Genomic DNA, 55,138 nt, shown 5'->3' on the forward strand with positions numbered 1-55,138 from the left:
CACACCCCACACGAGATCACCCTCTGTCTCTTTGTATCTGAGAAGGGTATAAGAGACATCGCCCACTCGCCTACTCCCCTACTCCCCTACTAGAGTACTGCCCTACTCCCCTACTCCCCTACTCCCCTACTGCCCTACTGCCCTACTCCCCTACTCCCATTCATTTTCGGGGTTACATCGGGCAAAACTCTTCCCTATAAGGCCCTCCTAGCCTGATACCAGAATCGCGAGCACAACCGGCCGGGTCTTCCCGTCCCGGTTTTTTGTGCAAGCCGCCCGCCGAACGGAACTTTTCGACATGCCAAGACGCACTGACATCAAGTCGATCCTGATCATCGGGGCCGGCCCCATCGTCATCGGCCAGGCTTGCGAATTCGATTACTCCGGCACCCAGGCCTGCAAGGCGCTGAAGGAGGAAGGGTTCCGCGTCATCCTGGTCAATTCCAACCCGGCCACCATCATGACCGACCCGGAACTGGCCGACGCCACCTATATCGAGCCGATCACGCCGGAAGTGGTGGCCAAGATCATCGCCAAGGAGCGGCCGGACGCGCTGCTGCCGACCATGGGCGGACAGACCGCGCTCAACACCGCTCTGTCGCTGCGCCGCATGGGCGTGCTGGAGCGCTACAATGTCGAGATGATCGGCGCCGACGCGCATGCCATCGACAAGGCCGAGGACCGCGCGCTGTTTCGCGAGGCGATGAAGAAGATCGGCCTGGAAACGCCGAAGTCGATGCTGGCCAACGCCACCGACGTCAAGAACGCCGACCGCAAGACGCACGAGGCCGAGCGCGCCGCGCTGAAAGCCGAGGAACCCGAAAATCTCGACGCCGCGCTCGACGCGCTGGAGACGCGCTGGAACCTCGGCGAAGGCGACCGCAAGCAGCGCTACATCAGCCATGGCATGGCGATCGCGGCCCAGGCGCTCGACCATGTCGGCCTGCCGGCCATCATCCGCCCGTCCTTCACCATGGGCGGCACCGGCGGCGGCATCGCCTACAACCGCGCCGAATTCTACGACATCGTCCAGTCCGGCCTCGACGCCTCGCCGACCACCGAAGTGCTGATCGAGGAAAGCGTGCTCGGCTGGAAGGAATATGAGATGGAGGTCGTCCGCGACAAGGCGGACAATTGCATCATCGTCTGCTCGATCGAGAACATCGACCCGATGGGCGTGCATACGGGCGATAGCATCACCGTCGCCCCTGCCCTGACGCTGACCGACAAGGAATACCAGATGATGCGCAACGCCTCGATCGCGGTGCTGCGCGAGATCGGCGTCGAGACCGGCGGCTCCAACGTGCAGTTCGCCGTCAACCCGGCCGACGGCCGCCTCGTGGTCATCGAGATGAACCCGCGCGTTTCGCGCTCGTCGGCCCTGGCTTCGAAGGCGACCGGTTTCCCCATCGCCAAGATCGCCGCGAAACTCGCCGTCGGCTACACGCTGGACGAGCTGGAGAACGACATCACCGGCGGCGCGACGCCCGCCTCCTTCGAGCCGTCGATCGACTACGTCGTCACGAAAATCCCGCGCTTCGCCTTCGAGAAATTCCCCGGCGCCGAGCCGGTGCTGACCACCGCCATGAAGTCGGTCGGCGAAGTCATGGCCATCGGCCGCACCTTCCAGGAATCCTTGCAGAAGGCGCTGCGCGGACTGGAGACCGGCCTCACCGGCCTCGACGAGATCGAGATCCCCGGCCTCGGCCATGGGACCGCGATCGCCAGCCATGCCGACGACCGCAACGCCATCCGCGCAGCACTTGGCACGCCGACGCCCGACCGGCTGCGCATGGTGGCGCAGGCGATCCGCATGGGCACCTCGCTGGAAGACGTGCACGCCATGTGCAAGATCGACCCGTGGTTCCTCGAGCAGATCGCCGGGATCCTGGCCATGGAAGCCCGCATCCGCGAACACGGCATCCCCGAGGACGCGGTCAATCTGCGCATGCTGAAGGCGATGGGCTTTTCCGACGCCCGCCTCGCGTCGCTGACGAAGACCGACGCCGAAGTGATTCAGAAGGCTCGCGAAAAGCTCGACGTTCATCCGGTTTATAAGCGCATCGACACCTGCGCCGCCGAGTTCGCCTCGCCCACCGCCTACATGTATTCGACCTATGAAGTTCCCTTCGCCGGCGCGCTGGCCAACGAAGCGCAGGTCTCGTCGCGCAAGAAGGTGGTCATCCTCGGCGGCGGTCCCAACCGCATCGGACAGGGCATCGAGTTCGACTATTGCTGCTGCCACGCAGCCTTCGCGCTGCGCGACGCCGGCTATGAAGCGATCATGATCAACTGCAACCCGGAGACGGTCTCGACCGACTACGACACCTCGGACCGGCTCTATTTCGAGCCGCTGACGGCGGAGGACGTGCTGGAGATCCTGCGCGCCGAGCAGGCGTCGGGCGAGCTGGTCGGCGTCATCGTCCAGTTCGGCGGCCAGACGCCGCTGAAGCTCGCCGACGCGCTGGAGAAGGCCGGCATCCCGATCCTCGGCACCTCGCCCGACATGATCGACCTGGCCGAAGACCGCGACCGCTTCCAGAAGCTGCTGCACAAGCTCAACCTCAGCCAGCCGAAGAACGGCATCGCCTATTCGGTCGAGCAGGCCCGCCTCGTCGCCGGCGAGCTCGGCTTCCCGCTGGTGGTGCGCCCGTCCTATGTGCTGGGCGGCCGCGCCATGCAGATCATCCATGACGAGGGCATGCTGCAATCCTACCTGCTCGACACCGTGCCCGGCCTGGTGCCGGAGGACATCAAGCAGAAATATCCCAACGACAAGACCGGCCAGATCAACACGCTGCTGGGCAAGAACCCGCTGCTGTTCGACACTTATTTGTCGGGCGCCATCGAGGTCGATGTCGACTGTCTCTGCGACGGCAAGGCCACCTTCGTGTCGGGCATTCTCGAACACATCGAGGAGGCCGGTATCCATTCAGGCGACAGCGCCTGCTCGCTCCCCGTTCACTCGCTGCCTTCCGATCTGGTTGACGAGCTGGAGCGCCAGACCGCTAGCCTTGCCCGCGCGCTCAATGTCGGCGGCCTGATGAACGTGCAATACGCAATCAAGGACGGCACGGTCTATGTGCTGGAGGTCAATCCGCGCGCATCGCGCACCGTGCCCTTCGTCGCCAAGACCATCGGCCGTCCCATCGCCAAGATCGCCGCCCGCATCATGGCCGGCGAGAGCCTGGAAGACGCCTTCGCCCACTACGGCGCCATGCCCGACCCCAGGAACCCCGGTCACATCGCGGTCAAGGAGGCGGTCTTCCCCTTCGCCCGCTTCCCCGGCGTCGACATATTGCTCGGCCCGGAAATGCGCTCGACCGGCGAGGTCATGGGCCTCGACCGCGATTTCGCGCTCGCCTTCGCCAAGAGCCAGTTGGGGGCCGGCGTCGACCTGCCACGCTCCGGCACGCTGTTCGTGTCGGTGCGCGACGAGGACAAGAAAGGCATATTGCCGGCGGTCAAGCGGCTCGCCGGCCTCGGCTTCAAGGTGATGGCCACCTCAGGCACCGCCCGCTTCCTCGCCGAAAATGGCGTCGTCGCGGAGAAAATAAACAAGGTGCTCGAAGGCCGCCCCCACATCGAGGACGCCATCCGCAACCGCCAGGTCCAGATCGTCTTCAACACGACGGATGGCCAGAAAGCGGTGTCGGACTCGAAATCGCTGCGGCGAGCAACACTGATGCAGAAAGTGCCGTATTACACGACGCTGTCCGGCGCGGCGGCCGTGGCGGAAGCGATTGCAGCGCTGAAGGCGGGGAGCCTAGAGGTCAGGCCGCTGCAGGAATATTTCAGCTAGTTCCAGCTTGGTTGAGCTTTGGGTGGATGCTGACACAGCGATCTATTTCTCGTCGAGCTCCTCATTTACGCCTGAGCTCGAAAAAACCGATATCCCTTTAATCAACTCTTTCATCTCGACCGAAATTTCCTCGTTACGCATTGCATCTATTATCGCGGTCGGAGTCACGCTTATTTTGTATTCATCTTGCAGGGCCTGATTTACGGAACTTAGCGCGTCCTTCCCCGGGATAAGCCCCATTCTCAAATCCGGATTATCCCAAAATTTATCAAACTCATCCATCGCAGCTTCGCTCACCGTCGCATCGTTCAAGCCCGGAGAATTCTGCCTTTCAAATCGCCGGCGATTAGAGAGAAATTGCCCAGCAACATAGTTCTTTTTCTCCAATGAGAATTTATTCAAAACAGCATCTGCGATTGGGACATATGCTTTCGCAGTACCACCGCGACGCAGCACCTCTGAAATTTTGTTGGCTGCGGCTCTATCTATCGCGGCGGGAACCAGCAAAAAGTTCTCAATCTCTTTCCTGCGATGGAGCGTCACCAGTTCCGAAAATTTGCCGCAAGCTTCCTTAATAGCGATACATTCATCTTCGCTTCGATACTCTCGATCAAAAACGATTGCTGATGCTATCTTCCCACCTAGTGTCAACTCCATGCCAGCCTTGATATTCTTTGCTCTCTCCGGGTTAAAGCCCTCCACGGGTATGACCGCAAAATTCCCGCGATTGCCTACCTCCGCAAACCCCAGCTTGCCGGCAAACTTCCCGAGTATCTGGAAATCCTTTCCTTCAACAAATAGGGCGCGCCGCGTCTTCGCCAATTGAGTTAGAATAGGGTTCAAGTTGGACCCAAGAGAGGAGAATACATCTCCCAATTGCGAGGGATTTTTAACACGCTGCGCCTGCCGCCTTTTCTTGTTCACGACGACGATATCATCCGCCTCGGCCTCGGTTATTATCTCGGTCGAATGGGTAGCGATAAGTATGTCCGGGCCAATATTTCTAAGTAGAGTAAGCAACTGACGTTGAAGTTCGGAATGCAGATAGATATCAGGTTCGTCAATCAGAAATAGAGAGTTTTTGCTGGACTGAATCAAATGAGTCAGCATCTGGCACCAGACTTGGAATCCAAAGCCTGCCCAAAAAATCTCCCTAGGGATTCTTGATTCAGGGCAAAACATAAATAGTCTTGCGTTTTTGTGTGAATAGTCGACTACCGGCTTTTCGATATCCATACCGGGCCAAGTTCGACCCAAGACCTCGCGAAATTCCTCGAATTTCTCCGGGTAATGATGCCAGATGTTTCGAAAATTTCTAGCAGATCTATAATTAAAAAGTGCCAGTCTAGCGGCTTCCTTTTCGTATAGAACTTCATTGTGATCGACCGGACCCAATATAGGAACGAATCCGATCGGGCAATTGAAATGCCTTAGGAATTCCTTTGGAGAATGGGGTGTCTTGCCATTGTTGTTAGTTGCTATTAGGTGGCAGGATCCTGCTTCAGGAAAAAATAGCAGAAGTTCGTTCTTGTTTGATAAATTAAACTTGATAGAGGCCGGCTGGCTGTCATCATAGTTGTAAAATATGTTTTCTTCGGCAATCGATATAGCGGCAAGATCAACGACGTACCCATAGACCGACCCTTGAGGGCCGCTTACGACTTCCGCCTTTCTTGAGGTAGCTTTTCGCAACGCAGAGGCCAGTATCCTAAACGCGGCCAAGATCGTTGATTTCCCGGCGTTATTTGGACCAACAAGTATGTTAAAATTTCTCAAATGCAGAGTAAATTTTTCAAAAGCTTTAAAGTGATTGAATTCCACTCGCGTAAATCTATGTAAGTCTGTCATTTCGAAATCCAAAACTTCTGCTGCAAATTGAGTGACTGAGTACTTTGGTCTGCTGCTGTTAGTTGATTAACAGCCAACATGCGAAACCCTAAGTCAATTCGGTCGTAGCGGTTTTTGTAGCCTTGCTCTTGGCTCTTTCCAATTTGTTTACAGCCTTCCGCAGTCTGGCAACCGCTTCCTTCGCCTTTTCACCCTCGATGGTGTCTCGCTTGATCACTTCATTTTCGATCAGCAGCGACAGGTTCTCGCCGCCGACTTTGATGTCTGGAAAGAGCTTCCGGATTTCGCGGCGCACAACCGAGATCACCGGTTCTGATCGGATAATCGCCGAAACCGTAAACTTGTTGAAAAGCTGGGCCTGCTGGTGAAACGCGTCCATCGCGTCGATTGTCAGCCCTTCCTTGGCAAACAGGAACAGGCACTGCAAATGATCTTCATTTTTGGGATTCATGTCAGCAAGAGCGATTCGACACACTTCCTCATGGCTGATCTGGTTTGCCACATAAATACGGACCAGCCGCCATTCGATTGCATTGGTGAGGATCACCCAGTGAATGCCTTGATGAGCCCCATAGTCAATAACTTGCCTCAGGTGATTGTCAGCCAAGCTGCTTCCAGCTGATTTCACCTCGACAAGCAATCGCAGTTTTCCTGCGATCCTTATCGCGAGATCGCAGTATGTCGACTTGATCTGGTGTTCGGATGTCAATTCGTCATATTTATCATAGCCAAAAACCTCAGCCAGGATGTCCTTGATCAAGGTAACGGTGTCGGCTTCCGCGACATCGGATTTCTGCTGAGCCAGCGCGATTCGCTGATATTTCTTGAGATTCGACGCGACGCGTTCGACGAATTTCTTCGGTAATTTGTTCAATGACTCGCCCTCCCTATCCCCAACGGGAATTGAGAACGAGTTTACTTGAAAGACAAGTAAAAACTTATGCTAGAAATCGCCGGCCCTTCACAGGCCCAGGACGTCCGAAGCTCGAAAAAACCAAGCAATTGACCTTTCATCCGCTAAGCGAAGGCTTCTCTCCCCTCACCCCACCGCCACACACTCGATCTCGATATCAAACTCCATCGGCCAAGACGCCACCGGCACGAAACTCCGCGCCGGCGGGTTCACGCTGAAATACCGGGCATAAACCCGGTTGATCGCGTTGTAGAAGCCGGAATTGACGGCGTAGATGCGCACCATCACCACGTTTTCCAGCGAGGTGCCGGCCGCTTCCAGGCAATGTTTCAGCGCCTTCAGCGACGCCTCGGTCTGCACCTCGATGTCGCCGCGCACCATCTCGCCGGTCACCATGTCCACCGGCGGCGTCGCCGAGATGAACACGAAGCCGTTGGCCCTCACCGCGGTCGAGCAGGGCAAGCCGAGCGACCGCACCTTGTCCGACATGACGGGCACTTCGATGACTTCCTTTTTCATGGTGATGCTCCCTGGGTTTGGGGGAGCTTATCCGCCCGGCTTGGGGAGGCCAGTGCCGGCGCGTGGTTTGGTCAGAAAAAACCGATGAACCGCCCGGCGACGAGCACGCAGATCCACAGCAGCATCGAAAGCAGAACGGTCCCGCCTGCCGGCTCGTCGGTCACGCGCCGGAAGCGCGTGAAGGCGAGGAAGTTGACGCCGGCGATAAGGATGAGCGCCATCTTGGCGAGGAAAATCGGCATCGCCGCATAGGTGCTCGCCTTGACTGAAAACAGCAGCGAGCCCGTGACGAGCGCGCCCGCGAACGCAACCAGCGCGGTGCGGCGCAGCAGCGCGACGAACGCCGCGCGCGGCAGCGAGCGGAAGGCTCCGCAGATCCTGAGGTCCATGAGGAAGACGCTGGTCAGCAGCGCCCCGATCGACATTATGTGCAGCGCGTTGACGATGGGGTAGGCGAAGGACGAGCCCTTCAGCCACCGCGCCAAGGCGAGTTGCTCGATGCCGGCGGCCTTGTTAATGACATCCATGCGCGCCACTCTTGCCTCTCCCGGCCGCTCCTCCCGCGGAAATCGGCTGAAGATGGACCCGAGCATCCCGAGGCAGACGATGAGCAGTATGAAAGACCGTCAGGAAGGCTTCGAAAAGAAGTTTGCGATGGATGAGGAAACCAAGTTCAGGGCCATGGCGCGCCGTAACAAGCTGCTCGGCCTGTGGGCCGCCGAAAAGCTCGGCAAATCCGGTGCGGACGCCGACGCCTATGCCAAGGAAGTGGTGCACGCCGACTTCGAAGAGGCAGGCGACAGCGACGTGTTCCGCAAGCTGCGCGCCGATTTCGACGCGGCCGGCATCGCCCAGTCGGATTCCCAGATACGCGCTGCCATGGAAGACCTGCTGGCGACCGCGGTCGAGCAAATCAGAACGAGTTGAGCAAGCGTTCCTGGATAGGCCGGTGCCGCCCCTCATCTGGCTGCCGCCATCTTCTCCCCGTATAGTGACGGGGAGAAGGGACTTGGCCGCTACGCAGGCGCTGGTTCTGCAACGTAGGAGATTGGCGAAATCATCGGCGCAGGCTTTTTTCTCCCCGTCGTTATACGGGGAGAAATGCCCGGCAGGGCAATGAGGGGCGGCGCCAACACCGCTATTTTGACGCGCGCGCCGTATCTCAACGGAAGCAGGCTCCCCTCAACCCTGATGCGCGGCACCCAGTTCCTTCACGTGCTTCTCGTGCATCTTCAGCGTCGGCAGGGTCTTCTTGGCGAATTCCTTCATCGCCGGGTCGTCGCCCGATTTGGCGTAAGTGCTGAACAAGGCGACGGCATCCTTGTGGGCTTCGGCCTGCATGGTGATGTATTTGCCGTCGAAGTCCTTGCCGCTGGCGGCCTTGAGTTCATCGAGCTGGCCCTGCTCATTCGCCTGCAGCACCGGGCCGGCCGGCTTGGTCGAGGCGGTGGTCTGGCCTTGGGCGAGTGCCGCCTTGAAGTCCTCGCCGGCCTTGGTGTGGTCCTTGATCATCTGTTTGGCGAAGGCCTTGACGTCGGCCGAGGCGGATTTCTGCTCGGCCAGCTTGCTCGACTCGATCTCGAACTCGTTGGCGCTGGGCACCGTCTTGACGAAGGTCTGGGTGTCGACCTTGCTGTCGGTCGCCAACGGCGTCGTTTGGGCGGTGGATTGGGTAAGCGCGGCGGGCGCGCCGGCGAGCAAGGCCGCGGCTGTCATGGTCAGAAGCGTTTTCATCTCCATATCCTCCGATCGGATCATGTTCCCTCGGATAGGCAAACGCGGCAAATGCGGCGAGGTTGCGCTTTCCTCGCTCTTGTCGTCGTGGGAGACGATGCCTGCACCTAGAACGGTTCAGCGTTTCACGGAAACACTGAAGCCGTTCTATCTCTTTGTTTTGACGCAATTCCGGACGGAAAACCGTTTCACACTTTTCCTGGAATTGTTCTAATGGCAGCAGGCCTCGCCATATTGCAGCTGCTCGTTCCAGTTCGGCCGGCCTTGCGGGGTGAAATCCATCAGGTTCCACAGGATCTCGCAGGTGCCGATGGCGCGCGGGTCCTGCCCGGGCTCCGGCGGCGCAAAGCCAAGCTCCGACGACCAGAAATGGCGGATGCCGTCGTGATCGCGATGGAATACCGACAGCAGCGGGATCTGCGCACCGTCAGGCGCCTCCGCATTGTAGTCGCGCTTGAAGCCGTTGGCGGCCGACGACACCAGCTGCATGTTCTTCCAGCCGCGGTCGCGGCCGAACGCAACCAGGTTTTCGAGCGCGGTTTTCGCCACCACGGCGAAGTTGAAGCCGGCGGCTTCCAGATGGCCAACGGCGCCGTCGAACTGGTCGAGCAGCGCCGTGCAGGAGGGGCATGGCTGGTCCTGCCTGGAAAGCTTCGCCGTGGCGCCGCTGGTCGCCACGTCGCGCGTCTCCAGCGGATGGCGCGGGAACATCATCTGGTAGAGGATCAGCGTGTCCTTGCCGGGCGCGAACAGCTCCGACAGTTTTATCTTCGCCGGCCTGCCATCGGCATCAAGCCCGTCAAACGCATAATCCTGTGGCACCAGCCCGCCCGGCGGCAGCGCGCGCCGCGCCTCGGCGACGTCCTCCATGGCGCGGCGCAGCGCGATTTCCTTCTTCAGCAGTCTTTCGCGGGCGGTGCGGTATCTGGCGGATTCGTTGGGAAAGGTGATCATGATCGGCTCCTTGGGTCACGGCCGGCGTCCCGGCGCGGTTGCTCTATGACCCAAGGACGGTTCGCGACGGCCGGCTCCGACATTTCGGCACACGGCGCGGCGATGACGCAGCACGCCTTTCCCGAAAAAGACGCCGAGAAAACTACTGCGCCGCCGGCACCGGGCAATCCGTGTCGGCATCCTTGCAATCGAGGTAGCGCTGAAAATCCTTCAGCCTGATATCGGTGAGGGTCTCCTGGCAACCGGAAACGACCATCGGGTACATGCTTCCGGCTGCATCGCGCGGGCCGCCCTGAAACCTGCATTCGGCGTCGCGGAAGGCGACCCAGGCGCGCTGCGCGGCGACGAGCAGCTTCTTCGACGCCGCGTCGCTCTTCAGCCGGCCCTCGATCTGCCTGTAGGCATCGTTGAGCTTCTTGTCGGCCGCTTCGAACGCCTTGCCCGCGCACTCGTTCATGGTCGTCTGGTCCTGCGCGTTGGCGCAGTCATCGGCCCTTGCCGCGCCGGCAAAAAGCGGAACGGCGAGGATCAAGGTGGCCAGGCCGGTTCTGGAAAGCAACAGCCGCATGATGTTTTCTCCGGTTTCAATCGAGCACTCGCCCACGAGGCCGCAAGACCGAAGCTTAACGCCAGAACTATTGCCGGCAAGACCAGGCCTGCCGCCTTGGTGGACGTTTCCTTTACTTGCCGGATCAGGCCTGGGATGTCAGTCCATAGTACAGGCGCCTCACCCCTTGACCCCGCCGGCGGTAAGGCCGGAGACGATCTTGCGCTGAAAAATCAGCACCAGCACCACGAGCGGCACCGTGACGATCACCGATGCGGCCATGATGTTACCCCAAGGGATCTCGAACTGCGAATTGCCGGAGAGCAGCGCGATCGCCACCGGCACGGTCCGCTGCGCGTTATTGGAGGTGAATGTCAGGGCAAAGAGGAACTCGTTCCAGGCGCCGATGAAGGCCAAGAGCCCGGTGGTCGCCAGCGCCGGCCACATCAGCGGCAGGAAGATGCGCGTGATGATGATCCACGGCGTCGCGCCGTCGAGGATCGCCGCTTCCTCGACCTCGACCGGCAGGTCGCGCACGAACGCCGTCAATACCCAGACGGTGAACGGCAAGGTGAAGATCATGTAGGAGAAGATCAGCGCGAACAGCGAGTTGTAGAGGCCGAAGGTCCGCACCAGCTCGAACAGCCCGGCCAGCACCGCCACCTGCGGGAACATCGACACCGACAGGATGGCGAAGAGCAGCGCCGAGCGGCCGCGGAAGCGTACGCGCGCCAGCGCGTAGGCCGCGGTGACGCCGAGGAACAGCGAGAGCGCGACGACCGCGCCCGAGACCACCAGCGAGTTCACGAGGTTGTGCGCGAAGGCGCCTTCGGTCAGCACGTTCCTGTAATTGCCGAGGCTGAACGTCTGCGGCCACAGGTCGGGCTGGAAGAGCTCGGTGCCCGATTTCAGGCTGGTGACGATGGCGTAGTAGAACGGGAACACCGCGACGACGACGATCGCCAGCACCAGCAGGTAGAAGGCCGCGCGCCTCAGGATCCACATGTCAGCGGCCCTCCATTTCAGCGTCCTCCGTCCAGGCTGACCCGGCCGATCCGGATATAGGCCATGGTGAGAAGGGCAAGAATGAGGAACAGCAGCGTCGAAGCGGCCGAGCCATAGGCGAACTTGTCGAACTCGAACAGGTTCTCACGCGCAAACACCGACATCGACTTGGTGTGCACATTGTTGGGCGTCAGCACATAGATCAGGTCGAAGATGCGCAGCGCGTCGAGCGCGCGGAAGATCACCGCCACCATCACCGCCGGGCGGATCAGCGGCAAGGTCACCCGCCAGAAGACTTGCCACGGGTTGGCGCCGTCGAGCTTCGCGACCTCGATGATCTCGCGCGGCAGCATCTGCAGCGCCGCCAGGATGAGCAGCGCCATGAACGGCGTCGTCTTCCAGATGTCGACGATCAGCACCGCCGCCATCGCCGTGTCGGCGTTGGCTGTCCAGGCGATTTTGTCGTCGATCAGGCCGAGATTGAGCAGAACCACATTGATGATGCCGAACTGGTCGTTGAGCATCCATTGCCACATCTTGGCCGAGACGATGGTCGGGATCGCCCATGGGATGAGGATCGCCGCCCTGACGATGCCGCGGCCCGGGAAATCGGCATTGAGCACCAGCGCGACGATCATGCCGAAGATCGTCTCGCAGGTCACGGAGATCACCGCGAAACGCACCGTGTTCCACACGGCGTTCCACCAGACCGGGTCGGCCAGCACGCCATCGTAGAGCACGCGGCCGCTCGGCATGCGGAGCACCGAGAAGTAATTGGCCAAGCCTGCCCATTGGCGGGCGTCGAGGTCGGCCAGCGAAGCGTCGGTGAAGCTGAAATAGACGGTGCGGGCGAGCGGCCAGCCGGCGGCGGCGGCGAGCACCAAGAGCATCGGCGTCAGGAACAGCCAGGCCGAGCGCACGCGCTGGCGCATCAGCCGCGGGCGCGGGCGGTGGGTCGCGGCGGTTTCAGTCATCGGCTCCGCTTCTGTCATCCCTTCCGCTGGGCGGGATATGGAGGCGCGTTGTGGCGTCACCAGCCGCGACCTTTCAGCCTGGTCAGCATTGCCTCGAGGTCGGCCAGATTGTCGCCGGCGGCGCCATCGCCCGACAGCGTGTTGTGGACGGCGTTCCAGAACTGGCTCGACGCCTCGTTGTATCTGATCTTGGCCGCGGCCGAGGGACGCGGCACCGCACTGAGGAAGATCTGCTTCCAGCGCGGAACGATCGGCTGTTGCCTGGCGATGTCGGCGTCGTCATAGAGCGCCTGGATGGTCGGCAGGCTGGAGTTCCTCAGCGCGCGGTATTTCTGCATCGCGGGCGAGGCGATGAACTTGACCAGCCCGATCGCCGCGTCCGGGTGCCTGGAATATTTGGACACAGCGAGATTCCACCCGCCCAGCACTGCCGCTGCCCGCGCGCCTTCGCCGCTGCCGGCCGGCAACGGTGCGACGTCGAACTTGCCCTTGATCGGCGATCCCTCTGAATTGCCGAGCGCATAGGCGTAGGGCCAGTTGCGCATGAAGACCGCATTGCCGGTCTGCCACACGCCGCGCGATTCCTCTTCCTGATAGGCCAACACGCCGGGCGGCGCGATGGTCCCGACCCAGCCCCTGGCCATGTCGAGCGCTGCCGCCGCTTTTGAATTGTTGATGGAGATGGTGCCGTCCGGCTCGATGATCTGGCCGCCGCCGTTCGACATCACCCATTCGAGCGCATTGCAGGTAAGCCCCTCATAGGCATTGCCCTGGAAGACGAAGCCCCAGATATCCTTGTTGCCGGCAGCCCGCTCCTTGTCCATGACCAGCCTGGCGGTCTCGGTCAGCTCCTTCCAGGTGGCAGGCACCTTGGCGCCGTATTTGTCGAGCAGGTCCTTGCGGTAGTAGAGCGCCGGCGCATCGGTGAAGATCGGCAGCGCCACCAGCTTGCCGTTGACAGTCTGCGACTGAATGATCGAGGGGAAATGGGCGCCGACGACATCCTTGGTTGCCGCGGTCAGGTCGACGAGCTGGCTGGCTAGCTGCGGCGCCCAGATCACGTCGGTCTGGTAGACGTCGATGTCGCTGTTGCCGGCGGCAAGCCACAGCCGGTACTGGCCGAACTGGTCGGTCCCGGATGCTGGCATGACGACGATGCTGACCGTGTTGCCGCTGTCCTTCTCATAGCGGTCGAGGATTTCACGCAGCACCTTGATGCCGATGCCGGTGTCGCCCGAGACGATCGACAGCTCGACGGCTCGCGCCGGGGCGGCCGCAATCATCGCGGCAGCAACCAACGCGGCAAATGCGTGAAAGAGCCTCATGGCGCGGAGGATCTCCTCTGGAACGGCGACGCAAGCCTTCCAAGCGCCGGAAGCTCGTCGGACCCCTCCACCGTTCATTGAATGCGGAGCGGCGCTCTGGGTTCCCGAACCAAGCCGGTGAGCAGCGATGGACCGGGCCTCGGCGGCCTCAGCCTTCCCAGGCGACGGGCTGCATCCCCAGCCGCTCGTAGAGCCTGACGGCGGCGGCGTTCTCAACCGTGTTGGTCTTGAGATCGACACGCTCGGCGCCTCGTTCGCGAAAGATGGCAAAGACATGCCACATTAGCGCTTCCGCAACGCCTCGACCGCGTGCTTCGGGGTGAACGGCGAGATCCCTGACGAAGGCGCTCGCCCGGCACAGCGCCGCCGCCGCCAGCCGCCCCTTGGCGTCGATGACGAGGAAATACAGCGTTGGGTCGAATTCGGGGTCGCCTGATATACGCGGCCACCATTCGTCGAACGGGCCGTCGGCGCCATCGTCGAAAACTTCGGTCAAAAGCGCGTGCAGGGGCAGTGCGTCGCCGGGCTCGAAGCAACGCATGACGAAGCCCTCCGGCCAATGCGGCGCGACAAGCGTCTCGTCGAGGATCTTGCGCAGCCGGATGTCATTCGGAGCCGGCGGGCGCGGTTCAGACATTGCGCTCAGGCGTCGGGCTGCAGACGGCGGCGCTGGCGGTCCGTGCCGAGGCCGGTCGCATCGAGCAAGCCTTTACGCTTGGCGTCGAAGTAGTAACCGGTCTGGTAAAGCCAGTCGGCGCGCTTGGCATTGCCGTCCGACACCAGCCAGGCGCCGCGCAGATATTTGACCGCGTATTTGAGATTGGTCTCGGCGTCGAACAGGCCCCTCGCCGGTCCGTCGTAGCCCATGCCGCGCGCGGTCGCGTGCTTGATCTGCATCAGCCCCCAATGGCCATTGTTGTAGGCCTTGGGATTGTAGGTGCTTTCGCGGTTGACGACATGGCGCACCAAATCCACCGGCACCTGGTAGAGCGCGGCGTATTTCTGGATCAGCCGGTCGATGTCGCCGCGCACGCCGGTCGCATGCTCCTCTTCGGCCGGTGCAGCCGGGAACTGCACAAGGGCAGCCGGATTGCGCGGCACGACATAGGCGGCCTGCTGCACACCGGGCATGGCTTTCATGTCGCCCTTTGCGGTTGCCGGCACGACAAGCCCGGCCTCCGTATAGGTCGCGGTCGCATATGTCTCGGCCGACTTGGCCGGCAGACCTGCCCTAGCTGGCGGCGGCGCCTGCCAGGCGTTGGCGGTCATCACGGCGGATGTAGCCGGTGCAGCCGGGGTCGATCCGGCAAAGGCGGCGGTCACTGCGGCCGGCTGCGCGGCCGGATCGAGTGCCGGCCCGGCAGGGCCGGGCGCCTGCTCGGCCGTCTGGACAGGTGCGACGCCTGACGATTCCGGCAGCACCGCAACCGTCTCCGGCAGCGGCAACGTGAAGCCGGCGTCTGCGCCGGCGACAGTCGCGGTTTCGGTCAGGGATGGCGCCGCCTTCATCTGCGAGGTCGAGGTACAGCCGCTGATGCCGGCCGTCGCCACGATCACGCCGATCGCGATAAGGGTTTGTTTTGCTGGCAAGCCGCGCTCGGGTCCGGTTTGTCGGGTGTTAAGAATTCCCTTACACCAGCGATTCATGACCGGCAATCAGGGCCACCAGGTGGTTTTCGGGTGGCGAGGCTCGAGGCCTGATGCCATATTGTTCCGGATATGTACCGGCGCGAATCCCGGTTTTCGCCACTTTGCGGAAAGGAGCGCATCATGGAAACGAGGTCTTCGATCACAGCTGGCCACACAGTGTTAGAAACAGTGATCGGATTCATGGGCATCGCCTGGAGCGAAAAGGGGCTGATCCGGCTCTGCCTGCCCGAACGCAGCCGCGAGGCGGTGGAGCGGCGGCTGATGCGCCATGCCGGTGTTTCCGCCTCCACCGCGCAGCCGCCATGGGTGGTCGAGCTGATCGCCGCGATCAAGGCTTACGCCGCTGGCGAGGACGTCGACTTCACCGGCTTTCCGGTCGATCTCGACGGCGTGGACGATTTCCGCCTCGCCATCTACGGCGAGGCGCGAAAACTCGGCTTCGGCGAAACCACCACCTATGGCGAACTCGCCAAGCGAGCCGGCCATGCCGGCCTGCCGCGCGAAACCGGGGCCGCCCTTGGCGCCAACCCGGTGCCGCTGGTCATCCCTTGCCACCGCATCCTTGCCGCCGGCGGCAAGATCGGCGGTTTCTCGGCGCCGGGCGGCTCCGTCACCAAGGAAAAGATGCTGGCCATGGAAGGCGTGCGCGTCGGCCCGCCGCCGCCGGCGCAGGTTTCCTTCGGGTTCTGAACCAGCGTTGGGCCAGCGCGCCAGGGGCCTGGATCATGGGTTGTGAGGCGCGCGAGCATCGGCTATCGCGCATCCCCGGCCGCCCTCCTCGGAGGTACCTTCGTAAGGTTAGCGGATCGGATCGAGGGTCGGCGCTTTGTCAGCCCCACTTCATCTCGCCCTTGGCGACCTTGGATCCAACGTCGAGGGCGACCCCCATGCCGAGGCCGGGGAACCGCGCCTCCATGGCAGTTTTCAGCGCCGCGCTGTCGGCTGCCTTGTTCAGCTCTTCCTCGAAGGCGAGGAGATAGGTTTTGGTGAATTCCACGGCCGAAGGACCAGTCTCGGCATCGGGCGTCATATGGCCAGGCACCACGACGGCCGGGTGGCGGGCGGCAACGGCATCCAGCGTCTTGACCCAGGCGGCACGACTTTCCCTGGTCTGCGTGTCGGCGGTCCAGACATGAACACCCGCGAAGATCATCACGCCGCCGAACACGGCATTGAGCGACGGCACGAACAGGTACCGGCGATTGGCGAGTCCATCCTCTGCATTGACGATCTCGATCGTCTCGCCGTCGATCGTGAGCGTTGCATCGTCGTACGCCTCGGGCAGGACGATGTCGGTCAGCGCCTGAGGGCCGTTTTCCTTCAATTGCGGGCCCCAGACCGCGAGCTTCTTCTCCACGCTGTCCTTGATGGCTTCGAGGGTGGCTGAAGCGGCGATCACCCTTGCCTCCGGGAAGGCTTCCCGCACCGGCTTCAAGCTGAAGTAGTAATCGGGATCGGACTGGCTGACATAGATAGTGGTCAGCTTCTTGCCGGTAGCCTTGATGGCGTCCGCGAGCGCCTTGCCGTCCGGATAGGTGAAGCCGCCATCGATCAACAGGGCCTCGCTCGGCCCGGACAGCAGCACCGGCGCGCGGAAGAAGCCGTTCGGACCCGCCGGGAAATGTTTCCAGTCAAGCTTGCTGCCGGCGGCCTGGCCGCGCCCGGCGGAAGCGAGGACGGCGATTGCGCCGATGGCCAATGAGATCTTCATGATCTGTCTTCTTGTGAACATGGAATAGCTCCTCGAATGGAATGGAATTGGGTCGCGGTGGCAATCCGCGGGTCCACCGCTGATTGAGAGAACAGTGGGGAAGGTAGCCTCGCCGGATTGATTGATAAATTGCCTGTAATAATACAGACTGTATTCTGCAAGCTTACAATCAGCCGAAGACATCCCCGTGGAACCAATCAACCTCAACCGCCTCGCCTATTTTTCCACCGTCATCGACGCGGGTTCGTTTACGCGGGCAGCCCAGCGGCTTGGCATCACGAAGGCCGTCGTCAGCCAGCAGGTCGCCCGTCTTGAAGCCGAATTGCAGACCACGCTCGTCGTGCGCACGACGCGGAGGCTCGAGCCGACCGAGGCAGGCCGCCTTCTGCACGCACGTTGCGTCATGATCCTGCGGGATGTCGAGGAGGCAGTCGCCGAGGTCGGCGAGGGCAACACCGAAGTGGCTGGTGTACTGCGCGTTTCCGCGTCCAATGATTATGGAGCGATCGTGGTGGCTCCGATCGCCGCCCGTTTTCGGCAGAAATTTCCGGCCTGCGGCGTCGAATTGTCCATTTCCGATGCCATAATTGATTTGATCGGTAGCAAGATGGACCTGTCCATTCGGGTCGGCTGGCTGGAGGACTCCAGCCTGCAGGCGCGCCGCATCGGCACCTTCCGGCAAATCCTGGTGGCTTCGCGGGATTTTGCCGCCAAGGTCACGATGGACCAACCGGAAGATATCTCTTCCTTGCCGCTCGTTGCCAATTCCGGCCTTCGCAAGCCGTTCACCTGGAGCTTTACCCGAGGTGATTTCGAGCGGCGCACCGTCACCATGGGCGAGACCTTCTCCATCAACTCGACACCGGCCGTGCTGGAAGCGACGCTCGCCGGCGGCGGACTGGCGGTTCTGCCGGACTATCTGGCCGCCGACTATCTATCGAAGGGCCGTCTCGTCCATATGCTCCCTGACTGGGCGCTGCCCTCCGGCGGCATTCACGTGGTCTACCCGCCCGGGCGCTTTCGTCCGCAGAAGGTGACGCGGTTCGTGTCCATGCTCATGGAACAGATCCGCGAATGAAAGCGCATGCCGCCGAGCGGCGCGGCTGTTCAGTTGAACGAACGGTGTGTGGCCGATGTCTGGCCTAGTTGTTGTGAAAGAACCGGCGGCGGAAACGCCGGTCATTGTCCGGGCGCTTGCAGATATAGACCGGACAGGACCTGGTGTCGGCGCTCGGCACGTAGGCGCGCGTCCTCACCTCGCCCATGGTGCAGAACTGCTGGCTCTGCACATAGCGGTCGTAGAGCGGCAGACCGGGTACTCGTGTCGACTGATAGCGCAGGACGACGGCGCCCTGGCGTGCGATCGTCGCCTGGACGCGATCGCAGCTCATGCGCGTCGGGTCGTAGCGCGAGATCGCCTGCGCCTCGGCGGCCACCAGCGTCAGGCAGGCGGCAAGCAGAATGGTTTTCATGGTTCCCTCCCCTGATCCGCTATCCAAGGACGGCGCGATCTGCCATAACGGTTTCACCAGATTGGGGCGGCTGTTGGGCGGCCTCCGATCACGGCTTTCTCACGCAGTCTTGTTTTTTGTGCGGAAGCAGCCTATATCTGGTTCATTGATATTTCGGCCGATCGATCCGGGCCTCGCGATAATCGCGTTTGCTGACGTCTATCTCCAAAATCTCGATACAAACCGGCTGGACTTCGGTCCAGTCAAACTAAAGCAAATGTGAAGGATTATCAAAATGGCAACAGGAACGGTCAAGTGGTTCAACGCCACCAAGGGCTTCGGCTTCATCCAGCCTGACAGCGGCGGCGCGGACGTTTTCGTCCACATCTCCGCAGTTGAGCGCGCTGGGCTGTCGACCTTGGTCGAAGGCCAGAAGATCAACTTCGAGATCGAGCAGGACCGCCGCACCGGCAAGTCGTCCGCTGGGTCTCTGAGCAAGGCAGCCTGATTTTGCGAATGGCGCGCGCCGGGCGCCAGCCCGGGGCGCGCGGCAAGTCACGGATGTACTGACGGTCGCGTGAGAAGCGCGCCGGAGCGGAAAGACCCGACAAGCTGGATCAGCAGATAGCTGCCAGCCCGGACCGGACGCTCCCGATCAGGCTACCAAGCATGGGAAGGCGGGATTTTGTCCCGCCTTTTTGCTGTCTGGGGTTCAGATGCCGCCGGACCAATGGTACCGCTCATGGTACTTTTGGCCGAGTAGTGGTATTATTGAGTTATGAGCAAGCTTGAGCAAATCGAAAAATCCGTCGCCGAACTGAGTCCCGAGGAACTGAAGGCGTTCGCCGCCTGGTTCGAGGCACTTCAGGCGGACATGTGGGATCGGCAGATCGAGGCCGACGCGAAGTTGGGCCGATTGGACAAGCTCGCCGAACAGGCACTGGCCGACCATCGCGCTGGCCGGACCGGCCGCTGTGAATCACGTCGCCTCTCGATCATTCTGGGAGGCTTATGAAAAACTACCATCGTCAATCAGAGCAAAGGCCGACAGGCGTTTTGCCAGACTGTACTCCGACCCTTTTCATCCATCATTGCATTTCAAGCAGGTCGGACGCTATTGGTCGGCGCAGTTGACGAAAGCTATCGGCTGTTGCGGTCCGCGACAATGATGATGTCATCTGGTTCTGGATCGGCACCCATTCCGACTACGACCATCTCTTGAAGTAGCAAATCTCACCCAGGCAGCCTATTCATGCCACCGGCCGAAGGCCGCAAGCCACCCCGGGGGCATCGCGCCTGTTGGCGCGCCCCGTCCGGAGCAGCCTGCGAAGCGGCGGCGGCGTGAGGACAAAATTAAGGCAACCACTCTATCGGCACATGCCCCGGATCCGCCTCCACTCTCTCTAGCCAGGCCACGACGGCGGGATAAGCGTCGAGTTGGAAGCCGCCCTGCTCCGCGGTGTGCGTATACGCATAGAGCGCGATGTCGGCGACGCTGAGCGCGCCGCCGGCGAAGAAGGCGTTGTCTTCCAGATATTTGTTCATCACGCCGAGCGCCTTGTTGCCGCGCTCCAGCGTCACCGCCAACCGCTCCGGCGTCGCATCCCCGGCTCTTTCGGGAAAGGTCAGCAGCGCCTTGCGCACGGCGATGTAGGGTTCGTGGCTGTATTGCTCGAAGAACAGCCATTGATAGGCTAGCCCCCGCTCATATCTGTCCGCCGGCAGGAACCGCGTTCCTTCGGCGAGATAGAGCAGGATGGCATTGGATTCGGCCAGCCGCCGGCCGTCGTCGAGCTCGAGCAAAGGCACCATGGCGTTCGGGTTCTTGGCGATAAAATCGGCTTTTCGCGTGTCGCCAGTGTGCGAGCTGACCTCGACATTGGTGAAGGCAAGGCCAAGCTTGGCCATCAGCAGGCGCGGCTTATAGCAATTGCCGCTGTCGATCATGCCGTACAGTATGGTCATTGATGTTCCCCGGAGCATTGGCCGAGGCGATTATCGCAGCGGTGGCGTCCTCAACCAATGATTTGTTTTGGCGCGACCATCAGCGCCGCTGATATATAACAAGCGCGCGGCGATCGCGAAGCATCGGTGACGGCGCGGTAGAAATTACCCGAACAGCGGAATGACCTTGCTGTCCCTGCCGAGCAGAGCGTCGACCGACAACGGCTTTTCCTCGAAAATCGTGCCGGCCAGCGCCGGGCGGGCGAGAAGAAAACCCTGCAGCAGGTCGACGCCGCCTTCGAGCGCGACGCGCAGATGGGTGGGTTGCTCGATGCCTTCGACCAACACCTTGGCGCCACGGTCGTGCAGGCTGGAAACCAGCGGGCGAAAGAACCGTTCGGCGGCGGCGTGACGGCAGAACTCAGCGAACCAGCCGCCGTCGATCTTGACGATGTCGGGCTTGAGCAGGCTCACCCGCTCCTCGGTCGAGTGGCCGGTGCCGAAGTCGTCGATGGCGATGCGGATGCCGTCGCGCCGCATTTCACGCGCCAGCCGGGCAAGCAGCGCGTCGTCGGCCGCCTGTTCTGTGATTTCGCAGACCAGCATGGCGGGAGCGAGGCCAAGCTCGCCGAGATGTCTGCTCATCATCCGGATTTCGGCCAGCGCCCGCCCGGCATGGTCGTTGATCATCGGGTTATAGTTGAAGAACAGGTCGAGCCCGTCGTCGACCCCGATGTTGCCAAAATTTCTCAAATGCAGAACCCGGCACATGGTCTCGACAAACAGCCGGTCCGCCGCGGCGATGCCTTCGAAGAATGTTCTCGGCGCCGTTGGTCGGCCGGCGCGGTGCGGCTCGATCAGGGCTTCCACCGCGACCGCGTGCAAGGCCCGGCCGCGTGGGGCGAAAATCGGTTGGTAAGCGCTACGCAGGCGGAAGTCGCCATGGACGCCATATACGATGCCGATCTCGTCGGTGAAAATCGCATCGCCGACATTGCGCCGCCGCTCGGCCCTCATGGCGTTACCTTGCGGCCGAAGGCTTTCACCGGCCGCGCGCCATGCGGCGCGGTGGAGAGATGGGCAGGCGCGTTGCCGGCGGCAGCTGGGGCGGACTCCGACTTGCTGTTGCCGAAAACCCGGAAGCTGGTCGGCGCCAGTTCCGGCCGTGCCAGCACGAATCCTTGCACCATCGAAGCCCCCGATTTCTCGGCGAGCTCCAGCTGCCAGCTTTCCTCGATGCCTTCGAACACCGTGCGGATGCCTTGCTCCTCGAAGCTTTTCACCATCGTGGTCAGCAGCGCGAACCCGGCGCCGGACTCCATCAGCTGCGTAATCCAGTAGGCGTCGAACTTGACGATGTCGGGCTTCAATTCCTTGACACGACTGATGTCGGAATCATCGGCGCCATAGTCATCGACGGCGATGCGAAAGCCATTGCCCCTGAGCGCGGCGACGAAACCGTACAGGGTCTCCTGCGATGCCGATTTCTGCTCGGTCACCTCGCACACGACGCGACCGGGATCGATGCCGGCCTCATGCAGCACCAGCCGCATTTCGCGCAAGGCATTGTCGGCAACGGCCCGCTCGGTGAACACCGATGGGTCGAAATTGACGAAGACCGACGCCTCCTCAGGCAAGCAGGCGCCGGCATTGAGCAGATGCAGCGTCCTGGTCAGCGCCTCGACATGCAGGCGATCGGCGGCCGGGCACGTGCTGAAGAAGCTCATCGGCGATTGCGGCTCGCCGTCCCGAAACGGCCGAATCAGCCCTTCGAAGGCGACAACCGACAGCTTGCCTTCCTTGAAGGCGAAGATCGGCTGGAAGGCGCTTTGCAGCGTGTAGATGCCCCAGACACCTGTGGAGGTGCCGTCATCATGACGGATGATATGGGCAAGCCCGATGCTGCGCGACACGGTTCCTCGCTTCCGCGAATTGGCGGAAATGGACTGCGATCCTGCCATGCAAGCCTCTACCGCCCGTTAATAAACTTATCGTTGCCGATCACGGCTCATTGACCGCATCGCCGATCTGGCCCAGCCGACAAAGCTTGCACTGGCGGGAATGTTGCGACATGAGAAGCGCCGCGGCCGCTGCTGGCCGCGCCGATCCTTTCAGGAGAGACAAAAGGTCATGGCCTTTCTTGCCGACACACTTTCCCGCGTGAAGCCCTCCGCCACCATCGCGGTGACGCAGAAAGCGCGCGAGTTGAAAAATGCCGGCCGTGACGTGATTGGCCTGGGCGCCGGCGAACCGGATTTCGACACGCCCGACAACATCAAGAACGCGGCGATCGAGGCGATCCGCCGCGGCGAAACCAAGTACCCGCCGGTTTCGGGCATCGCGCCGCTGCGCGAGGCGATCGCGAAAAAGTTCAAGCGCGAGAACAATCTCGACTACAGGCCCGAGCAGACCATTGTCGGCACCGGCGGCAAGCAGATCCTGTTCAACGCCTTCATGGCGACGCTGAACCCCGGCGACGAGGTCATCATTCCCCGCCCCTACTGGGTCAGCTACCCCGAAATGGTAGCGATCTGCGGCGGCAACTCGGTGTTCGCCGACACCTCGATCGACAATGGTTTCAAACTGACCCCCGAAGTGCTCGAAAGAGCCATCACGCCGAAGACCAAATGGCTGCTGATGAATTCGCCGTCGAACCCGTCCGGCGCCGCCTACACGCAAGCCGAATTGCGCGCGCTGGCCGACGTGCTGTTGAAGCATCCGCATGTCTGGACGCTGACCGACGACATGTACGAGCACCTGACCTATGGCGACTTCATCTTCAAGACCATCGCCGAGGTCGAGCCGAAACTCTATGAGCGCACGCTGACCATGAACGGCGTCTCGAAGGCCTATGCCATGACCGGCTGGCGCATCGGCTATGCAGCCGGTCCCGTCCAGCTGATCAAGGCGATGGACATGATCCAGGGCCAGCAGACATCGGGGGCCTGCACCATCGCGCAATGGGCCTCGGTGGAAGCGCTCAACGGCCCGCAGGACTTCATCGCCAGGAACAAGGCGATCTTTCAAGGCAGGCGCGACCTCGTCGTGTCGATGCTCAACCAGGCGCGCGGCATCACATGCCCGTCGCCGGAAGGCGCATTCTACGTCTACCCGTCCTGCGCCCAGCTGATCGGCAAGAAGACGAAAACCGGCAAGGTCATCGACAACGACGAGGTCTTCTGTTCGGAACTGCTCGAGGCCGAGGGCGTCGCGGTCGTCTTCGGTTCGGCCTTCGGCCTCGGCCCCAACTTCCGCATCTCCTACGCCACCTCGGAGGCCCTGCTGGAGGAGGCCTGCACGCGCATCCAGCGCTTCACGGCATCGCTGACCTGATCAGAACTCATCGTCAAAACCCGGCCAAGCGCCGGGTTTTTGACGGGCTCGACCCAGCGCTCAGCCGCCATATTGCGCCGGCGTGACCGCTTCCAGCCAGTCGACATGCACGCCGTCCAGTGCCTCCTGCATGGCGATATGGGTCACCGTCGTTTTCGACGCCGCGCCATGCCAATGCTTCTCCCCGGGCTCGAACGAGATGACATCGCCGGCCCTGATCTCCTGCACCGGACCGCCCCAAGTCTGGGCAAGGCCTGCGCCTGAGGTGACATAGAGCGTCTGGCCCAACGGATGCGTGTGCCAATGCGTGCGCGCGCCCGGCTCGAAACTGACCAGCGTCGCCCGCAGCCGCGCCGGTGCCTCCTTCTCGATGATCGGCGTCTGCTGAACCCGGCCGGTGAAGTATTTTTCCGGCGCTATGATGGTCGGCACGCTGCCGCAGGCAATGATCTTCATGCTGGTGATCCCGAAGCCGTAAGCAGATGGGGGATAAAATCGCTCGCCCTCAGTTTCGACCGATGTCGGCCAACGCGCAACAGGTTCCGGCCGGTGGCTCCGCATCCGATCGACGCATGACGCCACGGCGACCGATTTCTATTTTCCTTGCCCTGCCGGCAAACAAGTGGGACGATGGTTTCGGGCAGGTGGCGACATGAAAAAAACCCCGCCCGCGACGGTCGAACAGGCCGGCCGCCGCTCAGGACCGATCGACCACGCCTGAACCATGAATGCCAGTCGGTCCTACGGGAAACGCCTGAGTGGAGGTCAGTCATGGGTACTCGCGCCGGAGGACGACGCACGGGACCGAAATGCATTGCCATAGTCGGTCCCTTCGCAAGCGGTAAGACGACACTTCTCGAAGCCATATTGGCCCGCACGGGCGCAATTCCCCGACAAAATCCCGTTTCATCAGGCAACACCGTTTCAGATCATTCGCCAGAGGCGCGCGCCCATGCCATGAGCGTCGAGGCGACAATCGCCACCACCGAATTCATGGGCGAGCCGTTCACCTTCCTCGATTGTCCAGGCTCTATCGAATTTTCCTTCGAAGCCGAACCGGTTCTGGCCGCCTGCGACCTCGCCGTTGTCGTGGCCGAGGCCGACGAAAAGAAGATTCCCGCCCTGCAGCTCATCATGCGCAAGCTCGACGATCTCGGCGTGCCGCGCCTGCTGTTCCTCAACAAGGTCGACAAGGCGACAGCGGGCGTGCGCGACACACTGAAGATGCTGCAGCCGGCAAGCTCGGTGCCATTGCTCCTGCGCCAGATTCCGCTGCGCAAGGACGGCGTCGTCATCGGCTCGATCGACCTGGCGCTGGAGCGCGCCTACATCTACCGCGAATATGCCGAAAGCGAGGTGGCCCAGATACCGGGCGACGACAAGGCGCGGGAGCTGGAGGCACGCTTCTCCATGCTGGAGACGCTGGCCGACCATGACGACCAGCTGATGGAACAATTGCTGGAAGAGATCAAGCCGCCGAAGGACGCCATCTTCGACGATCTTGCCGCCGATCTGCGCGAGGGCGCGGTGACGCCGGTGCTGATCGGCAGCGCCGAAAAGGGCAACGGCGTGCTGCGCCTCTTGAAAGCGATCCGCCACGACGCGCCCGATATCGAGGCGACCCGCAAGCGGCTCGGCGCGGCCGACGGCAACGCCACCGTGGTCCAGGTGATGAAGACCATCCACACGCCTCATGGCGGCAAGCTGTCGGTGTCGCGTATCCTGTCCGGTCAGGTCGCCGACGGCTCCGAACTCTGGCTGCCCGGCGGCGGTTCCGCCAAGGTCTCCGGCATCTACAGGATGCTCGGCAAGGACCAGGTCAAGCTTACCGCCGCGAAAGCCGGCGACACCGTGGCGCTCGGCAAGCTGGACGACGTCAAGACCGGCCAGACGCTGACTTCGGCCAAGGGCGGCACCAAGCAGTTGTTCGATGGCGCACCGCCGCAACCGGTCTTCGCCTTCGCGCTGCGCCCCAAGGAGCGCAAGGACGAGGTGAAGATGTCGGCGGCCATCCAGCGCCTGGCCGAGGAAGACCCCTCGCTCAGCCTGCACCATAACCAGGATTCGGCCGAGACCGTGCTGTCGGGCCATGGCGAGATGCACCTGCGCGTCGTGCGCGAGCGGCTGGAGGGCAAGAACCAGATCCCGGTCGAGGGCCATGCGCCGGCGGTGCCTTATCGCGAGACGATCCGCAAATCCGTGCAGCAGCGCGGCCGCCACAAGAAACAGTCCGGCGGCCACGGCCAGTTCGGCGACGTGGTGATCGAGATCAAGCCGCTGCCCCGCGGCTCCGGTTTTCAGTTCACCGACACCATCACCGGCGGCGTCGTACCGAAGACCTATATCCAGTCGGTCGAGACCGGCGTGCGCGATTACCTGAAGTCCGGCCCGCTCGGCTTTCCTGTCGTCGATGTCGCCGTCAACCTGTCGGACGGGTCCTACCATGCGGTCGATTCCTCCGACATGGCTTTCCAGATGGCGGCGAAGCTGGCGATGAAGGAAGGCATGGCGGCGTGCTCGCCGGTGCTTCTGGAGCCGGTGATGAAGGTCGAGATCGTCACGCCCTCGGACGCGACGTCGAAGATCATCGCGTTGATCCCGCAGCGGCGCGGCCAGATTCTCGGCTATGACGCGCGTCCCGACTGGCCGGGATGGGATGTCGTGGAGGCGACCATGCCGCAGGCCGAGATCGGCGACTTGATCGTCGAGTTGCGTTCGGCAACCGCGGGCGTGGCTAGCTATCGCGCCGTCTTCGACCACATGGCGGAGCTCACCGGCCGTCTCGCCGACGAGGCGCTGAATGCCAGCGGCAAGGCAGCCTGATCGCTATCGGTGCAATGCCGCCCTCGAATCTTGGTTCGAGGGCGGGCGAAAATGAAAACGACGCCCGGAGAGCCGGGCGTCGTTTTTGTTTGCGGACCGTTTTCTTGGGAGGAGAAACGGCAGGTCCGCCGCATGCACAGTCGCCGAGCTTCGGCAAAAAAAGGTTCGGACGCGGTAGCCGCCTGAGCCCGGGTCGTCCGAGTGATGCCCCCATCTCCCGTCCGAACCACACCGCGTCCTACTGTCTGCTTACCAGTGGAAGAGCCATTTGTCATGTTACCAAAGGTTACATGACACTGTTACGCGGCTATTCATGTGAATTTTTCGGCCGGCCCGGCTGGATCCGGGCAACAAAAAAGCCGGATCAATGAAGATCCGGCTGAGTTTGATTGGAAGTGCCTGTTAAGGCTAACCTCCAGAGGGGAACACTCTAGGGCGCTAATGGGAGGAGAACGCGCCCAGGAGATGGTCTATATATGTGCTCACCATGCCCAAGAAACAAGCATCTATTTTGCAACACACGCATGCAAAAAGACGCAGGCTGTGGTCTAACCCGCTTCGGGAGCCTATAGGACCAGCAAAATCGTGGAAAATGAGCGGCACGATGGGACATTTGTGGCCGCTAAAATGCAAATCGCAGCCGAGTTTGCTCCAAAACATTCAAAATACCAAATGACGTGGAATCGGGCAACAGCCGTTCAATTGTGAGGCATCCACGCAAGGTATAGCCAATGCGTCCTTTTTCAGCGATTGCCGGCAGTGCCATTTTCCTGATTGCGGCACCCGGCGTGGTCGCCGGACTTGTACCCTGGCTGCTCAGCGACCGCTGGAGCTTGCCTTGGTCGCGGGTGCCGGGCTTTGTCCTCGCCGGCGGCCTCCTTGTCGCCGCCGCGAGCGCCGTACTGCTGCATGCCTTCGCCCGATTCGCACTGGAAGGGCTGGGTACGCCCGCCCCGGTCGCGCCGACCGAGCGGCTGGTGATCGGCGGCATCTACCGCCATGTCCGCAACCCGATGTATGTCGCCGTGTTGTCGATCATCCTCGGCCAGGCGCTGCTGTTTTCGAGCTGGACGCTGGTCGCCTATGCCATCATCGCTGCGATCGCCATGGGGTCTTTCGTCAGGCTCTACGAGGAGCCGACGCTCGCCAGCCGCTACGGCGCCGAATACGAGACCTATCGACGCAACGTGCCCGGCTGGCTGCCGCGGCTGAGGCCCTGGCGGGGATAGAGACACACGTCAGGGACAGGCAGGGCCGCGCCAGCCTCGTCAAAACGACCAGCTACGCGCCTTCGCGATGATGAAATCGCGGAACACATGCAGCTTCGCCTGGTTCTTCATCGCGTCCGGATAGGCGAAGTAGGTGTCGAAGGACGGCACTTCCGTCTCCGGCAGCAACTGCACCAGGCCGGAATCCTTGGAGATCACATAATCGGGCAGCATGGCGATGCCGGCGCCGCCCTCCACCGCCCGCTTGATCGACAGGATGTCGTTGATCTGCAAGGTCGGCACGCGCTGGCCGCCCTCGAAATCGCCGACCGTCTCCAGCCAGTTCAACTCCGACAGATGCGACGGCACCGGCACGCCGAAGGTGACGATGCGATGGGCCTTCAGCTCTGCCACCGAAGCCGGCTTGCCATGCTTGGCGACATAGGAAGGGGCGGCGTAAAGATGGAAATGCACGGTGAACAGGCGGCGCTGGATCAGGTCCGGCTGCTGCGGTTGGCGCAGCCGGATGGCGCAATCGGCCTGGCGCATGGTGAGGTCGAGTTCCTCATTGGCGAGGATCAATTGCAGGCTGATTTCGGGGTAAAGCTCGATGAATTCCTGCACCCGCTCGGTCAGCCAGCCGGCGCCAAGCCCCACCGTCGTGGTCACCCGGAGCACGCCGGACGGCCGGTCCTTGGTCTCGGTCAGGCGCGACTTGATGGTCTCGAGCTTCATCAGCACGTCGTGCGCCGTGCGGAACAGCATTTCGCCCTGCTCGGTCAGCACCAGGCCGCGGGCATGACGGTTGAACAGCGGCACGCCGACGTCATGCTCGAGAGCGCTGACCTGCCGCGAGATCGCCGATTGCGACAGATGCAAGGTCTCGGCCGCATGCGTAAACGATCCCGCTTCCGCCGCAGCGTGAAACACGCGTAGCTTGTCCCAGTCCAACGCCATGATACCCCTCGTTCCGCTTTGGCGTCTGAATGAAAAATCAGGCTTTTACACGGCGTTTCTAAGCCGTTTCACAAGCGGCCCCTATTCCGCTGCCTCACGATGCACCTCGATGCCGGCCAGATATTTCTCCGCTTCGAGCGCGGCCATACAGCCGAGCCCCGCCGCCGTCACCGCCTGGCGGTAGATGTCGTCGGTCACGTCGCCGGCCGCGAACACGCCGGGCACGTCGGTGCGCGTCGAATCCGGTGCGGTCCACAGATAGCCGTTCGGCTTCTGCTTCAGCTTGCCGGCAAACAGCTCGACCGCCGGCGCATGGCCGATCGCCACGAACACGCCGTCGACCTTCAGCAGCGTTTCCTGTCCGGTCACAGCGTTGCGCAACTTCAACCCCTCGACCGAGGGCGGCAAGGGCGTCTTGCCGGGACGGCCGGTGATCTCGTCGACCACCGTGTCCCAGATGACGTGGACATTATCCTTCCTCAACAGCCGCTCGCGCAAGATGCGCTCCGCGCGGAAGTCGCTGCGCCGGTGAATGACGGTCACGCTCTTGGCGAGGTTCGACAGATAAAGCGCCTCTTCCACCGCCGAATTGCCGCCGCCGACCACCGCCACATCCTTGCCGCGATAGAAGAAGCCGTCGCAGGTCGCGCAGGCGGACACGCCGAAGCCCATGAAGGTCTGCTCGCTTGGAATGCCCAGCCATTTGGCCTGCGCGCCGGTGGCGATGATCAGCGCGTCGGCCGTGTAGGTGGTGCCGGAATCGCCCTTGGCGCGGAACGGCCGCACGTTGAGGTCGACCTCGGTAATGATGTCGTTGACGATGTCGGTGCCGACATGCTCGGCCTGCTTCAGCATCTGTTCCATCAGCCAGGGGCCCTGGATGGGATCGGCGAAGCCGGGATAGTTCTCGACATCGGTAGTGATCATCAATTGGCCGCCCTGCTGCAGGCCGGCGACGAGCATCGGCTTCAGCATGGCGCGGGCGGCATAGATCGCCGCGGTGTAGCCGGCCGGGCCGGAACCGATGATGAGAACAGGCGCGTGCTTGGTGTTCATGAAAAGCCTCTGCGAGGGCTGCCGGGCGATTGCGGCATGGAAAAACTCGTCGATGTCGCGCGTAATGTAAGTGTTGCCCACGATGCCAGCAAGGCAAGTTGACATTCGTCCCCGGAAAGCTTTGCCGCGGCGGATGCCGCGAAATATTCCTGGCGAGGGATGGAATGGACAGCGAAGTCGTTTAATCACAAAATCGCGCAAGATTCTTTCGTCACCCTGAACATCGCGAGCCCGCAATGCCGCTCAAGGCCGACCTCGACGCCATCGACTGGAAGATCCTGCGCGAATTGCAGAGCGACGGCCGCATGACCAATGTCGAATTGTCGAACCGCGTCGGCATTTCGGCGCCGCCCTGTCTGCGCCGCGTCAAACGGCTGGAGGAAAGCGGTATCATCCGCGGCTATCGCGCCCTGCTCAACGCGCCGGCGCTCGGCCTCGACGTCGTCGCCTTCTGCCTGGTCGGACTGCATCACCAGGCAGATGCCGAGCTTCGCACCTTCGCCGAGCGCACACGCGGCTGGCCGATCGTTCGCGACGCCTGGATGGTGTCGGGTGAATCCGACTTCCTGCTGCATTGCGTGGCAAGCGACCTCGGCACCTTCCAGACCTTCGTCATCGAAGACCTGACCTCGACGCCGAATGTCGACACGGTGCGCACCGCGCTCACCATCCGCCGGGTCAAGGATGAGGGCCTGGTCTCGTTCGAGCGGATTTGAGGTCGGTCGGGCCCCAACACGCCTGCCCATGCGAAATTCGGACTTCCGCCACACCGCCGCCGCGTTGGTATCCGACAGACTGAGATACAAGGCTGGACCGCTCTGTCCGGACTTTAACCGCTCAATCGGGCAGTCTGGTTGGTTTCTGAAGCAATTCCAGAAAAAATGTGCAACGGTTTTCCGTCCGGGATTGGGGAAAGGGATGACGCAGCCAGCGTAAATCCCGAGGACGACATGGCATGGGAAGGGGAACCATGACTCGATTTTCTAGCCCGATTTCGGCGCTGGTCATCTGCATGAACGAGGCCGACATGATCGGCCAGTGCCTGGAGAGCATCGACTTCTGCGCAGAGATCATCATCGTCGATTCCGGCTCCACCGACGGCACGGTCGCCTGTGTGGAAAGCTACATCGCCAAGGGCTATCCAATAAGGCTGCTGCATAATGCGTGGCCGGGTTTCCCGCGCCAGCGGCAATTCGCGCTCGACCACGCCAGCCAGCCCTGGTGCCTTGCGATCGAAGCCGACGAGGCCGTGGACGGCACGCTCCGGCAGTCGATCATCGCCGTCACGCAACCCGGCAGCGACGCCGTCGACGGATGGTACATCAGACGCAGAGACAAGTTGAAAGGTTACGGCTATGCGCACCGCTGGGTGCTGCACAACCGGCTGCTGCGCCTTTTCCGTCGTGACAAGGCCACCATGGATCTCAGTTTGCGGGTGCATGAATCGTTCGAAGTCCCCGGCGAAACTCGCACGATCGACAGTGGGGTTCTCCTGCATCGTCGCGAAGTGACCGTGGCGGAGGATCTGGCGAGAGCCAACACCTACTCCAGCCTCAAGGTCGCCACGCTGGTCGAGAAGGGCAAGAAGCCTGGCCTGGTGCGGCTGGTGCTCTCGCCGCTCGGCAACTTCCTGAAATTCTATCTGGCCAAGCGCTACTTCCTGTGCGGCCGGCATGGTTTCGTCTATTCGATGTCGGTGATGATCTATTCGTTCGCCACCGAGGCCAAACTCTACGAAGCCTCCCAAGACAACGATCCGGCGTGACTTGTCAGGCTTGGGAACTACGATCCGGGCCAAGCTTTTCGATGGCGGCGAGCAGGCCGCCGAGGTCGCTGCTGTCGCGCAAGGGCTTGATGGCGAAGCCGGGTTGGCCCGCCGCGTCCCCATCGACCAGCCAGCCCTGCGACAGTCCGGCGCGTTGGCCCGCCCGCATGTCGGCCAGCTTGTCGCCGACGATAAGGGACCGCTGGAGATCGAGGCCGAGGCGCTTGCCCGCCTCGATCAGCATGCCCGGATTGGGCTTGCGCATCGGATGGTCGGATGCGCCGAGCGGCCCGACGCCGGCTTCGTGATACGCGCAGGCAAGCACCATGTCCACGAACGCCCCCTGATCGCGCAACAGGTCGAGCACGCGGCCGTTCACCGCGGCAAAGACGCTCCAATCGAAATAGCCGCGCGCGATGCCGGACTGGTTGGTCACCACGACCACAGGGATCCCGGCCCGGTTGGCGGCAGCGATTGCAGGCACCATCTGCGGCCGGAGTTCAATCTCGGCGGGGTCGCTGGGGTAATCGGTATCGACATTGATGGTGCCGTCGCGGTCGAGGAACAGCGCCGGCTTGCGTCCCGGGAAAACCCGGTCGCCGACCCGCTCGACCCACAGGCCCGGCTCGGTCAGCGGGTGCTGCATCCCTGCCTTGTCAGCCATTTGAGAGGCGCGCTTCGACCACCTCGCAGAGATGATGGTAGAGACATAGGTGCCCTTGCTGGATGATCGGCGTCGAGGTCGAGGGCACATTGAGCAGGATATCGCAGAGCGGCTTCAGCTTGCCGCCAGTGTCGCCGGTCAGGCCGATCACCGTCATGCTCATCATTCGCGCCTGCTCGGCGGCGGCCAGGATGCTCGGCGAATTGCCGCTGGTCGAGATCGCCAGAAGCACGCCGCCGGCCGAGCCATGCGCCTCGACCTGGCGCGCAAACACCGTGTCGAAGCCATAGTCGTTGCCCCAGGCGGTCAGCACCGCGGCATTGGCCGGCAGCGCGATGACATTGTAGGCCTTGCGCTCCTTGAGGAAGCGGCCGACCAACTCGCCGGCGATGTGGATGGCGTCGCTGGCCGAACCGCCATTGCCAGCGATCAGCAAAGCTTTGCCTTGCGAAAGCGCCGTCACGACGGCGCTCGCCGCCCGCTCCATCTCGCCGGTCAGGTCGCGCTCGGCCATGGCCGTGATCGCGGCCGCCGAGCGGACCAGGTAATCGTTCAGTTCAGACATGAAACCCTCAGTTGGTGGTGCCGCCGGCGCGCAATTTGCCGATGGTGCTGGTGGTGCTTTTGCCGGCGACGAGATCGACCAGCACGATGCGCCCGCCGGCCTTCTGCACCACGTCCGCGCCGACCACGGTGTCGACCGTATAATCCGCGCCCTTGACCAGTATATCGGGCAGCAGCGCTTCGATGAGCGCCAGCGGCGTATCCTCCTCGAACACCACGACCGCGTCGACCGAGGCAAGCGCCGCGAGCACGCAGGCCCGGTCATGCTGATCGTTGACCGGTCGCCCTGGCCCCTTCAGCCGCCGCACAGAGGCGTCGCTGTTGAGGCCGAGCACCAGCCGGTCGCACTGGCTGCGCGCCGCGTGCAGCAGGCTGACATGGCCGGCATGCAGTATATCGAAGCAGCCATTGGTGAATCCGACGCTCAGCCCCTCCTCCTTCCACGCCGCCACCATGCGCGCGGCCGATGCGGCATCGAGGATGGCGTCCTTGTGGGTGGTCGGTCCATGCGAGCGGAACAGCGCGCCGGAGAGTTCCTCGACCGTCAGCCGCGCAGTGCCGCGTTTTCCGACGACCACGCCGCCGGCCGCATTGGCGATCGAGGCCGCCGCGACAGGATCGGCGCCCGCCGCCAGTGCCAGCGCGAAGCTCGCGATCACAGTATCGCCGGCGCCCGAGACGTCGAACACTTCGCGCGCCTGGGTGGCGATGTGGCGCGCTTCGGCCGGATCGACCACGCTCATGCCCTTTTCGCTGCGGGTGGCAACGACGAACTCGAAACCATGTGCCGAGATCAACTCCCGCGCGGCCGCCACGATCTCGTCATCGGCGAACACCGCATGGCCGACAGCTTCGCCTAGCTCCTTGCGGTTGGGCGTGATGGCGGTCGCCCCTGAATAGCGGGCATAATCGCGGCCCTTGGGGTCGACCAGCACCGGCTTTCCCGCCTCGCGGCAAATGGCGATCAACTCGGCGGCGACGCCGTCGAGCAGGACGCCCTTGCCGTAATCGGACAGGATGACGATGTCGGCGCGCGTCAGAGCCGCGCGGAAATGGCTCACCAGGCCCGCTCGCTCCGCCGCGCCGAGCGGCTTGATTTCTTCTTCGTCGAAGCGCAGCACCTGCTGGTTCAGCGCGCTGAAGCGGCTCTTCGACGACGTCATGCGGTCGCGCTCCCGCGTCAGGCCTGCCGTGTCGGCGCCGAGATCACCGAGCATCCGCATCAGGCTGTCGCCGGCCGTGTCGGTGCCGATCACCGAGACCGGAATGGCACGCGCCCCAAGCGAGATGATGTTGGCCACGACGTTGCCGGCACCGCCCATGGCCGAGCTTTCGCCGCGCCCATGCAGCACTGGGATCGGCGCCTCCGGCGAGATCCGCTCGATCACGCCGTTGACGAAACGATCGAGGATGATGTCGCCGACCACCAGCACGGTGGCCTGCCCGAACCGCGCAATGGCGCGGTGCAGGGGTTCGGGAGAAGGTGGATTGTGCTTGATCATGTCACTGGCAACGCGCGGGAAGGTCGATCTCAATCTTGCTGGTCATCATCAATTGACGGGCCGGATCGTTCATGGCGAAGCCGATATACCGCAAATCCATACAGCGCAACGGCAGGACATGACTACGACGACTGAGCTGTCAGCTCTTCTGCAGGGCAACGTGGACGCCCAGCCCGACCAGCACCGCGCCGCCGGCCCGCTGCATCAGGCGCTGCGCACGGCTGGAACGCCGCAGCCGGCCGATCACCGCGCCGGCCAGGAACACGCAGACGACGTCGGCAGAAGAGAACATCAGGTTGACGATGGTGCCTAGCGCGACGAATTGCAGCCAGATCGGGAATGCCGCCGAGGCGTCGATGAACTGAGGCAGGAACGCCATGAAGAAGATCGCGGTCTTGGGATTGAGCACCTCGACGGCGATGCTTTCGAAAAACGCGCGTCGGGCCGATTTGCGCTCGATCATCGGCAGCGCCGTGTCGCCTTCTACGCGCTTGCGGAACAAGGAAACCCCGAGCCAGACCAGGTAGAGCGCGCCGATCAGCTTGACCGCCATGTAAAGCGGCGGCACCGCATGAAACAGCACGGACAGGCCGGCAGCGGCGGCAAAGACATGGACATAGCCGCCGAGATGAATGCCGAGCGCCGCCGTCAGCCCCGACCAGCGCCCACGCGCCATCGTCTGCGCGGCTGCATAGAGCATGGCCGGGCCGGGAATATAGGCGAAGATCGCCGTAGTGGCGAAAAACGCGATGAGCAATTCGGTCGACGGCATTTTTGTCCCCTGGTAATTGCGTCTCTGACAGGCTGCGCTTTGCTCCATGTTGGCGATAGCACAGATGTATCTTCGAATTCGTCCTATTGCCCTTTCGAGGCGTTGGCGCCGCCCCTTGCCCGTCCTCCGCAGCAGTTGCGGAAGGGAGCCCTTCCTCTCCCCCGTCGATCGGGGGAGAGGTGTCGAGCGAAGCTCGACGGAGTGGGGGTCGACCCTTGGGCGCAAGGCGAGGCGATCCTTGCGCCTGGTGCCCTTCTTATGTCCGTTCGCAGCGGTTGCCAGGTGGTTCCCCCACTCCGTCTCGGCTTCGCCGAGTCACCTCTCCCCCCTTGGGAGGGAGAGGAAAGGAGCCTGGGTTTAATCACGATCCAACTCGGCAGCGTATTCTTCAAGCATCTCGACATGTTCGGACGGGGCGTCCTTAGCCGCGTAGGCGCGGCGGCTGTCGTTGGCGAATTGAGCCTCGTAGGCCTCGATGCTCATCAGGACGTATCTCGGTTTGTTGTGACGAGTGATGGAGACGGGCTGCTGGCTGGCGGCCGCAAGCACGTCTCCAAGATTCTGTTTCAGATCGGTGGATGGATAGTGTTTCATAGCCACTCCGTTTTGTGCATAATAGACAAAACAGACAAAATAGACAAGCACGGAAACAAGGGCACAAGGCAATCGCCTGCTTTGTCGACAGCCCGGCTGGCCTCCCCTATAAGGACCGGAATCGCAAGCAACCAGAGGCCTTCATGATCATCGTCACGGGCGGCGCCGGCATGATCGGCTCCAATATCGTCGCCGCGCTCAATGCCGAGGGGCATGACGACATCCTCATCGTCGACGACCTCACCGACGGCCACAAGATCGTCAATCTCGCCGATCTCAGGATCGCCGACTATCTCGACAAGGACGATTTCCTGGCCCGGCTTGAAGCTGGCGAGCTCGGCCGCATCGAGGCCGTCTTCCACCAGGGCGCCTGCTCGACCACCACCGAATGGAACGGCAAGTTCATGATGGAGGTGAATTTTGCTTATTCGAAGCGGCTGTTGCATGCCTGCCAGGCGCTGCGCGTGCCGTTCCTCTATGCCTCCTCGGCTTCCGTCTACGGCGGCGGCGCCGAGTTTCGCGAGGATCCGGCGCTGGAACGGCCGCTCAATGTCTACGCCTATTCCAAGAAACTGTTCGACGACTATGTCAGGCGCACCATCTTCGATACCGATCATTCGCAGGTTGCGGGCCTGCGCTACTTCAATGTCTACGGCCCGCGCGAAGCGCACAAGGGCGCCATGGCCTCGGTCGCCTTTCATTTGTTCAACCAGGTCGAACGCGGTGAGAACCCGAAACTGTTCGGTGCCTATGACGGCTTCGGGCCGGGCGAACAAAGCCGCGATTTCATCCATGTCGGCGACGTCGCCGACGTCAATCTGTGGCTGTGGAAACGCGGCTCGAGCGGCATCTTCAACTGTGGCACCGGCCGCGCCCAACCCTTCCGCGCCATCGCCGAAACCGTCATCGATGCGTTGGGCAAGGGCGAGATCGAGTTCGTCGAATTTCCCGACCACCTCAAGGGCAGCTACCAGAGCTTCACGCAAGCTGATATGTCCCGTTTGCGCGCGGCCGGTTACAATGGCCAATTCCGAACCGTCGAAACCGGCGTCAGAGACTATGTCGAATGGCTGAAAGCCCAACGATCCTCGTGATCGGCCCACGCTGGGTGGGCGATATGGTGATGGCGCAGTGCCTGTTCTCGGCGCTGAAGCAGCTCTATCCCAACGCCGCGATCGACGTGCTGGCGCCGGCCTGGGCGGCACCGCTGGTCAAGCGCATGCCGGAAATCCGCCAGCAGATCAACTTTCCGCTGAAGCCCGGCGCGCTGGAATTCACCCATCGCCGCCGCTTCGGTCGCCTGCTGCGCGGCCGCTACGACATGGCCTATATCCTGCCGGGCAGCTGGAAATCGGCGCTGATCCCGTTCTTTGCCCGCATTCCGCGCCGTTTCGGTCATCTGCGCGAAATGCGCTATGGCTTGCTGACCGACATCGTGCCGCTGCCCGAGGCTGTGAAGCGGCGCACCGCGCAGGCCTATTTCGGCCTCGCCCAGGGCGGGAGCTTTCGCGCGCCCAGTTTGACCGTGGACGCGAAAAACCAGGCTGCCCTGCTCGACCGTTTTGGATTGGCGCCACAGAAATTCATGGCATTGATGCCCGGCGCCGAGTTCGGCCCGGCCAAGCGCTGGCCCAGCGAAAGCTATGCCGGCCTTGCCCGCGATTTCATGGGAAAGGGCTTCAAGGTCGCGCTGTTCGGCTCGAAGAACGATCGCGATGTGACCGCGGAGATCGCAGCGCTTGCCCCCGGCATTGTCGATCTTGCCGGCCAGACGCGTCTGGAAGATGCCATCGATCTGATTGCAGCCGCCAGGCTGGCCGTCTCCAATGACAGCGGGCTGATGCATGTCGCCGCCGCCGTCGGCACGCCGATCGTCGCCGTCTACGGTTCGACGTCGCCTGAAAACACGCCACCGCTGGCCGATCGGCGCGAACTGGTCTGGCTCGGCCTCTCCTGCTCGCCATGCCACCAGAAGGTCTGCCCGCTCGGCCATCTCAATTGCCTGAAAACGCTCGAGGTCGGGCAGGTCGCCGCGGCGGCGGACCGCCTGCTGGACCTCCCGGCCGCGGCATGAAAGTCCTTATCGTCAAGACCTCGTCGATGGGCGATGTGATCCACACTTTCCCGGCCGTCGAGGATGCAAGCCTCAACCGACCGGACGTGTCTTTCGATTGGTGCGTCGAAGAGGCGTTCGCCGGCATCGTGGCGCTGCATCCGGCGATCGGCAGGATTCATACCGTCGCGATCAGGCGCTGGCGCAAGGCACTGTTTGATGGCCGCACCTGGCGCGAGGCGGCCGCCTTGCGCCGCTCGTTGCGCGCGTGCCGCTACGATCTGGTCATCGATGCGCAGGGCCTGCTGAAATCGGCCCTGGTGGCACGACAGGCGGGAGCGGCGATTGCCGGCTTCGACCGCTCGAGCGCGCGCGAACCTTCGGCGACGCTGTTCTACGATGTCACATACGCCGTACCGCGCGATCTGCATGCCATCGAACGGACGCGGCGGCTGTTCGGGCTGGCGCTCGGCTATCAGCCTGACCTTTCGACGCTCAACTCCGGCATTGTCCCGCCATCCGGCACTTTGGCCGCCATTGCCGGAAAAACCGCCTTCCTGCTGCACGGCACCAGCCGCGAGGACAAGAAGTGGCCGGTCGGAAACTGGATCGGAACCGCCCGCCTGCTGGTTGAAAGGGGAATGACGCCGGTCACCACCTGGTCGAACGCGAACGAGAAGGCAGTCGCCGAAGCGATTGCCGGGGCTGTTCCGTCGACAATCGTGGTGCCCAAATCGCCGCTGGCCGACATTGCCGCCATTCTCGGCCGCTCGACGCTGGTGATCGGCGCCGATACGGGGCTGACCCATCTCGCCAGCGCTTTCGGCCTGCCGACGGTCGCGGTATTCCTGGCGACCGAGCCGGGTTTGACAGGCCCAAATGGGCCCTATGCGTCGACGCTGCTGGCCGTGGCGGGTGGGCGTGTGACGCCGGCGGACGTGGTGGCGGAGGCTGAGAGGCTGCTGGAGCGCCAAGCTGTTGCCCAGACTGACAAGAGTTGATTTTATCAATTAATTCAACCGGAAAGGATTGTGCTGCCCCTCATCCGCCTGCCGGCACCTTCTCCCCGTATAGTGACGGGGAGAAGAGCGCTGAACGCAAAGTCGGCGCCTGGTTTGCAAAGCTGAAAATTAGCGAAATCATCAATGAAAGCATCTCCCCGTCACTATACGGGGAGATGTGCCCGGCAGGGCGATGAGGGGCAGCGCAATCCAGGCTCGAAAAACGCAGATCAGCGCCCCTCAAATCCTAAATAAACTGCACCTGGACGATCTCGTAGCCTCTGGCGCCACCCGGCGCGTTGACCTCGATGGCGTCGCCGACTTCCTTGCCGATCAGCGCGCGGGCGATCGGCGATGAGATCGAGATGCGGCCGGACTTCACGTCGGCTTCCTGATCGCCGACGATCTGATAGGTCTTCTTCTCCTCGGTGTCCTCGTCGACCAGCACCACGGTGGCGCCGAACTTGACCTTGTCGCCGCTGAGTTTGGTGACATCGATCACCTCGGCGCGCGCAATAAGGTCCTCGAGCTCGTTGACACGGCCCTCATTGAGGCTCTGCGCCTCTTTGGCGGCATGGTATTCGGCATTCTCGGACAGGTCGCCATGCGAGCGCGCCTCGGAGATCGCCTCGATAATGCGAGGCCGCTCTTCCTGCTGGCGCCAACGCAGTTCTTCCTTCAATGACGCGAACCCCTCGCCTGTCATCGGGACCTTGTTCATGATGCCTGACCTTTCCTGCCACCGCCCCCGCGTTTCGGGGGAAGCCTTGTCGTTGGGTATAAAAAGAAAACGGTCCGGCAGCCTCGGGCTAACGGAACCGTTTCACCGCAATTTCCCTGAATATAGCAATCTCCGCGGGTTTTTCACGCTCAAAAATCGGTTTTGCAAAAATCATCCCCGCTTTCAGCGGGTGGAGCTGCCAGCGAGGCAGTCGGCGACAAAAAAACGGCCGCGATTGGCTCGCGGCCGTTTGGAGAGTCTTGGGAGGAGCCGGATCAGCTTCTCATGAAATGATCGATCTGCTCGGCCAGCATGCCGTATTCGCGCGAGCCCTTGCCGGTCCGCTTCTCGATCTCCATCAGCTGCTGCTGGGCGCCGGCCAGATCGCCGATCTGGAGATGCGCCTCGCCGAGATATTCGCGCACCAGCGTGTAATTCGGATCGATGCGCAGCGCTTCCTCGTAATAGCCGAGGCCGACGGCAACGCGGCCGGAATGTCGGTGCGAATAGCCGAGATAGTTGAGAATGCGCGGATCCTGCTTGTCGGCGGCAAGGCTGAGCACGGCGATAGCCTCGTCATAGCGACCGGCCATCGCGAGATCGTGGCCCGCATCGTAGATGCTGTCGTCGTCCAGCATGCCTTCCTGGGGTGCGACGCACTTCTTCTTCTTCTTGTCCCAGACCATGCCCTTCTTGCATTGGGTCGTCGTACTAGTGTCGACACCGCTGCCGGCGGCAAACACCGGAACGGCAAGGAACTGCAGAGCGATAAGCGCGCTCGCCGCCTGGATCAGCACTCTTTTTTGCATCAAAGCCTCCTGGAGGGGTGAGAATAGAACACTAACGGCGGGCTGCTTGCTTTTCGTCCCGGAAAAAACGCGTGCGGGAGAACATCAGGTGACGGATGCCGCAAATCCGCTATCATCGGGCAAACGACTGACGGAGACGGCCCGTGCAGCGGCAACTTGAAAAGGACTGGGAACTTTCGATCGGCCCCGACACCGTACGCCTGTTCATCCTCAAGGCCAAGGCGGTCAGCGCCGCCCTCAACGAAGACTATGCCGACGGCGCCGAGCACGAGGTCGAACTCGATGGACAAGCGCATGCCAACCATCATCACGACGGGCTGGCCGAGGAAAGTTCGGGAAACCTTACCGAGGAAGAACTGCGCGAGCTGATCAATGACCTCAATGTCGATGAAGCGGCCGAGCTGGTGGCGCTCGTCTGGGTCGGCCGCGGCGACTATGACGGCTCCGAATGGGAGGACGCGCTTGCCGCGGCGCGCGAGCGCACCAACAAGCGCACGGCGAAGTATCTGCTCGGCATGCCGCTGCTTGCCGATTGGCTGGAACAGGGACTGGAAGCGATCGGCGCGTAACGCAGTGGTAACCGATTGTGATCGCTCCGAAATGCCTTGCCAGGCAACTTCGGCATGGCCGCGCCGTTTTCGGAGGCAATGGCGACGCTGAGCTTTTCCCGAAAATGCAGAATCGCATGGGCCACCATGGCCGTCACCGCTCTGCTGGCGACGCCGGCCGATGCCAGACATCGTCACAGGCATTACGCGCCCCCGACATCGCGTGTCGAACAGCCCCTGACACCGCGGGTCGACCAGCCGCTGGAAGCGCGCGGCAAGCATCGGCTCAAGCGGAAGCCGGCTCGGCAGAAAGCGTTGGACCCGACACCTGCCGACGTTCCGGTGCCCGAACCGCGTCCCACGGACGCTCCAAGCACGCAAGACCGGGTGACGCAAACACCAGGGAGCAACGGCGCGTCAGATCGCTTCGACGAAGAAAAATCCGGTCGCACGATGCAAGCACGCCCCGAACCGGCCGATGGCGCGGAACCCGAGCCTCCGGCCGTAGCGCCCGCGCCGACGCCAAAACCCGACATCACGGAACCGGACGTCGAGCCGCCTGCCGTCGCCCCGCAGCCGCCGCGAAAGCCGGCGGACACAGGCGCCGGGAAGATGCTCGCCGATCCGCGCTCGGCCGATCTGCCCGGCGACAAGATGCCCGACGGGGAAGTTGCCTGCCGCGAGCGGCTGAAAACGCTCGGCGTCGAGTTCGAGGAGCACAAGGCCGAAAGCAATCCCGAAATCGGCTGCTCCATCCCCTACCCCATCGTGTTGAAGACGCTCGGCAAGTCGATCGATATCGCCCCCGGCCCTGAACTCAATTGCGCAATGGCCGAGGCGGCGGCGCGTTTTGCCGCCGATATCGTCCAGCCGGCGGCGAAAGCCGAATTCGGCGCCGACCTGAAGTCGATCGGCCAGGCCTCGGCCTTTGTCTGCCGGCCGCGCCACGGCGCCGGGAAACTATCGGAACATGCCTTCGGCAATGCGCTCGATATCGCCGGTTTCACGCTGTCCGACGGCAAAAAGATTGAAGTCGGCCCCGTACCGCCCGAAAAGGAGGGCAGGTTTCTAAACGCCGTGCGCAAGGCCGCCTGCGGGCCGTTCAAGACCGTGCTCGGACCCGGAGCCGACGCCGATCATTCCCTGCATTTCCATCTCGACCTCGAGCCGCGCCGCCATGGCGGCACCTTCTGCCAGTGAGCAATCGCCGCTGAAAGAATGCTTGCCTCAATTCAGCCGCAGGCGTGAACGCGGCCGCTGAGTTTTCCTTTACCCTTGATCGTTAAAATGCCGGACATCTGGGGACAGGGATTCCGCCAATGGCCGGCAAATTTCGCGCCGTCTTTTCCGCTGCCATGCGCCGACCGAAGCCTTTCGCGATAATGGCGGGCCTGCTTGCCCTCGCGGCCGTCTCGGCTTGCAACACCGGCAGCGTGCTGTCTTTGCAGCCCGCCGTCGACGTCGGGTCGCAGACTGCCGCCGTGCCGCAATATACGGGCATGCAGCAGCTCGTCCCTTCCAATCCCTATATGACGCAGGCCGCCTACCCGCGCATGGACGAGCCGATGTCGCCGGTCGAGCAGATGCCGGCCAGCGAGACCGATTGCCGCCAGCAATTGAAGCGCCTCGACGTCGCCTATACCGACCTGGCGCCGATCCATGAAGGCCAGTGCGGCATCGATTATCCGGTCAAGGTCTCGGCCATCGGCAGCATCCAGATGAAGCCGGCCGCGACGCTGACCTGCGACATGGCCGCCACCTTTGCCGGCTGGACGAAGAACGAACTCGTTCCTTCCGCCCGCTGGCGTTATTTCTCCGGCGTCAGGACCATCCACCAGGGTTCCAGCTATTCCTGCCGCAAAATCGCCGGCGAAGGGGTGCTTTCGGAGCACGGCAAGGGCAATGCGCTCGACGTCATGAGCATCGAGCTCAACAATGGCGACGACATCGACGTGCGCAAGCCCGGCCTGTTCGCCTTTCGCACGCGCGGCTTCCTCAACAATGCGCGCGCCGACGGCTGCCAGTATTTCACCACGGTGCTCGGCCCCGGCTACAACTACGACCACCGCAACCATTTTCATTTCGACATCAAGAACCGCAAGAACGGCTACCGCGCCTGCCGCTAGGAAAAAGAGCAGGCAGGCTGAGTGCTACTGGTGGAAGAGTAATGTCTCAATTTGAAATATCGGCGCCCGACTTTTTGTAAGGGGCGATCGCAGGCGACATTTTCAGCGTCTTGCGGATGCGAATGAAGTTGTGGGTTAGCTTTTCGAGCCGGCTGGGGCGATTGTGCCAGGAACGATATCCGTATTCTGAGCCACCTTGATGCGCCACCCCGACTGCCCTTCTTGGACAATCAGAAGCAATATGCCTTTCCTAACTCCGGCCGGGGCCCCGTCCGGGGCAGATGCTCCCGTTAGGGTCCAAGTGTAGTGAACGGCAGCAAGCCCAGGAGCCAATTCCACAACCGAAGAGACTTCGCCTTCCAATCGGCTATCCCGAAACATGGTAGCATGAGTAGCTCGGTGCGCCGCTTCGATTTCGGATCGGTTCTTCCACCAAACACCTACCACGTTGACGAAACTGGCATCGGAAGCGAACAGAGACGCGAACTCATTCATATCATGCCGGTTCCAAGCGTCCGCAAAAGCAGTAGCGACATGCTCGGGCTTGCTAATCGTCACGCTACGTCTCCTTCATAGGCGTTCGGGCCGGATCGCGACGACGGCGCGCTCAAATTTCAAACTGAGGTTCGGGACCGGGGTCCGGCTCGACACGCTCGACCCTCGCGACAAGATCGGCGGTCAGCGCCATTGACCTCTTGCCTGCCGGCTCCCGCTTCATTGCTGCCTCCGCGCAAAGAACGGCCGACGATAGACTTGCGGAGCGCGGATGGCCATTGATTTCCAGGATCTGTCAGGCAACAGATATCGCACGGATCGAGCGGCATTCATGAGCCAACGAAGCCTTCGAGGGCGCACAATCAACTTGATGGCCGCCTTGCTGGCCGCCTATCTGGCGCTCGCCTATTTCGCGGCGCCGGAATTCTGGACATTCAGGGATCGCGGCTTTCGCGGCCAGCGCTTCGAGATGGTCACGCACACGCCACAGGGCATTCCCGGCGATCCCATCAATGTCGGCCTTGTCGGCATGCGGAAGGAGGTGGTCCATGCCTTCGCCGCCGCCGGCTGGGACACCGCCGACGCCGTCACCTTGAAAACCGCGATCGAGATCGGTGAAAGCGTCCTGTTCGACCACCCCTACCCCGACGCGCCGGTCAGCCGGCTGCTGTTCGACGGCCGCGCCCAGGACCTCGCCTTCGAAAAGCCGGTCGGCGGCAGCGCCGACCGGCGTCATCATGTCCGCTTCTGGCAGACCGCTGCGACCGGCGATGACGGCCGGCCGCTGTGGCTGGGCTCGGCCAGCTTCGATCGCGGCGTTGGCCTTAGCCATGACACCGGCGCCATCACCCATCACATCGGCCCCGACATCGACGCCGAACGCGATTTTTTGATGCGTGACCTGGCGACCGCCGGAATGCTGATCTCGACCGACGACATAGCGGGCATCGGCGCAACGACCACCGGCCGCAATGGCGGTGGCGATCCCTACTTCACCGACGGCGAGGCTGAAATCGGCGTCTTGAAACAACTGCCGTGACGCGGGCTAGGTCGTGGCGATCACGACCTTTCCGAACGGGCCCTTCTCTAGATGCTGGAAGGCTTGCGTCACCTCTTCGAAGCCGAAGACCTTGTCCACCACCGGCCTGATGCCGAGCACCTCGATCGCCTGGTTCATCCGCTCGAAGGCGCGGCGGTGGCCGATCGATATGCCTTGCACGACGATCCGATTGCGCAGGAACGGCACGATTGGAAAGCTGAGTTCCATGCTGCCCAGCAGGCCGATGACCGACAGGCGGCCGTCTGCGGCCAGCGCATCGAGCGATCGCCGCGCATTGTCGCCGCCGACCATCTCCAGGACATGGTTGACGCCGGTCCCACCCGTCAGGTCACGCGCGGCTTCATCCCATGCAGGCTGGGTGCGATAGTTGATCACCTGCCAGGCGCCGAGTTTCCTGGCCCGCTCGAGCTTGTCGTCGCTGCTCGAAGTGACGATGGCGCGCAGGCCGAAAGCCTTGGCGAATTGCAATGCAAACAGCGATACGCCGCCGGTGCCCTGGATGAGAACGGTCTGGCCGGGCACCGGCCTTGTCGCCTCGGCCATCGCGAACCAGGCCGTCAGCGCCGCGATCGGCAACGTCGAAGCCTCGGCGTCGCTGAGCGAGGGCGGCGCCAGCACGGCGGCATCCTCGTGAAGGAGCACATAGTCGGACAAGGTGCCGGGCAGTGACGATCCCAAAGTGTGCTGGTGGAGCACCGGCGGCGCGTCGCCGTCCGGCCAGTCGGCGATCACTTGGCCCAGCACGCGCTGCCCAAGCTGGAAACGGCTGACCGCGCTGCCGACGGCAACGACCTCGCCCACCGCATCCGATGTCGGCACGAAGGGAAAGACGAGGTCCGGGATCAGCACGCCGTCGACGATCATCCGGTCCTTGTAGTTCAGCGATATCGCCTTGATCCGCACCAGCAGCTCATGAGACCCGGGTGCGGGTACTTTTCCCTGCGCCGGTTGCAGCTTGGGCAAGCCGAAACCGGTCATCTGCCAGGATCTGTTGATATCGCTGTTCATCTCGTCTGCTCCGGATGGATGGGGTGGCTGGCGAGATATTTACGTCATTTCACTATGGAAAAAAGCGCTTCCATGCAGCATAATTGGAAACGAATTGGAGATCATTACGCTACAATGGGAACACATCCATGGAATCCGCCGATCTGCAAGGCATCGTCGCCTTCGTTCAAACGGTCGAAGCCGGCAGCTTCACCGGCGCCGGAGAACGGCTGCGCGTGACGAAGTCGGCGGTTGGCAAATCGATCGCACAGCTGGAGCAGCGGCTTGGCGTTCGCCTGCTAAACCGCACCACCCGCAGCCTGAGCCCGACCAGCGAAGGCTTGAGCTATTACGAAGCCTGCGTCAGGGCACTGTGCGAAATCGAAGCTGCCCAGTCGCTGCTTGCCTCGCGCCGGCAGGTGCCCTCGGGCCGGCTTCGAGTCGACCTGCCGTCGGCCTTCGGCCAGCGCTGCGTTGCCCCTGTTTTGTTCGACATTTCCAAGCGCTACCCCGATTTGGCGATGGAGATCTCCTTCAACGACCGCCGCGTCGATCTCATCGAAGAAGGCATCGACCTGGCAATTCGCATGGGCGAGCTCGACGACAGCCTGTCGCTCGCGGCGCGGCGGCTCTACGTCCAGCGTTCGGCCGTGTTGGCTGCCCCCGCCTATCTCGACGAGCACGGCAGGCCGCCGACGATCGAGGAACTCGCCGGCCACAAGCTGATCGGCTACACCCGCAACGGCATCGCCCATCCTTGGACCATAAGGCAGGCCGACGGCCATATCGGAAAGTTCACACCGCGAGCAAGGCTGGTCCTCGACAATGGCGAGCCGATGCTCGACGCCGCCCTTGCCGGCTGCGGCATCACCTTCCTGCCAACATGGCTGGCGGCGGACAGCCTCAAGAGCGGCGCGCTCGAAATGGTGCTGTCGGACCGCCTCGTCGAAAACATTGCCGTCCACGCCGTATGGCCGGTGACACGGGCAGTGACACCGAAGGTCCGCGTCGTCGTCGACGCCCTGGTCGAGCACTTTTCGGCGCCGCCCTGGGACGCCGCGTGAGCGAGGCGACCCTCATTGTCTAAAAATGCCGGCGGACTATTTTCGAAGACCGCGCCACAATGCTATTGAGCCCTCATGCTATACGTCGAAATTGCCATCGTGGTCGTCCTCATCTGCGTAAACGGCCTTTTGGCGATGTCGGAACTCGCCATCGTTTCGTCGCGCCCAGCCCGGTTGAAGGCGATGATCGACCGTAACGTCAAGGGCGCCGGACGCGCCCTGGCGCTCGGCTCCAATCCCGGCAAGTTCCTGTCTTCGGTGCAGATCGGCATTACGCTGGTCGGCGTGCTCTCCGGCGCCTTTTCGGGCGCCACGCTGGGTCAGCGCCTAGCGCAGTTCCTGGCATCGACCGGCATCCGTGAAAGCGTCGCCGACCCGCTCGGCGTCGGCATCGTCGTTGCAATCATCACCTATGGCTCGCTGATCATCGGCGAACTGGTGCCCAAGCAGATCGCACTGCGCGATCCCGAGCGGGTCGCGGTGCGAGCGGCGCCGGCCATGACCATCCTTGCCACCGTCTCGGCCCCCTTGGTTTTCCTGCTCGACATATCCGGCCGCGCCATACTGTGGCTGCTCGGCCAGCGCGGCGAAAGCGAGGAGAAGGTCACCGACGAGGAGATCAAGATGCTGGTTGCCGAGGCCGAGCATCACGGCACCATCGAATCCGACGAGCGGCGCATGATCGCCGGCGTCATGCGGCTTGGCGATCGCGCCGTACGGGCGGTGATGACACCGCGCACCGAGGTTGACTGGATCAATTTGCAGACCGACGAGGCAGCGATCCGCAAGCTCTTGGTGGACACCCAGCATTCGCGCCTGCCGGCGGGCGACGGTGGCGTCGATGTCATGATCGGCGTCGTCCAGACCCGCGACGTGCTGGCGGCGCTGCTTGCCGGCCGCACGCTCGATCCACGCAAGCATGTGCGCGCCGCTCCCATTGTTTATGACCAGGCCGACGCGCTGGATGTGCTGCAGAAGCTGAAGGAATCCGACGTGCCGATGGCGCTGGTGCATGACGAATACGGCCACTTCGAAGGCATCGTCACTCCCGCCGACATTCTCGAAGCCATCACCGGCGTGTTCCGCTCCGACCTCGATGCCGGCGAGGAGGAGAACGCCGTCAAGCGCGAGGACGGCTCATGGCTGCTCGCCGGCTACATGCAGGCCGACGAGATGGCCGAAGTTCTCGGCTTCGACCTGCCGGAAAACCGCGACTATGAGACCGTCGCCGGCTATGTGCTGTCGCACTTGCACCATCTGCCGGCGACCGGCGAATGCGTCGACGCGCAAGGCTGGCGCTTCGAAGTGGTCGACCTCGACGGCCGCCGCATCGACAAGCTGATCGCCACCCGCCTGCCCGGCGGCCACCGCGAAATGGTGCGCTGAGTTTTCGAGACTAAGTGTTCGGGCTGATCAAATCGCGACTTCGATCGGCTCGGCAAGTCTGGGGTTCGACCGCGCGGCGATCAGGCAGCTGGTCACGATCAGGCCGGCTCCGGCCAGCGTGGTCCAGGTCACTGCCTCGTCGAAAAAGAAAAAGCCGAGCGCGATCGCCCAGATGAAGGCCGAGTATTCCGTCGGGATCAGATATTGCGCCTCGGCGCGAGCATAGGCCCAGCTCATCAGGAACTGGCCGGCGAGCGACAGTGCCGTCACCCCGGCCAGGGGAAGCCAGAGATTGCCCGGCAGGGCAATGGCGAGCCAAGGGGCGGCAGACCCAAGCATGAGCGCAACGCAAAGGTTCTGGAACAGCATGATTTCGATCGGCTTAGCCACCAGCGCCTGCTGCCGCGCGAGGATCAGGTTGTAGGCATAGAACACCGTCGAAACCAGCACCGCCGCCGTGCCGAGCAAGGCATCCCTGGCATAGTCTGAGTGTCCGAACTGGCCGGCCACGATGATTGCGACGCCCGCAATGCCGGCCAGCGAGGCCCAGATCGCCTTGCGCTGTATCCTCTCGCCCAGCAGCAGCGCGGCCAGCAGGAGCGCAAACAGCGGCGCCACGAAACTGAGCCCGATCGCCTCCGCGAGCGGCAGCCTTGCGAGCCCCCAAAAAAAGCACAGCAGGACAATGCCGACAACCACCGCACGCAGTGCATGCAGCCTCAGCACCGAGGAAGCAGGAAGCGAGCGCGACCCCGCCAACCAGCCCGCGCCCGCGACCACGGTCGCCAGCATGCTGCGCCAAAGCACTGTATTGTAGACGCCGACCGCGATGACCAGCACCTTCATCGCCGCATCCATGCCGGACAGCAGGAAGATGCCAAGCGCGCAGACGAGCACCGGGATCATGGGGGAGACGGCGCCGGCCAGGCTGGATGATTTCACGCGGGCTCACTCGAGGTGACGGATGCAACCCGACATATCAGGGCAAAACGGCGGGGCCAGATGGCAGCCGCGCCCATATGGCAGTCCAACCGGCCTTTGCGCCTTGTCCATGCGCTCAAGACCCGCCTGATCGGCGCAGTGGCCGCAAGCCTGCTTTTGTAGGTGGTGTAGGTGCGGCTGCCAAGGCATCGCCCACCGTATCGTAGATGATGTCGGCGCCTCTGATAATTGAAAAGGGCGGCGCAAGCGCCGCCCCGTATCCTTGGGAGGATGATTTCGAAGATCAGGCCGCCTTGATTTCCTCGGCGAGAACGTCCGCCTGACGGGCGGTCTTGAGGGCCTTGGCCCACCAGGCGACGTCGTTGACCAGCGCGGTGGCGGCCTCGTTCAGATGCTCGAGGTCTTCGAGCTTCTTCTCGCCCTGGCGGACGGCGAGGAAATCGCCCCAGGCGATGTGGACGGCCGACTTGACCGGCGCCATCTGCAATTCGACTGCATGAAGGCGCAGCTGCTCGACGGCGCGGGCACCGCCGACGCTGCCATAGCCGACGAAGCCGGCCGGCTTCTTGTTCCACTCGTTGGCGGCGTAGTCGATCGCGTTCTTCAGCACGGCCGTCGGGCCGTGATTGTATTCGGCGGCGGTGAAGATGAAGCCGTCATATTCGGCGACCTTCTTCTGCCAGCGCTGCGCCACCTCGTTCGTCGACGGCACCCAGGCGGAGGACGCGACCTCGTCGAAGAACGGCAGCGGGAAGTCGCGCAGGTCGACAATCTCGACATTGATGTCGGCATGCGATTTGGCGATCTCGGCGATCCATTGGGTCGGCACATCGGCGAAGCGTGCGGCGCGGGTCGAACCGACGACGATGGCGATCTTGGGTTTTGACATGGGGCTCTCCTAGCAAGCGATTCCGGGGCAAGTTAAAGCTGGTATCGTTTGGATACCGGCGCTATATGAGATACTGTCAACTCGCAGCGCAAGGAGGCACCTTTTTGTTACTGAGGAACCCGCTTAACACCGAGGACTGCCGCGCCGTTTCGGAAATTCTGCAGCGCGTCGGCGACAAATGGACCGTTCTGGTGGTCGGCAAGCTCGGCAACGGACCCCTGCGTTTCAACGAGCTGCGCGCGGCTGTCGGCGGCATCTCGCAGAAGATGCTGACCACCACCTTGCGCGGGCTGGAGCGTGACGGCTTCGTCACCCGCACCGTGTTCCCGACCATTCCGCCGCGCGTCGACTATGAACTGACCGAACTCGGCCATGAATTGCTGATTCCGGTCAGCGCGCTCGGCGAATGGGCGCGCAGGAACACGCAGCGCGTGCGGGCTGCACGCGAAAAATTCGACGTCATGCATGGCTGAAACCCTTGTGCCGCAAGGGATGCCACCCGGCGTGACTTCAGCTGGAACTGGTTCGAGGTTCCAATTCGGCCGCTCGGATCGTGGCCTTGTTGCGCGGCTCGCATGCCTCGTGCCGATCCTCTAGCCGCTGCCGCTTCAAGCTCCTGAGATGCTGTTGTCGCATCGAACGGCTGCGCAGATCTCACACCGCGCGACCCGCTCGCCGCGGGCCCGATGGTCATGCGTGCACGCCGCGAAGGAGACATCCTTCGTCACCTCCGCGTAAGCGGTCATGCCGAGCAGGCAGACCAGCGCGACCAGGGCTGCCACGAGGCAGCCGTTCAGCATGTGTTGACGCATTGTCTTCTCCACGCCGGTAGAATCGGCCACGGAGGCAACCAGCGGATGTCGCGAAAGGCATCGCCCCGCGCGAGCCGTGTTACAAATGGAGAATTGGCTCCCGTCAGCTTTCCGCTGGAACCGCCTTCGGCTTGCCGTCGCTATCCAGCGCCACCATGACGAAATCGGCGTGCGTAACCTTTTCCATCAGGTCGGAGAGATAGCGCTGTGCCCAGGCCTCGACCTTGAGCGTCATCGAGGTGCGGCCGACGCGCTCGACATGGGTGTAGATGCACAGCGTGTCGCCGATCTTCATCGGCTTTGCGAAGGACATCTCCTTCACCGCCGCCGTCACCACGCGGCCCCTGGCGCGCTCCGCGGCGCGGATGCCGCAGGCAAGGTCCATCTGCGCCATCACCCAGCCGCCGAAGATGTCGCCGGCCGCATTGGCGTCCGAAGGCATGGCGAGCGTGCGCAGCGTCAGATCGCCGATCGGCCGCCCGTCCGCGTAGTGCACCATGCGAGAAATCCTTCGAGACCGGTTGCCCCCTCGATCCCGTATCGTCACGGCGCCAACAGGTCAACGCGGCAAAGTTTCGATTGGCCGCTAGAAGTAGCGCGCCAAGTTCGAACGGATACGATCGAGAACGGTATCCCCGGAAACGTCGGGAACGAATACCTTGCCCGTGATCGCCTCGTAAGCCCGGGCGTAGATCCGCGAGGCCTGTTCGACGATCTCGTCGGGTATGGCGGGGATCGGGTCCTTGTAGGGATCGCACCGCGCCGACACCCACGACCGGATGAAATCCTTGTCGAAGCTCTCCGGTCGCGTGCCACTCGCAAGCGCCTGTTCATAGCTCGCCGCGATCCAGTACCGGCTGCTGTCGGGCGTGTGGATTTCGTCGGCCAGGATGATCGTCCTGTTTTTGTCGATGCCGAATTCGTATTTCGTGTCGGCGAGGATTAGGCCACGCTCGGCGGCACGCGCCTGGCCGCGGGCGAACAGGTTCAAGGCGTAGTCCGAGACCGTGTTCCACTGCGCCTGCGTGAGAAGGCCCTGCTCGATGATCTCTGCCCTGGACAGCGGCTCGTCATGGCCGCCATGCGCCGCCTTGCTCGTCGGCGTGATGACAGCTTCGGCCAATTTCTCATTGTCACGCAGCCCGTCCGGCAGGCTCATTCCGTACATGTCACGCTCGCCGCGCCGGTAGCGGGTCAGGATCGAGGTGCTGGTGGTCCCCGCCAGGTATCCGCGCACGACGATCTCGACCGGAAGAATGTCGAGCCTTGTGCCGACGACGACGTTGGGGTCGGGATATTCGAGAACATGGTTGGGGCAGATATCGGCAGTTTCTTCGAACCAGTAGCGGGCCGTCTGCGTGAGGATCTCTCCCTTGAACGGGATCGACGTCAGGATGGTGTCGAAGGCGCTGAGACGGTCGGTGGCGATGATGATGCGCCTGCCGTCCGCCAGATCGTAGTTTTCGCGGACTTTGCCGCTGTAGTGGCCCGGCAATTCGGGAATGAAGGCATCCGACAGGGTACGCATGTGATTTCCCGCCTTGCGGAGATTGGCTGATACCATCGCATAAGCCTTCGACCCCTTGCATATCAAGCGGGACCATTTGGTTGTCTTCAATTCGAACCGCACATCGGCGGTCGCTTTTTTCACAACCGATGCCGGAAGGCGCGGCGACGCGGCGGACCCGGTCCGTCTAGGCTGGCGCCAGTTTTCCGGAGCCGTACCTATCATCATGCAGACCTATGATTTCATCATCGTCGGCTCCGGCTCGGCCGGCTCGGTGCTCGCCGACAAGCTCTCGGCCTCGGGCCGCTTCTCGGTGCTGGTGCTGGAAGCCGGCGGCACCGACCGCCGCTTTTACGTGCAGATGCCGCTCGGCTACGGCAAGACCTTCTTCGATCCGGCGGTGAACTGGAACTACAAGGCCGAACCGGACCCCGGCTTGGCGGGCAATGCCGACCATTGGCCGCGCGGCAAGCTGCTCGGCGGGTCGAGCTCGATCAACGCCATGGTCTGGATCAGGGGCGCGCGCGAGGATTTCGACGACTGGCGGGCCGCCGGCAATTCCGGCTGGGGCTATGACGACTTGCTGCCGGCCTTCAAGGCGCTCGAGGACAATCAGGCCGGCGCCGACAAATGGCGCGGCACAGGCGGCCCGCTGCATGTCACCGACTGCTCGAACGCCGTCCACCCGCTGACCAGGCGCTACCTCGCCGCCGGCCAGCAGGCTGGCCTGCCGCTCAATCCCGATTTCAATGGTGCCAATCAGGAAGGCGTCGGCGTCTATCAGATCTCGACCCGCAATGGCCGCCGCATGTCGGCGGCCCGCGCCTTCCTGCGCCCGGCGATGAAGCGCGGCAATGTCCGTGTCGAGACGAATGCGCTGGCGACCAGGGTGCTGTTCGAGGGCAAGCGCGCCGTCGGTATCGAGTATCTACGGAATGGCGAGACGAAGACGGCGCGTGCCGGCCGCGAAATCATTCTTTCCGCCGGATCGATCAATTCGCCACAGCTCTTGCAGCTATCGGGCGTCGGCCCCTCCGCCCTGCTCAAGGGGCTTGGCATTCCCGTCATCCATGCCAACGAAAATGTCGGCGCTCATCTGCAGGACCACGTCGGCATCAACTACACCTTCAAGGGCAGGCTGCCGACGCTCAACCAGATCCTGCGACCCTGGTGGGGCAAGCTGCTGGTCGGCATGCAGTATATCCTGACCCGCTCCGGCCCGCTGTCGCTGTCGATGAACAATGCCGGCGGCTTCTTCCGCACCGACCCGGCGTTTTCGCGTCCCAACATGCAGCTCTATTTCCAGGCGTTCTCGACCGTTATCCCAAAGAGCGGCCAGCGCCCGATCCTGACCCCCGATCCGTGGCCGGGCTTTTCCATCGGCCTGTCCAACTGCCGCCCGTCGAGCCGTGGCGAGATCATGATCCGTTCCAGCAACCCGCTGGATTATCCAAAAATCGTCGCCAATGCCTATTCCACCAATGCCGATGTCGACGAGATGCTGGCGGCGGTGAAATTCGTGCGCAAGATCGCCTCGATGCCGGCCATGGCCGAGATCATCGCCGAGGAGGTTTTGCCAGGTCCATCAATCACTTCGGACGCCGATCTGATTCAGGATTTCAGGAAGCGCTCCGGCACTGTCTATCACCCGGTCTCGACCTGCCGCATGGGACCCGATCCCTCGCGCGCCGTGGTCGACCCGCGCCTCAAGGTGCATGGTCTCGAAGGCCTGCGCGTCATCGACGCCTCGATCTTTCCCGACAACATCACCGGCAACACCAACGCGGCCTCGGTCGTGACCGGATGGAAGGGCGCCGAACTGGTTCTGGAGGATCAAAAATGAAGATCACCGACGTCAAGACCTGGGTTGTCGGCAACCCGCCTCCCGGCATCGGCGGCAAGTATTTCATCTTCGTCAAGCTCGTCACCGATGGCGGTGTGGTCGGTTATGGCGAGGCCTACAACGCCACCTTCTCCGCCCATGTGACGGCCAGCATGATCGAGGACATGGCCGAGCGCTATCTCGTCGGCCGCGATCCGCACGACATCGAGAACTTCTTCCGCCGCGCCTATTCCTCCGGCTTCACGCAGCGCCCCGACCTGTCCGGCATGGGCTGCTTCTCGGCGCTGGAAATGGCCTGCTGGGATATTGTCGGCAAGGAGGCGAACAAGCCGGTCTACAAGCTGCTCGGCGGCCAGGTGCACGAGACGCTGCGCTCCTACACCTATCTCTACCCGCATACCGGCAGCGTCCATTCCGAGGACGCGCACGGCAAGAATGTCTACAACGATCCAGATCTGGCGGCCGCCTGCGCCCTCGAATATGTCGAGCAGGGCTTCAATGCCGTCAAGCTCGACCCGGCAGGTCCCTACACCGCCTTCGACGGCCACCAGCCGCGCCTTGTCGACATCGACCTTTCCGCCCGCATGATCAAGGCCATCCGCGAGGCCGTCGGTACCCGCGCCGACATCCTGTTCGGCACGCACGGCCAGTTCACCGCATCGGGCGCGCTGCGCATGGCGCGCGCCATCGAGCCCTACGATCCGCTGTGGTTCGAAGAGCCGGTGCCGCCCGACATGCCCGAGGTGATGGCGCAGGTCGCCCGCGGCACCTCCATCCCGATCGCCACCGGCGAGCGGCTGACGACCAAGTCCGAATTCGCCCGTGTTATCGAGAACCGCGCCGCGACCATATTACAGCCCGATCTTGGCCGTTCCGGCGGCATTCTGGAAACCAAGAAGATCGCCGCCATGGCCGAGGCCTACCACATCCAGATAGCCCCGCACTGCTATTGCGGGCCGATCGTTGGCGCGGCCAACATCCAGCTGGCGGTGACCCTGCCCAACTTCCTCATCCTGGAATCGCTGAAGCAGTGGGACGGTTTTCACGCGGAGCTGCTCAAGAAGAAGATCGAGTGGCAGGACGGCAACGTCATCCCATCGAAGGAACCCGGCCTCGGCGTCGAACTCGACGAAGCCGTCTGCGAGGCCCATCCCTACACCGGCAAGGAGCTGCATTTGCAGATGATGCAAACGCCGTTGATGCCGTGAGCGAACACTACGCCTTCATCGGCCTTGGCCATCTCGGCGGCAACCTTGCCGCCAGCCTGATCCGCAACGGTT

The 55,138-nt window shown here is 62.6% G+C and carries 58 protein-coding genes (1 of these 58 cut by a window edge); 24 read left to right on the forward strand and 34 right to left on the reverse strand.

What is annotated here, in order from left to right; translation table 11 throughout:
* Positions 1-298: 298 nt before the first annotated feature.
* Complete coding sequence (gene carB / locus NKJ26_RS18605) at positions 299-3,802, forward strand: carbamoyl-phosphate synthase large subunit (protein WP_352696451.1); 3,504 nt, start codon at positions 299-301, stop codon at positions 3,800-3,802.
* A 42-nt stretch (positions 3,803-3,844) separates the two neighbouring features.
* Here carB and NKJ26_RS18610 read toward each other — a convergent pair whose 3' ends face one another.
* The 4 genes from NKJ26_RS18610 to NKJ26_RS18625 all read right to left on the reverse strand — a co-directional run bounded on the left by NKJ26_RS18610 (position 3,845) and on the right by NKJ26_RS18625 (position 7,609).
* Positions 3,845-5,650, reverse strand: a complete 1,806-nt coding sequence (locus NKJ26_RS18610) for an AAA family ATPase (protein ID WP_352696452.1) — start codon at positions 5,648-5,650, stop codon at positions 3,845-3,847.
* A gap of 88 nt (positions 5,651-5,738) precedes the next feature.
* Entirely contained in the window at positions 5,739-6,524 is a 786-nt protein-coding gene (locus NKJ26_RS18615; protein WP_352696453.1) for a hypothetical protein, read from the reverse strand.
* Between the two features lie 165 nt (positions 6,525-6,689).
* Positions 6,690-7,082: a Rid family hydrolase gene (locus tag NKJ26_RS18620; protein ID WP_023781498.1), complete on the reverse strand. Its 393-nt coding sequence runs from the start codon at positions 7,080-7,082 to the stop codon at positions 6,690-6,692.
* Positions 7,083-7,153: 71 nt separating this feature from the next.
* Positions 7,154-7,609: a hypothetical protein gene (locus tag NKJ26_RS18625; protein WP_352696454.1), complete on the reverse strand. Its 456-nt coding sequence runs from the start codon at positions 7,607-7,609 to the stop codon at positions 7,154-7,156.
* Positions 7,610-7,688: 79 nt separating this feature from the next.
* Between NKJ26_RS18625 and NKJ26_RS18630 the strand changes: the two genes are divergently transcribed.
* Entirely contained in the window at positions 7,689-8,009 is a 321-nt protein-coding gene (locus tag NKJ26_RS18630; protein ID WP_352696537.1) for a DUF1476 domain-containing protein, read from the forward strand.
* A 255-nt stretch (positions 8,010-8,264) separates the two neighbouring features.
* Here the strand turns inward: NKJ26_RS18630 and NKJ26_RS18635 are convergent, their stop codons facing one another.
* From NKJ26_RS18635 to NKJ26_RS18670, 8 genes are all read right to left on the reverse strand, one after another.
* Positions 8,265-8,816: a DUF4142 domain-containing protein gene (locus tag NKJ26_RS18635; protein WP_352696455.1), complete on the reverse strand. Its 552-nt coding sequence runs from the start codon at positions 8,814-8,816 to the stop codon at positions 8,265-8,267.
* A 210-nt stretch (positions 8,817-9,026) separates the two neighbouring features.
* On the reverse strand, positions 9,027-9,770 hold the full coding sequence (locus NKJ26_RS18640) for a DUF899 family protein (RefSeq protein ID WP_352696456.1): 744 nt from the start codon (positions 9,768-9,770) through the stop codon (positions 9,027-9,029).
* A gap of 142 nt (positions 9,771-9,912) precedes the next feature.
* A complete protein-coding gene (locus NKJ26_RS18645) occupies positions 9,913-10,338 on the reverse strand; it encodes a lysozyme inhibitor LprI family protein (RefSeq protein WP_352696457.1) in 426 nt (141 codons plus the stop codon).
* A gap of 159 nt (positions 10,339-10,497) precedes the next feature.
* Entirely contained in the window at positions 10,498-11,322 is an 825-nt protein-coding gene (locus NKJ26_RS18650; protein WP_352696458.1) for a carbohydrate ABC transporter permease, read from the reverse strand.
* A gap of 17 nt (positions 11,323-11,339) precedes the next feature.
* Positions 11,340-12,296 carry a carbohydrate ABC transporter permease gene (locus tag NKJ26_RS18655; RefSeq protein ID WP_352696459.1) on the reverse strand — a complete coding sequence of 319 codons (957 nt, stop codon included), beginning with the start codon at positions 12,294-12,296 and terminating at the stop codon, positions 11,340-11,342.
* Positions 12,297-12,352: 56 nt separating this feature from the next.
* Positions 12,353-13,621 (reverse strand): ABC transporter substrate-binding protein, encoded by a 1,269-nt coding sequence (locus NKJ26_RS18660; RefSeq protein WP_352696460.1) that lies wholly within the window; start codon positions 13,619-13,621, stop codon positions 12,353-12,355.
* A gap of 148 nt (positions 13,622-13,769) precedes the next feature.
* Positions 13,770-14,258 (reverse strand): GNAT family N-acetyltransferase, encoded by a 489-nt coding sequence (locus tag NKJ26_RS18665; RefSeq protein ID WP_352606953.1) that lies wholly within the window; start codon positions 14,256-14,258, stop codon positions 13,770-13,772.
* 5 nt (positions 14,259-14,263) lie between these two features.
* The gene (locus NKJ26_RS18670) at positions 14,264-15,211 is read right to left on the reverse strand and encodes a transglycosylase SLT domain-containing protein (protein WP_352696461.1); all 948 of its coding nucleotides are present in this window, start codon (positions 15,209-15,211) and stop codon (positions 14,264-14,266) included.
* A gap of 180 nt (positions 15,212-15,391) precedes the next feature.
* Between NKJ26_RS18670 and NKJ26_RS18675 the strand changes: the two genes are divergently transcribed.
* Positions 15,392-15,961, forward strand: a complete 570-nt coding sequence (locus NKJ26_RS18675) for a methylated-DNA--[protein]-cysteine S-methyltransferase (RefSeq protein ID WP_352606957.1) — start codon at positions 15,392-15,394, stop codon at positions 15,959-15,961.
* A gap of 139 nt (positions 15,962-16,100) precedes the next feature.
* Here NKJ26_RS18675 and NKJ26_RS18680 read toward each other — a convergent pair whose 3' ends face one another.
* On the reverse strand, positions 16,101-17,003 hold the full coding sequence (locus tag NKJ26_RS18680; protein ID WP_352696462.1) for an MBL fold metallo-hydrolase: 903 nt from the start codon (positions 17,001-17,003) through the stop codon (positions 16,101-16,103).
* Between the two features lie 166 nt (positions 17,004-17,169).
* Here NKJ26_RS18680 and NKJ26_RS18685 point away from each other — a divergent pair, with 166 nt between their 5' ends.
* On the forward strand, positions 17,170-18,060 hold the full coding sequence (locus NKJ26_RS18685; protein WP_352696463.1) for a LysR family transcriptional regulator: 891 nt from the start codon (positions 17,170-17,172) through the stop codon (positions 18,058-18,060).
* 64 nt (positions 18,061-18,124) lie between these two features.
* Here NKJ26_RS18685 and NKJ26_RS18690 read toward each other — a convergent pair whose 3' ends face one another.
* Positions 18,125-18,454: a hypothetical protein gene (locus NKJ26_RS18690; protein ID WP_352696464.1), complete on the reverse strand. Its 330-nt coding sequence runs from the start codon at positions 18,452-18,454 to the stop codon at positions 18,125-18,127.
* A gap of 274 nt (positions 18,455-18,728) precedes the next feature.
* On the opposite strand from NKJ26_RS18690, the gene NKJ26_RS18695 reads away from it, so the two are divergent.
* Together NKJ26_RS18695 and NKJ26_RS18700 are read left to right on the forward strand one after the other, a co-directional pair.
* Positions 18,729-18,941, forward strand: a complete 213-nt coding sequence (locus NKJ26_RS18695; RefSeq protein WP_015316174.1) for a cold-shock protein — start codon at positions 18,729-18,731, stop codon at positions 18,939-18,941.
* A 270-nt stretch (positions 18,942-19,211) separates the two neighbouring features.
* Positions 19,212-19,448, forward strand: a complete 237-nt coding sequence (locus NKJ26_RS18700; RefSeq protein WP_352696465.1) for a hypothetical protein — start codon at positions 19,212-19,214, stop codon at positions 19,446-19,448.
* A gap of 338 nt (positions 19,449-19,786) precedes the next feature.
* Here the strand turns inward: NKJ26_RS18700 and NKJ26_RS18710 are convergent, their stop codons facing one another.
* From NKJ26_RS18710 to NKJ26_RS18720, 3 genes are all read right to left on the reverse strand, one after another.
* Positions 19,787-20,398 carry a glutathione S-transferase family protein gene (locus NKJ26_RS18710; RefSeq protein WP_352696466.1) on the reverse strand — a complete coding sequence of 204 codons (612 nt, stop codon included), beginning with the start codon at positions 20,396-20,398 and terminating at the stop codon, positions 19,787-19,789.
* A 144-nt stretch (positions 20,399-20,542) separates the two neighbouring features.
* Positions 20,543-21,394, reverse strand: a complete 852-nt coding sequence (locus tag NKJ26_RS18715) for an EAL domain-containing protein (protein ID WP_352606608.1) — start codon at positions 21,392-21,394, stop codon at positions 20,543-20,545.
* Complete coding sequence (locus tag NKJ26_RS18720) at positions 21,391-22,290, reverse strand: EAL domain-containing protein (protein WP_352606614.1); 900 nt, start codon at positions 22,288-22,290, stop codon at positions 21,391-21,393. The genes NKJ26_RS18715 and NKJ26_RS18720 overlap by 4 nt, the downstream gene beginning before the upstream one ends.
* A gap of 217 nt (positions 22,291-22,507) precedes the next feature.
* On the opposite strand from NKJ26_RS18720, the gene NKJ26_RS18725 reads away from it, so the two are divergent.
* Positions 22,508-23,710, forward strand: a complete 1,203-nt coding sequence (locus NKJ26_RS18725) for a pyridoxal phosphate-dependent aminotransferase (RefSeq protein ID WP_352696467.1) — start codon at positions 22,508-22,510, stop codon at positions 23,708-23,710.
* A 60-nt stretch (positions 23,711-23,770) separates the two neighbouring features.
* Here the strand turns inward: NKJ26_RS18725 and NKJ26_RS18730 are convergent, their stop codons facing one another.
* Positions 23,771-24,166 (reverse strand): (R)-mandelonitrile lyase, encoded by a 396-nt coding sequence (locus NKJ26_RS18730; RefSeq protein WP_352606605.1) that lies wholly within the window; start codon positions 24,164-24,166, stop codon positions 23,771-23,773.
* Positions 24,167-24,481: 315 nt separating this feature from the next.
* Here NKJ26_RS18730 and NKJ26_RS18735 point away from each other — a divergent pair, with 315 nt between their 5' ends.
* Positions 24,482-26,533, forward strand: coding sequence for an elongation factor G (locus NKJ26_RS18735; protein ID WP_352696468.1), 2,052 nt, complete (start codon positions 24,482-24,484; stop codon positions 26,531-26,533).
* Positions 26,534-27,264: 731 nt separating this feature from the next.
* On the forward strand, positions 27,265-27,762 hold the full coding sequence (locus NKJ26_RS18740) for a methyltransferase family protein (RefSeq protein ID WP_352696469.1): 498 nt from the start codon (positions 27,265-27,267) through the stop codon (positions 27,760-27,762).
* Between the two features lie 39 nt (positions 27,763-27,801).
* Here NKJ26_RS18740 and NKJ26_RS18745 read toward each other — a convergent pair whose 3' ends face one another.
* Complete coding sequence (locus tag NKJ26_RS18745; RefSeq protein WP_352606599.1) at positions 27,802-28,698, reverse strand: LysR family transcriptional regulator; 897 nt, start codon at positions 28,696-28,698, stop codon at positions 27,802-27,804.
* 81 nt (positions 28,699-28,779) lie between these two features.
* Positions 28,780-29,754, reverse strand: coding sequence for a thioredoxin-disulfide reductase (gene trxB, locus NKJ26_RS18750; protein WP_027026715.1), 975 nt, complete (start codon positions 29,752-29,754; stop codon positions 28,780-28,782).
* Between the two features lie 236 nt (positions 29,755-29,990).
* On the opposite strand from trxB, the gene NKJ26_RS18755 reads away from it, so the two are divergent.
* Both NKJ26_RS18755 and NKJ26_RS18760 read left to right on the forward strand, forming a co-directional pair.
* Positions 29,991-30,470 carry an Lrp/AsnC family transcriptional regulator gene (locus NKJ26_RS18755; protein WP_352696470.1) on the forward strand — a complete coding sequence of 160 codons (480 nt, stop codon included), beginning with the start codon at positions 29,991-29,993 and terminating at the stop codon, positions 30,468-30,470.
* Between the two features lie 254 nt (positions 30,471-30,724).
* Positions 30,725-31,519, forward strand: coding sequence for a glycosyltransferase family 2 protein (locus NKJ26_RS18760; protein WP_352696471.1), 795 nt, complete (start codon positions 30,725-30,727; stop codon positions 31,517-31,519).
* A 4-nt stretch (positions 31,520-31,523) separates the two neighbouring features.
* Here NKJ26_RS18760 and gmhB read toward each other — a convergent pair whose 3' ends face one another.
* The 5 genes from gmhB to NKJ26_RS18785 form a co-directional block, all read right to left on the reverse strand.
* A complete protein-coding gene (gmhB, locus tag NKJ26_RS18765) occupies positions 31,524-32,183 on the reverse strand; it encodes a D-glycero-beta-D-manno-heptose 1,7-bisphosphate 7-phosphatase (protein ID WP_352696472.1) in 660 nt (219 codons plus the stop codon).
* Positions 32,176-32,748: a D-sedoheptulose-7-phosphate isomerase gene (locus tag NKJ26_RS18770; protein ID WP_352696473.1), complete on the reverse strand. Its 573-nt coding sequence runs from the start codon at positions 32,746-32,748 to the stop codon at positions 32,176-32,178. The genes gmhB and NKJ26_RS18770 overlap by 8 nt, the downstream gene beginning before the upstream one ends.
* Before the next feature lie 7 nt (positions 32,749-32,755).
* Positions 32,756-34,249, reverse strand: coding sequence for a D-glycero-beta-D-manno-heptose-7-phosphate kinase (gene rfaE1, locus NKJ26_RS18775; RefSeq protein WP_352696538.1), 1,494 nt, complete (start codon positions 34,247-34,249; stop codon positions 32,756-32,758).
* A 139-nt stretch (positions 34,250-34,388) separates the two neighbouring features.
* Complete coding sequence (locus NKJ26_RS18780; protein ID WP_352696474.1) at positions 34,389-35,021, reverse strand: LysE family translocator; 633 nt, start codon at positions 35,019-35,021, stop codon at positions 34,389-34,391.
* A gap of 357 nt (positions 35,022-35,378) precedes the next feature.
* Positions 35,379-35,615, reverse strand: a complete 237-nt coding sequence (locus tag NKJ26_RS18785; protein ID WP_352696475.1) for a type II toxin-antitoxin system Phd/YefM family antitoxin — start codon at positions 35,613-35,615, stop codon at positions 35,379-35,381.
* A gap of 143 nt (positions 35,616-35,758) precedes the next feature.
* On the opposite strand from NKJ26_RS18785, the gene rfaD reads away from it, so the two are divergent.
* From rfaD to waaC, 3 genes are read left to right on the forward strand one after another with little or no spacing between them, the layout of a single operon-like run.
* Positions 35,759-36,709 (forward strand): ADP-glyceromanno-heptose 6-epimerase, encoded by a 951-nt coding sequence (gene rfaD, locus NKJ26_RS18790; RefSeq protein ID WP_352696476.1) that lies wholly within the window; start codon positions 35,759-35,761, stop codon positions 36,707-36,709.
* Positions 36,682-37,689: a lipopolysaccharide heptosyltransferase II gene (gene waaF, locus NKJ26_RS18795; protein WP_352696477.1), complete on the forward strand. Its 1,008-nt coding sequence runs from the start codon at positions 36,682-36,684 to the stop codon at positions 37,687-37,689. The genes rfaD and waaF overlap by 28 nt, the downstream gene beginning before the upstream one ends.
* On the forward strand, positions 37,686-38,669 hold the full coding sequence (gene waaC, locus NKJ26_RS18800; RefSeq protein ID WP_352696478.1) for a lipopolysaccharide heptosyltransferase I: 984 nt from the start codon (positions 37,686-37,688) through the stop codon (positions 38,667-38,669). The genes waaF and waaC overlap by 4 nt, the downstream gene beginning before the upstream one ends.
* Positions 38,670-38,916: 247 nt before the next feature.
* On the opposite strand, the gene greA is transcribed toward waaC, so the two are convergent.
* Positions 38,917-39,390, reverse strand: coding sequence for a transcription elongation factor GreA (gene greA, locus NKJ26_RS18805; RefSeq protein WP_008877613.1), 474 nt, complete (start codon positions 39,388-39,390; stop codon positions 38,917-38,919).
* Positions 39,391-39,665: 275 nt separating this feature from the next.
* Entirely contained in the window at positions 39,666-40,199 is a 534-nt protein-coding gene (locus NKJ26_RS18810; protein ID WP_352696479.1) for a tetratricopeptide repeat protein, read from the reverse strand.
* A gap of 143 nt (positions 40,200-40,342) precedes the next feature.
* On the opposite strand from NKJ26_RS18810, the gene NKJ26_RS18815 reads away from it, so the two are divergent.
* The 3 genes from NKJ26_RS18815 to NKJ26_RS18825 all read left to right on the forward strand — a co-directional run bounded on the left by NKJ26_RS18815 (position 40,343) and on the right by NKJ26_RS18825 (position 42,873).
* Positions 40,343-40,768, forward strand: a complete 426-nt coding sequence (locus NKJ26_RS18815; protein WP_352696480.1) for a DUF3775 domain-containing protein — start codon at positions 40,343-40,345, stop codon at positions 40,766-40,768.
* 126 nt (positions 40,769-40,894) lie between these two features.
* Positions 40,895-41,947 (forward strand): extensin-like domain-containing protein, encoded by a 1,053-nt coding sequence (locus tag NKJ26_RS18820; protein ID WP_352696481.1) that lies wholly within the window; start codon positions 40,895-40,897, stop codon positions 41,945-41,947.
* Between the two features lie 119 nt (positions 41,948-42,066).
* Positions 42,067-42,873, forward strand: a complete 807-nt coding sequence (locus tag NKJ26_RS18825) for an extensin-like domain-containing protein (protein WP_352696482.1) — start codon at positions 42,067-42,069, stop codon at positions 42,871-42,873.
* 135 nt (positions 42,874-43,008) lie between these two features.
* On the opposite strand, the gene NKJ26_RS18830 is transcribed toward NKJ26_RS18825, so the two are convergent.
* Entirely contained in the window at positions 43,009-43,431 is a 423-nt protein-coding gene (locus NKJ26_RS18830) for an SgcJ/EcaC family oxidoreductase (RefSeq protein ID WP_352696483.1), read from the reverse strand.
* A gap of 268 nt (positions 43,432-43,699) precedes the next feature.
* On the opposite strand from NKJ26_RS18830, the gene NKJ26_RS18835 reads away from it, so the two are divergent.
* Positions 43,700-44,407 carry an LssY C-terminal domain-containing protein gene (locus NKJ26_RS18835; RefSeq protein WP_352696484.1) on the forward strand — a complete coding sequence of 236 codons (708 nt, stop codon included), beginning with the start codon at positions 43,700-43,702 and terminating at the stop codon, positions 44,405-44,407.
* Between the two features lie 6 nt (positions 44,408-44,413).
* On the opposite strand, the gene NKJ26_RS18840 is transcribed toward NKJ26_RS18835, so the two are convergent.
* Positions 44,414-45,436: a zinc-dependent alcohol dehydrogenase family protein gene (locus tag NKJ26_RS18840; protein WP_352696485.1), complete on the reverse strand. Its 1,023-nt coding sequence runs from the start codon at positions 45,434-45,436 to the stop codon at positions 44,414-44,416.
* Between the two features lie 128 nt (positions 45,437-45,564).
* Between NKJ26_RS18840 and NKJ26_RS18845 the strand changes: the two genes are divergently transcribed.
* Positions 45,565-46,479: a LysR family transcriptional regulator gene (locus NKJ26_RS18845; RefSeq protein ID WP_352696486.1), complete on the forward strand. Its 915-nt coding sequence runs from the start codon at positions 45,565-45,567 to the stop codon at positions 46,477-46,479.
* A gap of 75 nt (positions 46,480-46,554) precedes the next feature.
* A complete protein-coding gene (locus tag NKJ26_RS18850) occupies positions 46,555-47,865 on the forward strand; it encodes a hemolysin family protein (RefSeq protein ID WP_352696487.1) in 1,311 nt (436 codons plus the stop codon).
* Positions 47,866-47,892: 27 nt separating this feature from the next.
* On the opposite strand, the gene NKJ26_RS18855 is transcribed toward NKJ26_RS18850, so the two are convergent.
* Together NKJ26_RS18855 and NKJ26_RS18860 are read right to left on the reverse strand one after the other, a co-directional pair.
* A complete protein-coding gene (locus NKJ26_RS18855) occupies positions 47,893-48,771 on the reverse strand; it encodes a DMT family transporter (RefSeq protein WP_502903132.1) in 879 nt (292 codons plus the stop codon).
* Between the two features lie 319 nt (positions 48,772-49,090).
* Positions 49,091-49,696, reverse strand: a complete 606-nt coding sequence (locus NKJ26_RS18860) for an NADPH-dependent FMN reductase (RefSeq protein WP_352696489.1) — start codon at positions 49,694-49,696, stop codon at positions 49,091-49,093.
* A gap of 104 nt (positions 49,697-49,800) precedes the next feature.
* Here NKJ26_RS18860 and NKJ26_RS18865 point away from each other — a divergent pair, with 104 nt between their 5' ends.
* Entirely contained in the window at positions 49,801-50,169 is a 369-nt protein-coding gene (locus tag NKJ26_RS18865; protein ID WP_027024527.1) for a winged helix-turn-helix transcriptional regulator, read from the forward strand.
* Positions 50,170-50,304: 135 nt separating this feature from the next.
* Here NKJ26_RS18865 and NKJ26_RS18870 read toward each other — a convergent pair whose 3' ends face one another.
* The 3 genes from NKJ26_RS18870 to NKJ26_RS18880 form a co-directional block, all read right to left on the reverse strand.
* On the reverse strand, positions 50,305-50,508 hold the full coding sequence (locus NKJ26_RS18870) for a hypothetical protein (RefSeq protein ID WP_352606552.1): 204 nt from the start codon (positions 50,506-50,508) through the stop codon (positions 50,305-50,307).
* 103 nt (positions 50,509-50,611) lie between these two features.
* A complete protein-coding gene (locus tag NKJ26_RS18875; protein WP_027024525.1) occupies positions 50,612-51,007 on the reverse strand; it encodes an acyl-CoA thioesterase in 396 nt (131 codons plus the stop codon).
* An 87-nt stretch (positions 51,008-51,094) separates the two neighbouring features.
* A complete protein-coding gene (locus tag NKJ26_RS18880; protein ID WP_352696490.1) occupies positions 51,095-52,036 on the reverse strand; it encodes a phosphoribosylaminoimidazolesuccinocarboxamide synthase in 942 nt (313 codons plus the stop codon).
* Positions 52,037-52,241: 205 nt separating this feature from the next.
* Between NKJ26_RS18880 and NKJ26_RS18885 the strand changes: the two genes are divergently transcribed.
* The 3 genes in view from NKJ26_RS18885 to NKJ26_RS18895 are tightly spaced (each overlapping or abutting the next) and all read left to right on the forward strand, a layout consistent with a single transcriptional unit that may run on beyond the window.
* A complete protein-coding gene (locus tag NKJ26_RS18885) occupies positions 52,242-53,858 on the forward strand; it encodes a GMC family oxidoreductase (RefSeq protein ID WP_352696491.1) in 1,617 nt (538 codons plus the stop codon).
* Complete coding sequence (locus NKJ26_RS18890) at positions 53,855-55,066, forward strand: mandelate racemase/muconate lactonizing enzyme family protein (RefSeq protein WP_352696492.1); 1,212 nt, start codon at positions 53,855-53,857, stop codon at positions 55,064-55,066. The genes NKJ26_RS18885 and NKJ26_RS18890 overlap by 4 nt, the downstream gene beginning before the upstream one ends.
* On the forward strand, positions 55,063-55,138 hold the beginning of the coding sequence (locus NKJ26_RS18895; RefSeq protein WP_352696493.1) for an NAD(P)-dependent oxidoreductase. It continues 842 nt past the right edge of the window; only the first 76 of its 918 coding nucleotides appear in the window; the start codon lies at positions 55,063-55,065; its stop codon lies off the right edge, out of view. The genes NKJ26_RS18890 and NKJ26_RS18895 overlap by 4 nt, the downstream gene beginning before the upstream one ends.

Source organism: Mesorhizobium sp. M0152, assembly GCF_040322415.1.
In the GTDB taxonomy this organism is placed as follows: Bacteria; Pseudomonadota; Alphaproteobacteria; order Rhizobiales; family Rhizobiaceae; genus Mesorhizobium.

Excerpts from the sequence above, each read along its gene's own strand:
- carB (WP_352696451.1), top strand. The coding sequence starts at position 299 with ATGCCAAGACGCACTGACATCAAGTCGATCCTGATCATCGGGGCCGGC.
- NKJ26_RS18610 (WP_352696452.1), bottom strand. The coding sequence starts at position 5,650 with ATGACAGACTTACATAGATTTACGCGAGTGGAATTCAATCACTTTAAA.
- NKJ26_RS18620 (WP_023781498.1), bottom strand. The coding sequence starts at position 7,082 with ATGAAAAAGGAAGTCATCGAAGTGCCCGTCATGTCGGACAAGGTGCGG.
- NKJ26_RS18625 (WP_352696454.1), bottom strand. The coding sequence starts at position 7,609 with ATGGATGTCATTAACAAGGCCGCCGGCATCGAGCAACTCGCCTTGGCG.
- NKJ26_RS18630 (WP_352696537.1), top strand. The coding sequence starts at position 7,689 with ATGAGCAGTATGAAAGACCGTCAGGAAGGCTTCGAAAAGAAGTTTGCG.
- NKJ26_RS18635 (WP_352696455.1), bottom strand. The coding sequence starts at position 8,816 with ATGAAAACGCTTCTGACCATGACAGCCGCGGCCTTGCTCGCCGGCGCG.
- NKJ26_RS18640 (WP_352696456.1), bottom strand. The coding sequence starts at position 9,770 with ATGATCACCTTTCCCAACGAATCCGCCAGATACCGCACCGCCCGCGAA.
- NKJ26_RS18645 (WP_352696457.1), bottom strand. The coding sequence starts at position 10,338 with ATGCGGCTGTTGCTTTCCAGAACCGGCCTGGCCACCTTGATCCTCGCC.
- NKJ26_RS18650 (WP_352696458.1), bottom strand. The coding sequence starts at position 11,322 with ATGTGGATCCTGAGGCGCGCGGCCTTCTACCTGCTGGTGCTGGCGATC.
- NKJ26_RS18655 (WP_352696459.1), bottom strand. The coding sequence starts at position 12,296 with ATGACTGAAACCGCCGCGACCCACCGCCCGCGCCCGCGGCTGATGCGC.
- NKJ26_RS18660 (WP_352696460.1), bottom strand. The coding sequence starts at position 13,621 with ATGAGGCTCTTTCACGCATTTGCCGCGTTGGTTGCTGCCGCGATGATT.
- NKJ26_RS18665 (WP_352606953.1), bottom strand. The coding sequence starts at position 14,258 with ATGTCTGAACCGCGCCCGCCGGCTCCGAATGACATCCGGCTGCGCAAG.
- NKJ26_RS18675 (WP_352606957.1), top strand. The coding sequence starts at position 15,392 with ATGGAAACGAGGTCTTCGATCACAGCTGGCCACACAGTGTTAGAAACA.
- NKJ26_RS18680 (WP_352696462.1), bottom strand. The coding sequence starts at position 17,003 with ATGTTCACAAGAAGACAGATCATGAAGATCTCATTGGCCATCGGCGCA.
- NKJ26_RS18690 (WP_352696464.1), bottom strand. The coding sequence starts at position 18,454 with ATGAAAACCATTCTGCTTGCCGCCTGCCTGACGCTGGTGGCCGCCGAG.
- NKJ26_RS18695 (WP_015316174.1), top strand. The coding sequence starts at position 18,729 with ATGGCAACAGGAACGGTCAAGTGGTTCAACGCCACCAAGGGCTTCGGC.
- NKJ26_RS18700 (WP_352696465.1), top strand. The coding sequence starts at position 19,212 with ATGAGCAAGCTTGAGCAAATCGAAAAATCCGTCGCCGAACTGAGTCCC.
- NKJ26_RS18710 (WP_352696466.1), bottom strand. The coding sequence starts at position 20,398 with ATGACCATACTGTACGGCATGATCGACAGCGGCAATTGCTATAAGCCG.
- NKJ26_RS18715 (WP_352606608.1), bottom strand. The coding sequence starts at position 21,394 with ATGAGGGCCGAGCGGCGGCGCAATGTCGGCGATGCGATTTTCACCGAC.
- NKJ26_RS18725 (WP_352696467.1), top strand. The coding sequence starts at position 22,508 with ATGGCCTTTCTTGCCGACACACTTTCCCGCGTGAAGCCCTCCGCCACC.
- NKJ26_RS18730 (WP_352606605.1), bottom strand. The coding sequence starts at position 24,166 with ATGAAGATCATTGCCTGCGGCAGCGTGCCGACCATCATAGCGCCGGAA.
- NKJ26_RS18735 (WP_352696468.1), top strand. The coding sequence starts at position 24,482 with ATGGGTACTCGCGCCGGAGGACGACGCACGGGACCGAAATGCATTGCC.
- NKJ26_RS18740 (WP_352696469.1), top strand. The coding sequence starts at position 27,265 with ATGCGTCCTTTTTCAGCGATTGCCGGCAGTGCCATTTTCCTGATTGCG.
- NKJ26_RS18745 (WP_352606599.1), bottom strand. The coding sequence starts at position 28,698 with ATGGCGTTGGACTGGGACAAGCTACGCGTGTTTCACGCTGCGGCGGAA.
- trxB (WP_027026715.1), bottom strand. The coding sequence starts at position 29,754 with ATGAACACCAAGCACGCGCCTGTTCTCATCATCGGTTCCGGCCCGGCC.
- NKJ26_RS18755 (WP_352696470.1), top strand. The coding sequence starts at position 29,991 with ATGCCGCTCAAGGCCGACCTCGACGCCATCGACTGGAAGATCCTGCGC.
- NKJ26_RS18760 (WP_352696471.1), top strand. The coding sequence starts at position 30,725 with ATGACTCGATTTTCTAGCCCGATTTCGGCGCTGGTCATCTGCATGAAC.
- gmhB (WP_352696472.1), bottom strand. The coding sequence starts at position 32,183 with ATGGCTGACAAGGCAGGGATGCAGCACCCGCTGACCGAGCCGGGCCTG.
- NKJ26_RS18770 (WP_352696473.1), bottom strand. The coding sequence starts at position 32,748 with ATGTCTGAACTGAACGATTACCTGGTCCGCTCGGCGGCCGCGATCACG.
- rfaE1 (WP_352696538.1), bottom strand. The coding sequence starts at position 34,249 with ATGATCAAGCACAATCCACCTTCTCCCGAACCCCTGCACCGCGCCATT.
- NKJ26_RS18780 (WP_352696474.1), bottom strand. The coding sequence starts at position 35,021 with ATGCCGTCGACCGAATTGCTCATCGCGTTTTTCGCCACTACGGCGATC.
- NKJ26_RS18785 (WP_352696475.1), bottom strand. The coding sequence starts at position 35,615 with ATGAAACACTATCCATCCACCGATCTGAAACAGAATCTTGGAGACGTG.
- rfaD (WP_352696476.1), top strand. The coding sequence starts at position 35,759 with ATGATCATCGTCACGGGCGGCGCCGGCATGATCGGCTCCAATATCGTC.
- waaF (WP_352696477.1), top strand. The coding sequence starts at position 36,682 with ATGGCTGAAAGCCCAACGATCCTCGTGATCGGCCCACGCTGGGTGGGC.
- waaC (WP_352696478.1), top strand. The coding sequence starts at position 37,686 with ATGAAAGTCCTTATCGTCAAGACCTCGTCGATGGGCGATGTGATCCAC.
- greA (WP_008877613.1), bottom strand. The coding sequence starts at position 39,390 with ATGAACAAGGTCCCGATGACAGGCGAGGGGTTCGCGTCATTGAAGGAA.
- NKJ26_RS18810 (WP_352696479.1), bottom strand. The coding sequence starts at position 40,199 with ATGCAAAAAAGAGTGCTGATCCAGGCGGCGAGCGCGCTTATCGCTCTG.
- NKJ26_RS18820 (WP_352696481.1), top strand. The coding sequence starts at position 40,895 with ATGGCCGTCACCGCTCTGCTGGCGACGCCGGCCGATGCCAGACATCGT.
- NKJ26_RS18825 (WP_352696482.1), top strand. The coding sequence starts at position 42,067 with ATGGCCGGCAAATTTCGCGCCGTCTTTTCCGCTGCCATGCGCCGACCG.
- NKJ26_RS18835 (WP_352696484.1), top strand. The coding sequence starts at position 43,700 with ATGAGCCAACGAAGCCTTCGAGGGCGCACAATCAACTTGATGGCCGCC.
- NKJ26_RS18840 (WP_352696485.1), bottom strand. The coding sequence starts at position 45,436 with ATGAACAGCGATATCAACAGATCCTGGCAGATGACCGGTTTCGGCTTG.
- NKJ26_RS18845 (WP_352696486.1), top strand. The coding sequence starts at position 45,565 with ATGGAATCCGCCGATCTGCAAGGCATCGTCGCCTTCGTTCAAACGGTC.
- NKJ26_RS18850 (WP_352696487.1), top strand. The coding sequence starts at position 46,555 with ATGCTATACGTCGAAATTGCCATCGTGGTCGTCCTCATCTGCGTAAAC.
- NKJ26_RS18855 (WP_502903132.1), bottom strand. The coding sequence starts at position 48,771 with ATGATCCCGGTGCTCGTCTGCGCGCTTGGCATCTTCCTGCTGTCCGGC.
- NKJ26_RS18860 (WP_352696489.1), bottom strand. The coding sequence starts at position 49,696 with ATGTCAAAACCCAAGATCGCCATCGTCGTCGGTTCGACCCGCGCCGCA.
- NKJ26_RS18870 (WP_352606552.1), bottom strand. The coding sequence starts at position 50,508 with ATGCGTCAACACATGCTGAACGGCTGCCTCGTGGCAGCCCTGGTCGCG.
- NKJ26_RS18875 (WP_027024525.1), bottom strand. The coding sequence starts at position 51,007 with ATGGTGCACTACGCGGACGGGCGGCCGATCGGCGATCTGACGCTGCGC.
- NKJ26_RS18880 (WP_352696490.1), bottom strand. The coding sequence starts at position 52,036 with ATGCGTACCCTGTCGGATGCCTTCATTCCCGAATTGCCGGGCCACTAC.
- NKJ26_RS18885 (WP_352696491.1), top strand. The coding sequence starts at position 52,242 with ATGCAGACCTATGATTTCATCATCGTCGGCTCCGGCTCGGCCGGCTCG.
- NKJ26_RS18890 (WP_352696492.1), top strand. The coding sequence starts at position 53,855 with ATGAAGATCACCGACGTCAAGACCTGGGTTGTCGGCAACCCGCCTCCC.